Annotated in this window: 57 protein-coding genes, 2 tRNA genes and 1 other RNA gene (2 of these 60 running past the window's edge); 35 read left to right on the forward strand and 25 right to left on the reverse strand. The window is 69.7% G+C overall.

Translation table 11 applies throughout. From position 1 onward, the window contains the following. Positions 1 to 929: the final stretch of an FG-GAP repeat domain-containing protein gene (locus NQV15_RS00830; RefSeq protein ID WP_232402937.1), read on the forward strand. It extends 1,075 nt beyond the left edge of the window; the window shows 929 of its 2,004 coding nt (coding positions 1,076–2,004); its start codon lies off the left edge, out of view; the stop codon is at positions 927 to 929. Between the two features lie 29 nt (positions 930 to 958). On the opposite strand, the gene NQV15_RS00835 is transcribed toward NQV15_RS00830, so the two are convergent. Next, on the reverse strand, positions 959 to 1,330 hold the full coding sequence (locus tag NQV15_RS00835; protein WP_232402939.1) for a DUF4180 domain-containing protein: 372 nt from the start codon (positions 1,328 to 1,330) through the stop codon (positions 959 to 961). A 90-nt stretch (positions 1,331 to 1,420) separates the two neighbouring features. Between NQV15_RS00835 and NQV15_RS00840 the strand changes: the two genes are divergently transcribed. Then, positions 1,421 to 2,968, forward strand: coding sequence for a Re/Si-specific NAD(P)(+) transhydrogenase subunit alpha (locus tag NQV15_RS00840; RefSeq protein ID WP_232402952.1), 1,548 nt, complete (start codon positions 1,421 to 1,423; stop codon positions 2,966 to 2,968). A 5-nt stretch (positions 2,969 to 2,973) separates the two neighbouring features. Then, the gene (gene pntB / locus NQV15_RS00845; protein ID WP_232402961.1) at positions 2,974 to 4,362 is read left to right on the forward strand and encodes a Re/Si-specific NAD(P)(+) transhydrogenase subunit beta; all 1,389 of its coding nucleotides are present in this window, start codon (positions 2,974 to 2,976) and stop codon (positions 4,360 to 4,362) included. 88 nt (positions 4,363 to 4,450) lie between these two features. Here pntB and upp read toward each other — a convergent pair whose 3' ends face one another. After that, positions 4,451 to 5,092, reverse strand: a complete 642-nt coding sequence (gene upp / locus NQV15_RS00850; RefSeq protein ID WP_232402963.1) for a uracil phosphoribosyltransferase — start codon at positions 5,090 to 5,092, stop codon at positions 4,451 to 4,453. Between the two features lie 75 nt (positions 5,093 to 5,167). Between upp and tadA the strand changes: the two genes are divergently transcribed. The 6 genes from tadA to NQV15_RS00880 all read left to right on the forward strand — a co-directional run bounded on the left by tadA (position 5,168) and on the right by NQV15_RS00880 (position 10,553). Further along, positions 5,168 to 5,623 (forward strand): tRNA adenosine(34) deaminase TadA, encoded by a 456-nt coding sequence (gene tadA, locus NQV15_RS00855; protein WP_257125075.1) that lies wholly within the window; start codon positions 5,168 to 5,170, stop codon positions 5,621 to 5,623. Between the two features lie 23 nt (positions 5,624 to 5,646). Continuing rightward, positions 5,647 to 6,669, forward strand: coding sequence for an NADPH:quinone reductase (locus NQV15_RS00860; protein WP_232402965.1), 1,023 nt, complete (start codon positions 5,647 to 5,649; stop codon positions 6,667 to 6,669). 7 nt (positions 6,670 to 6,676) lie between these two features. Continuing rightward, positions 6,677 to 7,648, forward strand: coding sequence for an LLM class flavin-dependent oxidoreductase (locus tag NQV15_RS00865; RefSeq protein WP_232402967.1), 972 nt, complete (start codon positions 6,677 to 6,679; stop codon positions 7,646 to 7,648). 5 nt (positions 7,649 to 7,653) lie between these two features. Beyond that, a complete protein-coding gene (locus NQV15_RS00870) occupies positions 7,654 to 8,703 on the forward strand; it encodes a GNAT family N-acetyltransferase (protein ID WP_232402968.1) in 1,050 nt (349 codons plus the stop codon). 87 nt (positions 8,704 to 8,790) lie between these two features. Continuing rightward, complete coding sequence (locus tag NQV15_RS00875; RefSeq protein WP_232403468.1) at positions 8,791 to 9,954, forward strand: LLM class flavin-dependent oxidoreductase; 1,164 nt, start codon at positions 8,791 to 8,793, stop codon at positions 9,952 to 9,954. Continuing rightward, complete coding sequence (locus tag NQV15_RS00880) at positions 9,951 to 10,553, forward strand: FMN reductase (protein WP_232402970.1); 603 nt, start codon at positions 9,951 to 9,953, stop codon at positions 10,551 to 10,553. The genes NQV15_RS00875 and NQV15_RS00880 overlap by 4 nt, the downstream gene beginning before the upstream one ends. A gap of 9 nt (positions 10,554 to 10,562) precedes the next feature. Here NQV15_RS00880 and NQV15_RS00885 read toward each other — a convergent pair whose 3' ends face one another. From NQV15_RS00885 to NQV15_RS00895, 3 genes are all read right to left on the reverse strand, one after another. Continuing rightward, positions 10,563 to 10,697: a hypothetical protein gene (locus NQV15_RS00885; RefSeq protein WP_255670273.1), complete on the reverse strand. Its 135-nt coding sequence runs from the start codon at positions 10,695 to 10,697 to the stop codon at positions 10,563 to 10,565. A gap of 172 nt (positions 10,698 to 10,869) precedes the next feature. Beyond that, positions 10,870 to 11,505 (reverse strand): nucleoside/nucleotide kinase family protein, encoded by a 636-nt coding sequence (locus NQV15_RS00890; protein ID WP_232402972.1) that lies wholly within the window; start codon positions 11,503 to 11,505, stop codon positions 10,870 to 10,872. Positions 11,506 to 11,507: 2 nt separating this feature from the next. Then, a complete protein-coding gene (locus NQV15_RS00895) occupies positions 11,508 to 12,557 on the reverse strand; it encodes a dipeptidase (RefSeq protein ID WP_232402974.1) in 1,050 nt (349 codons plus the stop codon). Between the two features lie 79 nt (positions 12,558 to 12,636). Between NQV15_RS00895 and NQV15_RS00900 the strand changes: the two genes are divergently transcribed. Both NQV15_RS00900 and NQV15_RS00905 read left to right on the forward strand, forming a co-directional pair. Further along, a tRNA-Ser gene (locus NQV15_RS00900) sits at positions 12,637 to 12,723 on the forward strand. A gap of 274 nt (positions 12,724 to 12,997) precedes the next feature. Next, positions 12,998 to 13,306, forward strand: coding sequence for an EthD family reductase (locus NQV15_RS00905; protein ID WP_232402975.1), 309 nt, complete (start codon positions 12,998 to 13,000; stop codon positions 13,304 to 13,306). Positions 13,307 to 13,395: 89 nt separating this feature from the next. On the opposite strand, the gene NQV15_RS00910 is transcribed toward NQV15_RS00905, so the two are convergent. From NQV15_RS00910 to NQV15_RS00920, 3 genes are all read right to left on the reverse strand, one after another. Beyond that, positions 13,396 to 14,397 (reverse strand): resuscitation-promoting factor, encoded by a 1,002-nt coding sequence (locus tag NQV15_RS00910; protein ID WP_232402977.1) that lies wholly within the window; start codon positions 14,395 to 14,397, stop codon positions 13,396 to 13,398. 238 nt (positions 14,398 to 14,635) lie between these two features. Next, entirely contained in the window at positions 14,636 to 15,574 is a 939-nt protein-coding gene (locus NQV15_RS00915) for an alpha/beta hydrolase family protein (RefSeq protein ID WP_232402979.1), read from the reverse strand. Continuing rightward, entirely contained in the window at positions 15,574 to 16,539 is a 966-nt protein-coding gene (locus NQV15_RS00920) for an alpha/beta fold hydrolase (protein ID WP_232402980.1), read from the reverse strand. Before NQV15_RS00920 ends, NQV15_RS00915 begins: the two co-directional genes overlap by 1 nt. 261 nt (positions 16,540 to 16,800) lie before the next feature. Between NQV15_RS00920 and NQV15_RS00925 the strand changes: the two genes are divergently transcribed. Continuing rightward, the gene (locus NQV15_RS00925; protein ID WP_257125076.1) at positions 16,801 to 17,328 is read left to right on the forward strand and encodes a hypothetical protein; all 528 of its coding nucleotides are present in this window, start codon (positions 16,801 to 16,803) and stop codon (positions 17,326 to 17,328) included. A 26-nt stretch (positions 17,329 to 17,354) separates the two neighbouring features. Here the strand turns inward: NQV15_RS00925 and NQV15_RS00930 are convergent, their stop codons facing one another. Beyond that, entirely contained in the window at positions 17,355 to 17,855 is a 501-nt protein-coding gene (locus tag NQV15_RS00930) for an Lrp/AsnC family transcriptional regulator (RefSeq protein ID WP_232402984.1), read from the reverse strand. Positions 17,856 to 18,045: 190 nt separating this feature from the next. On the opposite strand from NQV15_RS00930, the gene NQV15_RS00935 reads away from it, so the two are divergent. The 7 genes from NQV15_RS00935 to NQV15_RS00965 all read left to right on the forward strand — a co-directional run bounded on the left by NQV15_RS00935 (position 18,046) and on the right by NQV15_RS00965 (position 24,125). Beyond that, positions 18,046 to 18,354: a hypothetical protein gene (locus NQV15_RS00935; protein ID WP_232402986.1), complete on the forward strand. Its 309-nt coding sequence runs from the start codon at positions 18,046 to 18,048 to the stop codon at positions 18,352 to 18,354. A 239-nt stretch (positions 18,355 to 18,593) separates the two neighbouring features. Continuing rightward, the gene (locus NQV15_RS00940) at positions 18,594 to 19,838 is read left to right on the forward strand and encodes an NAD(P)/FAD-dependent oxidoreductase (protein WP_232402988.1); all 1,245 of its coding nucleotides are present in this window, start codon (positions 18,594 to 18,596) and stop codon (positions 19,836 to 19,838) included. A 39-nt stretch (positions 19,839 to 19,877) separates the two neighbouring features. Then, complete coding sequence (locus NQV15_RS00945; protein WP_232402990.1) at positions 19,878 to 20,669, forward strand: adenylate/guanylate cyclase domain-containing protein; 792 nt, start codon at positions 19,878 to 19,880, stop codon at positions 20,667 to 20,669. Positions 20,670 to 20,723: 54 nt separating this feature from the next. Continuing rightward, positions 20,724 to 21,161: a nitroreductase family deazaflavin-dependent oxidoreductase gene (locus tag NQV15_RS00950; RefSeq protein ID WP_232402992.1), complete on the forward strand. Its 438-nt coding sequence runs from the start codon at positions 20,724 to 20,726 to the stop codon at positions 21,159 to 21,161. Positions 21,162 to 21,203: 42 nt separating this feature from the next. Further along, entirely contained in the window at positions 21,204 to 22,067 is an 864-nt protein-coding gene (locus tag NQV15_RS00955) for an aldo/keto reductase (RefSeq protein WP_232402994.1), read from the forward strand. A gap of 29 nt (positions 22,068 to 22,096) precedes the next feature. Next, the gene (locus NQV15_RS00960) at positions 22,097 to 23,143 is read left to right on the forward strand and encodes a lipoate--protein ligase family protein (RefSeq protein WP_232402995.1); all 1,047 of its coding nucleotides are present in this window, start codon (positions 22,097 to 22,099) and stop codon (positions 23,141 to 23,143) included. A gap of 109 nt (positions 23,144 to 23,252) precedes the next feature. Next, on the forward strand, positions 23,253 to 24,125 hold the full coding sequence (locus tag NQV15_RS00965) for a hypothetical protein (RefSeq protein ID WP_232402997.1): 873 nt from the start codon (positions 23,253 to 23,255) through the stop codon (positions 24,123 to 24,125). Positions 24,126 to 24,177: 52 nt separating this feature from the next. On the opposite strand, the gene NQV15_RS00970 is transcribed toward NQV15_RS00965, so the two are convergent. The 3 genes from NQV15_RS00970 to NQV15_RS00980 are packed head-to-tail and all read right to left on the reverse strand — an operon-like array spanning position 24,178 to position 26,872. Further along, a complete protein-coding gene (locus tag NQV15_RS00970) occupies positions 24,178 to 24,582 on the reverse strand; it encodes a hypothetical protein (protein WP_232403000.1) in 405 nt (134 codons plus the stop codon). Then, positions 24,579 to 25,766 carry a fatty acid desaturase family protein gene (locus NQV15_RS00975; RefSeq protein WP_232403002.1) on the reverse strand — a complete coding sequence of 396 codons (1,188 nt, stop codon included), beginning with the start codon at positions 25,764 to 25,766 and terminating at the stop codon, positions 24,579 to 24,581. Before NQV15_RS00975 ends, NQV15_RS00970 begins: the two co-directional genes overlap by 4 nt. 23 nt (positions 25,767 to 25,789) lie before the next feature. Then, positions 25,790 to 26,872, reverse strand: coding sequence for a ferredoxin reductase (locus tag NQV15_RS00980; protein ID WP_232403003.1), 1,083 nt, complete (start codon positions 26,870 to 26,872; stop codon positions 25,790 to 25,792). 110 nt (positions 26,873 to 26,982) lie between these two features. Here NQV15_RS00980 and NQV15_RS00985 point away from each other — a divergent pair, with 110 nt between their 5' ends. The 4 genes from NQV15_RS00985 (at position 26,983) to NQV15_RS01000 (ending at position 29,888) form a co-directional block, all read left to right on the forward strand. After that, complete coding sequence (locus NQV15_RS00985; RefSeq protein ID WP_232403006.1) at positions 26,983 to 28,140, forward strand: MalY/PatB family protein; 1,158 nt, start codon at positions 26,983 to 26,985, stop codon at positions 28,138 to 28,140. A 117-nt stretch (positions 28,141 to 28,257) separates the two neighbouring features. Beyond that, positions 28,258 to 29,202: a sensor domain-containing diguanylate cyclase gene (locus tag NQV15_RS00990; RefSeq protein ID WP_232403013.1), complete on the forward strand. Its 945-nt coding sequence runs from the start codon at positions 28,258 to 28,260 to the stop codon at positions 29,200 to 29,202. Between the two features lie 9 nt (positions 29,203 to 29,211). Next, the gene (locus NQV15_RS00995; RefSeq protein ID WP_232403015.1) at positions 29,212 to 29,646 is read left to right on the forward strand and encodes a hypothetical protein; all 435 of its coding nucleotides are present in this window, start codon (positions 29,212 to 29,214) and stop codon (positions 29,644 to 29,646) included. A gap of 68 nt (positions 29,647 to 29,714) precedes the next feature. After that, positions 29,715 to 29,888 (forward strand): CsbD family protein, encoded by a 174-nt coding sequence (locus tag NQV15_RS01000; RefSeq protein WP_232403017.1) that lies wholly within the window; start codon positions 29,715 to 29,717, stop codon positions 29,886 to 29,888. A 65-nt stretch (positions 29,889 to 29,953) separates the two neighbouring features. Here the strand turns inward: NQV15_RS01000 and NQV15_RS01005 are convergent, their stop codons facing one another. Beyond that, positions 29,954 to 30,685, reverse strand: a complete 732-nt coding sequence (locus NQV15_RS01005) for an alpha/beta hydrolase family protein (RefSeq protein WP_232403019.1) — start codon at positions 30,683 to 30,685, stop codon at positions 29,954 to 29,956. Between the two features lie 141 nt (positions 30,686 to 30,826). Between NQV15_RS01005 and NQV15_RS01010 the strand changes: the two genes are divergently transcribed. Continuing rightward, complete coding sequence (locus tag NQV15_RS01010; RefSeq protein WP_232403021.1) at positions 30,827 to 32,317, forward strand: potassium/proton antiporter; 1,491 nt, start codon at positions 30,827 to 30,829, stop codon at positions 32,315 to 32,317. A 4-nt stretch (positions 32,318 to 32,321) separates the two neighbouring features. Here NQV15_RS01010 and NQV15_RS01015 read toward each other — a convergent pair whose 3' ends face one another. Together NQV15_RS01015 and NQV15_RS01020 are read right to left on the reverse strand one after the other, a co-directional pair. After that, a complete protein-coding gene (locus NQV15_RS01015) occupies positions 32,322 to 32,837 on the reverse strand; it encodes a LytR C-terminal domain-containing protein (protein WP_232403023.1) in 516 nt (171 codons plus the stop codon). Continuing rightward, entirely contained in the window at positions 32,834 to 33,136 is a 303-nt protein-coding gene (locus NQV15_RS01020; RefSeq protein ID WP_232403025.1) for a type II toxin-antitoxin system VapB family antitoxin, read from the reverse strand. Before NQV15_RS01020 ends, NQV15_RS01015 begins: the two co-directional genes overlap by 4 nt. 257 nt (positions 33,137 to 33,393) lie before the next feature. On the opposite strand from NQV15_RS01020, the gene NQV15_RS01025 reads away from it, so the two are divergent. Next, a complete protein-coding gene (locus NQV15_RS01025; protein ID WP_232403027.1) occupies positions 33,394 to 34,209 on the forward strand; it encodes a phosphatase PAP2 family protein in 816 nt (271 codons plus the stop codon). 25 nt (positions 34,210 to 34,234) lie between these two features. Here the strand turns inward: NQV15_RS01025 and NQV15_RS01030 are convergent, their stop codons facing one another. Next, positions 34,235 to 34,696, reverse strand: coding sequence for a MarR family winged helix-turn-helix transcriptional regulator (locus tag NQV15_RS01030; protein WP_232403028.1), 462 nt, complete (start codon positions 34,694 to 34,696; stop codon positions 34,235 to 34,237). A gap of 59 nt (positions 34,697 to 34,755) precedes the next feature. Here NQV15_RS01030 and NQV15_RS01035 point away from each other — a divergent pair, with 59 nt between their 5' ends. Further along, the gene (locus tag NQV15_RS01035; RefSeq protein ID WP_232403029.1) at positions 34,756 to 36,288 is read left to right on the forward strand and encodes an MFS transporter; all 1,533 of its coding nucleotides are present in this window, start codon (positions 34,756 to 34,758) and stop codon (positions 36,286 to 36,288) included. Here the strand turns inward: NQV15_RS01035 and NQV15_RS01040 are convergent. Both NQV15_RS01040 and NQV15_RS01045 read right to left on the reverse strand, forming a co-directional pair. Then, the gene (locus NQV15_RS01040) at positions 36,277 to 36,771 is read right to left on the reverse strand and encodes a hypothetical protein (RefSeq protein ID WP_232403030.1); all 495 of its coding nucleotides are present in this window, start codon (positions 36,769 to 36,771) and stop codon (positions 36,277 to 36,279) included. The genes NQV15_RS01035 and NQV15_RS01040 overlap by 12 nt on opposite strands. Further along, positions 36,768 to 38,402, reverse strand: a complete 1,635-nt coding sequence (locus NQV15_RS01045) for an FAD-dependent oxidoreductase (protein WP_232403031.1) — start codon at positions 38,400 to 38,402, stop codon at positions 36,768 to 36,770. Before NQV15_RS01045 ends, NQV15_RS01040 begins: the two co-directional genes overlap by 4 nt. Before the next feature lie 88 nt (positions 38,403 to 38,490). Here NQV15_RS01045 and NQV15_RS01050 point away from each other — a divergent pair, with 88 nt between their 5' ends. Next, a complete protein-coding gene (locus NQV15_RS01050; protein WP_257125077.1) occupies positions 38,491 to 39,489 on the forward strand; it encodes a DUF2804 domain-containing protein in 999 nt (332 codons plus the stop codon). A 9-nt stretch (positions 39,490 to 39,498) separates the two neighbouring features. On the opposite strand, the gene NQV15_RS01055 is transcribed toward NQV15_RS01050, so the two are convergent. Next, complete coding sequence (locus NQV15_RS01055) at positions 39,499 to 40,296, reverse strand: siderophore-interacting protein (RefSeq protein WP_232403033.1); 798 nt, start codon at positions 40,294 to 40,296, stop codon at positions 39,499 to 39,501. 313 nt (positions 40,297 to 40,609) lie between these two features. Here NQV15_RS01055 and NQV15_RS01060 point away from each other — a divergent pair, with 313 nt between their 5' ends. After that, positions 40,610 to 41,833, forward strand: coding sequence for a glycosyltransferase family 4 protein (locus NQV15_RS01060; protein ID WP_232403034.1), 1,224 nt, complete (start codon positions 40,610 to 40,612; stop codon positions 41,831 to 41,833). Here NQV15_RS01060 and lhgO read toward each other — a convergent pair. Next, complete coding sequence (lhgO, locus tag NQV15_RS01065; RefSeq protein ID WP_232403035.1) at positions 41,826 to 43,019, reverse strand: L-2-hydroxyglutarate oxidase; 1,194 nt, start codon at positions 43,017 to 43,019, stop codon at positions 41,826 to 41,828. The two genes, NQV15_RS01060 and lhgO, sit on opposite strands and share 8 nt — an antisense overlap. A gap of 163 nt (positions 43,020 to 43,182) precedes the next feature. Here lhgO and NQV15_RS01070 point away from each other — a divergent pair, with 163 nt between their 5' ends. The 4 genes from NQV15_RS01070 to NQV15_RS01085 all read left to right on the forward strand — a co-directional run bounded on the left by NQV15_RS01070 (position 43,183) and on the right by NQV15_RS01085 (position 47,764). Continuing rightward, positions 43,183 to 44,310, forward strand: a complete 1,128-nt coding sequence (locus NQV15_RS01070; RefSeq protein WP_232403037.1) for a DegT/DnrJ/EryC1/StrS family aminotransferase — start codon at positions 43,183 to 43,185, stop codon at positions 44,308 to 44,310. Positions 44,311 to 44,374: 64 nt separating this feature from the next. Beyond that, a complete protein-coding gene (locus NQV15_RS01075; protein WP_232403038.1) occupies positions 44,375 to 45,301 on the forward strand; it encodes an NAD-dependent epimerase/dehydratase family protein in 927 nt (308 codons plus the stop codon). 4 nt (positions 45,302 to 45,305) lie between these two features. Next, a complete protein-coding gene (locus NQV15_RS18095; RefSeq protein WP_306459356.1) occupies positions 45,306 to 45,749 on the forward strand; it encodes an acyltransferase in 444 nt (147 codons plus the stop codon). Then, positions 45,749 to 47,764 (forward strand): DUF7657 domain-containing protein, encoded by a 2,016-nt coding sequence (locus NQV15_RS01085; protein WP_257125078.1) that lies wholly within the window; start codon positions 45,749 to 45,751, stop codon positions 47,762 to 47,764. The genes NQV15_RS18095 and NQV15_RS01085 overlap by 1 nt, the downstream gene beginning before the upstream one ends. A 76-nt stretch (positions 47,765 to 47,840) precedes the next feature. Here the strand turns inward: NQV15_RS01085 and NQV15_RS01090 are convergent, their stop codons facing one another. Together NQV15_RS01090 and NQV15_RS01095 are read right to left on the reverse strand one after the other, a co-directional pair. Continuing rightward, positions 47,841 to 48,794 (reverse strand): Gfo/Idh/MocA family protein, encoded by a 954-nt coding sequence (locus tag NQV15_RS01090; RefSeq protein ID WP_232403042.1) that lies wholly within the window; start codon positions 48,792 to 48,794, stop codon positions 47,841 to 47,843. A 23-nt stretch (positions 48,795 to 48,817) separates the two neighbouring features. After that, positions 48,818 to 49,921 carry a DegT/DnrJ/EryC1/StrS family aminotransferase gene (locus NQV15_RS01095; protein ID WP_232403044.1) on the reverse strand — a complete coding sequence of 368 codons (1,104 nt, stop codon included), beginning with the start codon at positions 49,919 to 49,921 and terminating at the stop codon, positions 48,818 to 48,820. A gap of 149 nt (positions 49,922 to 50,070) precedes the next feature. On the opposite strand from NQV15_RS01095, the gene NQV15_RS01100 reads away from it, so the two are divergent. Together NQV15_RS01100 and NQV15_RS01105 are read left to right on the forward strand one after the other, a co-directional pair. Next, entirely contained in the window at positions 50,071 to 51,042 is a 972-nt protein-coding gene (locus tag NQV15_RS01100) for a lysylphosphatidylglycerol synthase domain-containing protein (protein WP_232403046.1), read from the forward strand. Next, positions 51,039 to 51,740, forward strand: coding sequence for an LbetaH domain-containing protein (locus NQV15_RS01105; RefSeq protein ID WP_232403047.1), 702 nt, complete (start codon positions 51,039 to 51,041; stop codon positions 51,738 to 51,740). Before NQV15_RS01100 ends, NQV15_RS01105 begins: the two co-directional genes overlap by 4 nt. 118 nt (positions 51,741 to 51,858) lie before the next feature. Here NQV15_RS01105 and NQV15_RS01110 read toward each other — a convergent pair. Next, positions 51,859 to 51,946 (reverse strand) — tRNA-Ser (locus NQV15_RS01110). A 62-nt stretch (positions 51,947 to 52,008) separates the two neighbouring features. Here NQV15_RS01110 and ffs point away from each other — a divergent pair. Beyond that, an RNA gene (gene ffs, locus NQV15_RS01115) (signal recognition particle sRNA small type) lies at positions 52,009 to 52,105 on the forward strand. A gap of 105 nt (positions 52,106 to 52,210) precedes the next feature. On the opposite strand, the gene NQV15_RS01120 is transcribed toward ffs, so the two are convergent. Both NQV15_RS01120 and NQV15_RS01125 read right to left on the reverse strand, forming a co-directional pair. Next, positions 52,211 to 53,353 (reverse strand): acyl-CoA dehydrogenase family protein, encoded by a 1,143-nt coding sequence (locus NQV15_RS01120; RefSeq protein ID WP_232403052.1) that lies wholly within the window; start codon positions 53,351 to 53,353, stop codon positions 52,211 to 52,213. A gap of 1 nt (position 53,354) precedes the next feature. Continuing rightward, positions 53,355 to 54,447, reverse strand: partial view of an acyl-CoA dehydrogenase family protein gene (locus NQV15_RS01125; RefSeq protein WP_232403058.1) — the 3' portion only. The gene runs 86 nt beyond the window's last position; 1,093 of the gene's 1,179 nt are visible here — the last part of the coding sequence; the start codon falls outside the window, past its right edge; it ends in the stop codon at positions 53,355 to 53,357.

A 54,447-nucleotide genomic window follows, 5' to 3' on the forward strand; every position in this document is an offset into this window, starting at 1 on the left:
GGCTCGCGGGCCCGTTCTCTCCGCGCCCGACGTTCGGGCAGGCGGCCCCTGGTGTCTTCGGCAGCGGTGATCTCGACGGCGACGGCGATGTCGACCTGGCCCTGTCCGGTGACGGCGATCGACGGCTGTTCTGGGTCGAGCAGACCGGTACCAACGGATTCGTGACGCACGTGCTCGAGGACTACGACGGCACCACGACGTCGGTGCCCGGCATGGGCCAGGCCGGTGGCGCCGTCGTGGCCGACCTCGACGGCAACGGCACGAACGAGATGGCGTTCAGCTCGTTCGACCAGAACACCGTGGCGGTCTACGTCCGCAGCGGCGGCGGTCCGGCCGCGCCGGTGCCTGCTCCCGCACCCGTGCTGAGCGTCTCGGCGCCCGCGACGGTGACGGCCGGTGCGCCGACGACCCTCTCGGCCAGCCTCTCCGCGGCCGGCGCCTCGACGCAGCCGGCTCGGGTCACCTTCACGGCGGCTCGCACGGGTGCGGTCACGCAGGTCGGCGCGATGGCCCTCGCCCCGGGCGCGACGGCGGGCACGTTCACCGGCTCGATCCGGGTCAGGGCCAGCGAGTCAGGCACGTTCGCAGTCGCCGCCGGCGGTGCCACGGCATCGGCCGCCGTGACCGTGCGCACCACGATCAAGGGCTTCTCGACCGCCACGAAGAGGCTGAAGAAGAAGGCGACGATCAAGGACACGATCAGCGTCCGCCCCGGCTTCGGCCGCACGGTCCACCTGCAGCGGTGGACCTGCTCCAGCGCCGCGCCCAGCTGCCGCTGGAAGACCGTCTCCAGTCACCGGCTCAACGGCAAGAACCGGGCGACGGTGGCGATCAAGGCGCCGAAGGGCACCTCGTTCTGGCGGGTCTCGGCCCCCGGGACCAAGGCCGGCTCGGCCGCCCTCACGAAGAGCCGCACCGTCAAGCGGTAGGTCCGTCCCATCGGGGATCGGCTCCGCGCCTACTGGGCGCGGAGCCGGTTCTGGAACTCGTGGAACGTCCCGCAGAACCACATCCCTTGACCCCGGTTCGCATCGTCGACCCAGGCACGCAGCGGGGAGCTGCTGGCGACCTGGCGCGAGATGTCGCCCACGACGGCCAGCCGCACCCGGTACGTCGCGAAGCGCTGGGCGATGTGATGGGCGATGCCGGTGCTGAGCTGGAAGAAGTCGTCGGTCAGGCGCTCGGCCGGAACGACCACCGTGCGGGCGCGCAGGCCGATGGCCTCGCCGAGCAGCTCGACCACGGCGCCCTCGGTGTCGACCGGGATGCCGTCGGGCGCGCACACCATCACGGCAGTGCCGTGCACGGTGGCGAGGTGCTCCGCGGTCATTGCACGACGATAGCCCGTGAGGTACCCACAGAATGAGACGCAGGTCTCACCCGGTGGTCGAGTGAGCGGAAGACCCACTACCTTCTCGGCATGAGTGTCGTCGGAGTAGTGACTGAGACGGTGGCAGGCGAGACACGAGTCGCCGCCACGCCTGAGACCGTGGGAAAGCTGATCGGGCTGGGCTATGAGGTGATGGTCGAGTCGAGGGCCGGCGAGAAGTCGGCGTTCACCGACCAGGCCTACCTCGACGCGGGCGCCACGATCGGCGCACGCGCCGACGTGTGGCGCAGCGACATCGTGTTCAAGGTCAATGCGCCGTCGTCGGCCGAGATCGGTCAGCTGGCCGACGGAGCGACGCTCATCAGCCTCATCAGCCCGGCGCTCAACCCCGAGCTCGTCCAGCAGCTGGCCGCGCGTCCCATCACGGTCCTGGCGATGGACGCCGTGCCGCGCATCTCGCGGGCGCAGTCGATGGACGTCCTCAGCTCGATGGCCAACATCGCGGGCTACCGCGCCGTCGTCGAGGCGGCGAACGTCTTCGGCCGGTTCTTCACCGGCCAGATCACCGCTGCGGGCAAGGTTCCGCCGGCCAAGGTGCTGGTCGCCGGCGTCGGCGTCGCCGGCCTCGCGGCGATCGGGACGGCGGGCAGCCTGGGCGCGATCGTCCGGGCCACCGATCCGCGCGCGGAGGTCGCCGACCAGGTCAAGTCCCTGGGCGGTGAGTACCTCGCGGTCGAGGTCGAGACCGAGCAGTCGACCGATGGCTACGCCAAGGCGACGTCGGAGGCATACGACGCGCGCGCCGCGGAGATCTACTCCGAGCAGGCCGCGGACGTCGACATCATCATCACGACGGCGCTGATCCCCGGACGTGCCGCGCCGATCCTGATCACCGAGGCCGATGTCGCCTCGATGAAGCCCGGCAGCGTCATCGTCGACATGGCCGCGGCCAACGGCGGCAACGTCGTCGGCACCCGGCCCGGCGAGGCGGTCGTGACGCCCAACGGCGTGACGATCCTGGGCTACACCGATCTGGCCGGCCGCCTGCCCACGCAGGCCTCCCAGCTGTACGGCACCAACCTGGTCAACCTGATGAAGCTGCTGACGCCGGCCAAGGACGGCCAGCTCGTGCTGGACCTGGACGATGTCGTGCAGCGCACCATCACCGTCGTCAAGGACCGCGAGACCTTGTGGCCCCCGCCGCCCGTGCAGGTGTCCGCGGCCAAGCCGGTTGAGCCTGTCGAAGCGGCGCCCGCCAAGCCGCCCAAGACCGTCATGACCCAGCGGGCCAAGCTCGGCCTGATGGGGCTCGGCGTCCTGGCGCTGTTCCTGGTCAACGCCTATGCGCCCGAGCCCCTGCCTGAGCACTTCACGGTGCTGACCCTGGCGATCGTCATCGGCTACTACGTCATCGGCAAGGTGCACCACGCGCTGCACACGCCGCTCATGTCGGTCACGAATGCCATCTCCGGCATCATCGTGGTCGGCGCGATGCTGCAGGTCGGCATCGACGGCGACGCTGACAACGCCACGGTCATCCGGATCCTGGCGTTCATCGCGATCCTGCTGGCCTCCATCAACGTCTTCGGCGGATTCGCCGTGACCCGTCGCATGCTCAGCATGTTCTCGAAGGGCTGATCCCGATGGATTCCCAGAGCATCGCCACCGCGGCGTACATCGTCGCCTCCCTGCTGTTCATCCTGTCCCTGGCCGGGCTGTCCAAGCACGAGACCGCCTCGCAGGGCGTCCTGTTCGGCATCTCGGGCATGACGATCGCCCTCGTCGCCACGTTCATCCTGGTCGCCGACCTCGCCGACACCACCTCGGTCGTGCTGCTGATCATCGCCGTCGTCATCGGCGGCGCGATCGGCCTGTGGCGGGCGCGTGTCGTCGAGATGACCGGCATGCCAGAGCTCATCGCGCTGCTGCACTCCTTCGTGGGCCTCGCAGCGGTGCTGGTGGGCTGGAACGGCTACCTGGCGCACGGATACTTCCCGCTGCAGTCGTTGGAGGACATCCACAACGCCGAGGTGTTCATCGGCGTCTTCATCGGCGGGGTCACGTTCACCGGCTCGATCGTGGCCTTCCTGAAGCTGTCGGCCCGCATCAAGTCCAACCCCCTGATGCTGCCGGGCAAGAACTTCATCAACCTGGGCGCGCTGGTGCTGTTCGTGGTGCTGACGATCGCATTCGTCATCAACCCCAACATCTGGCTGCTGATCGCGGTCACGATCGTGGCCCTGCTGCTCGGCTGGCACCTGGTCGCCTCGATCGGCGGCGGCGACATGCCGGTCGTCGTGTCGATGCTCAACTCGTACTCCGGCTGGGCGGCGGCGGCATCGGGCTTCCTGCTGGACAACGACGCCCTGATCGTCACCGGCGCGCTGGTCGGCTCGTCCGGTGCGTACCTGTCGTACATCATGTGCCAGGCGATGAACCGCTCGTTCATCTCGGTCATCGCCGGCGGCTTCGGCATCGAGGCCGGCCCCGCGGACGACAAGGACTACGGCGAGCACCGCGAGATCACCGCCGAGGACACCGCCGAGCTGCTCAAGAACGCCTCGAGCGTCATCATCACGCCCGGCTACGGCATGGCCGTCGCGCAGGCGCAGTACCCCGTGGCCGATCTGGTCCGCAAGCTGCGCGACCGCGGTGTCGAGGTGCGCTTCGGCATCCACCCCGTCGCCGGTCGCCTGCCGGGGCACATGAACGTCCTGCTGGCCGAGGCGAAGGTCCCGTACGACATCGTCCTGGAGATGGACGAGATCAACGACGACTTCAAGGACACCTCGGTGGTCCTGGTCATCGGCGCCAACGACACGGTCAACCCGGCCGCCACGGAGGACCCGTCCAGCCCGATCGCCGGCATGCCGGTGCTCACGGTGTGGGAGGCCGAGAACGTCGTGATCTTCAAGCGGTCGATGGCCACGGGCTACGCCGGCGTCCAGAACCCGCTGTTCTTCCGGGAGAACTCCCAGATGCTGTTCGGAGATGCCAAGGAGCGCGTCGAGGACATCCTCAAAGCCCTCTGACCACCAAGATTTGGCCTCTCGTCAACCGTTTCGTCCCCTATCGGGGACGCAAAGGGTTGGCGAGAGGCCAAATTTCGGTCGGACGGTTTCAGTCGGCGACGCCGTAGAGGCGGTCGCCGGCGTCGCCGAGGCCGGGCACGATGTAGGCCTGCTCGTCGAGGCCGTCGTCGAGGCCCGCGGTCACCAGGGTCACGGGCACGTCGACGCCCTCCAGGTCGGACTCGATGCGGGCGATGCCCTCGGGCGTGGCCAGGATCGTGATGGCGATGATGTCGTTGGCGCCGCGCTTGACCAGGAAGTTGATCGCCGCGGCGAGCGAGCCGCCGGTGGCCAGCATCGGGTCCAGGACGTAGCACTGGCGGCCGGTGAGGTCGTCGGGCAGGCGCTCGGCGTAGGTCACGGCCTCGAGCGTCTCCTCGTTGCGGACCATGCCCAGGAAGCCGACCTCAGCGGTGGGCAGCAGCCGCTGCATGCCCTCGAGCATCCCGAGCCCGGCGCGCAGGATCGGGACGACCAGCGGGCGCGGCTCGGTCAGGCGCACGCCCCGCGCCAGCGCGACGGGCGTCTGGACGTCGACGGGCTCGACGCGGACGTCCCGGGTGGCCTCGTAGGTCAGGAGCGTCACGAGCTCATCGACCAGCCGCCGGAACGTCGGGGAGTCGGTGGACTCGTCACGAAGCACCGTCAGCTTGTGCGAGATGAGCGGATGGTCGGCGACGTGTACCTGCATGTCTTGAGGGTAGCGTCGAGTCCATCGCACCTGACACCATCACAGCGAGACGTTGCCGACAGGAGGCATGCCCGGGTGACCTACGACCTGTGGATGGGTGAGGCGCTCGATCTCGCCCGGTCGACCGCTGCCGACGGTGACGTGCCCGTGGGCGCCATCGTCGTCGACCCCTCCGGCGCGGTCATCGGGCACGGGCGCAACACCCGCGAGCGCGACGGCGATCCGACGGGTCACGCCGAGATCGTCGCGATCCGCGCGGCGGCCGCGGCGGTGGGGGAGTGGCGGCTGGAGGGCTGCACGCTGGTCGTGACGCTGGAGCCGTGCACGATGTGCGCCGGGGCGATCGTGGCCTCCCGCCTGCGGCGGCTGGTGTTCGGGGCGTTCGACGACAAGGCGGGCGCGGTCGGTTCGCTGTGGGACGTGGTGCGCGACCGACGGCTCAACCACCGGTCCGAGGTGATCAGCGGCGTCCGCGCGCAGGAGTCGACACAGCTGCTGCGCGAGTTCTTCGCGACCCACCGGAACATCTGAGGCTGCGCCGTGTTGACACCGCCATGAGAGCAGTCGTGTACAGCCAGGCCGGGGATCCGTCGGTGCTCGAGGTCGTCGAGCGTGAACCGGGCGAGCCCGGCCGGGGTGAGGTGCGCGTGCGGGTCGTGGTGTCCGGCGTCAACCCGACCGACTGGAAGTCGCGTGCCGGTGCGACCGGGCAGCTTGCCTTTCCCGAGATCGTGCCGAACCAGGACGGCGCCGGCGTCGTCGACGCGGTGGGCCCCGGCGTGGACGGCATCGCGGTGGGCGACCGGGTGTGGATCCTGCTGGCCGCGCACGGACGTCCGACCGGCACGGCGCAGGAGCTCACCGTGGTCCCCGCCGATCGGGTCGTCCGCCTGCCCGACACGGCATCGTTCGATCTCGGCGCGGCACTCGGCGTCCCGGCGGTCACGGCGCACCGCGCGCTGACGGTCGCCGAGGGTGGGCCGACCCGTCTGGCCCCGGGAGCGCTGGACGGCAAGATCGTCCTGGTCGCGGGGGGCGCCGGCGCCGTCGGTCACGCCGCGATCCAGCTGGCTCGCTGGGCCGGAGCGACGGTCATCACGACCATCAGCAGCCCCGAGAAGGCGGCCCTCGCCACCGCCGCGGGAGCGCACCACACGGTCGACTACACGACGGGCGATGCTGCCGACGCGATCCGCGACCTGGCCCCCGGCGGGGTCGACATCGTCGTGGAGGTCGCACCGGCGGTCAACGCGCGGCTCAACCACGCCGTCATCGCCAACCGCGGCACGATCGCCGTCTACGCCAACAACGGTGGGGACAGCATGACGCTCGACGTCCGGGCGCACTTCTCGCTGAACGTGCGGTACCAGTTCCTGCTGCTGTACACGCTCGCGCCGGAGGCCATCGCGGCCGCCACGCACGACATCACCGCGGCCCTGGAGGCCGGCGCGCTGCCGGTGGGCGAGGAGGCTGGGCTCCCGCTCGTGCGCTTCCCGCTGGAGCGGACGGCCGATGCGCACGCTGCCGTCGAGAGCGGCGTGACGGGCAAGGTGCTGATCGACGTGACGGAGCGTTGATCGACTCGTGAGGCTCTCCCTGCTGGACCGCTCGCGGACCCGGGCGGGACGCCCCGAGTCCGAGGCGCTGAGCGGCTCGGTCGAGCGGGCCGTCCACGCCGAGCAGCTCGGGTACGAGCGGTTCTGGGTCGCCGAGCACCACGCGGTCCCCGGCATCGCGAGCGGATCTCCCGCGGTGCTGCTCGCCGCGATCGGCTCCCGCACCGAGCGCATCCGCATCGGCTCCGGCGGCGTGATGCTGCCCAACCACCAGCCGCTCGTCGTCGCCGAGCAGTTCCTGATGCTGCAGGCGCTGTATCCCGGACGTATCGACCTGGGCATCGGCCGATCGCTGGGATTCACAGCGCCGGTGCGGCGGGCGCTGCGACACGACGCCGGCGCCCTAGACACCTTCGAGGCCGATCTGGAGGAGCTGCGCCAGCTCCTCGTCGGCGACGCGGCCGTCACTGCGCATCCCGTCGCGGAGGGCCGGATCCCCGTCTCGCTGCTGGCGACCGGACGCGGGACGCAGATCGCTGCCCGCTTGGGCTTGCCCGTCGTCGCCGGTGGGCCGATCCTCTGGACGGACGCCGCGCAGGAGGCGATCGGCGCCTACCGTCGCGACTTCCGCCCCAGCGAGGACCTCGCCGAGCCGTACGTCACGATCTCGCTCGATGTCACGGTGGCGGACGACGACGCCACGGCCCGCGAGCTGGCCCTTCCGGAGATCTGGGCCATGGCCAGGTCGCGACAGATCGGTGAGTTCCCGCCGCTGGAGTCCGTCGCTTCGATCCGTGATCAGGCATGGGCGCCGCGGGTGCGCCAGCACGTCGAGAAGTCGCTTGCGGAAGCTGTCGCCGGATCGCCGCGCGCCGTCGGCCAGATGATCGACCAGCTCGCCGAGCGCACGGGCGCCGATGAGCTGATGGCCTCCACGTCGACCTACGACCGCGATGCCCTGTTCGAGTCTGACCGGGCCCTGCGCGACCTCGTAGGTTGAGGACCATGACGCACACGGTCGACGAGATCTCGATGCCCGGCTCCCTGCACGGACCGGGCAGCGAGCAGTTCCGGGAGTATGCCGCGGTGCGCAACGCGGTCGAGACCCACACCCTCGGCACGGATCTGCTGGTGATGGCGCCGCCGGAGATCTTGGCGGAGTACCGCGACAACCCCCATCGGATCCGGCGTCACGTCGTGGTGCGGGAGGACGACCGGATCGTCGGCCGAGGCATGGTCACGCTGCGGCCGCATCTGCCGGAGAACGGTGCGTACCTGATGGTCGATGTCCTGCCGACGCGCCGTCGACGGGGCATCGGCTCGGCCATCTTGCAGGCGGTCGAGGCGATCGCCACCGACGCCGGCGCGCGCATCCTCAAGGTCGCGGTGGCGCACTCGTCGACACCGGGCGGGCCACGCCTGGTCTCGCCGACTGGGTACGGGGACGTGTCCGCGTCGGACGACGGCGTGCGATTCCTGACCTCGCACGCGTACGCCCTCGAGCAGATCGTCCGGATCAGCGTGCTCGACCTCGGTCGGGCGGCTCGCTCCGAGCCGATCGACGCCGGCCCGGACGACCGCCTGCTCACGTGGGTGGGCCCGACACCGGACGAGTGGGTCGACGATCTCGCGGTGCTGCGGTCGCGCATGAGCACGGACGCCCCGACCGCCGGCATGGTGCAGGCCGCCGACCCATGGGACGTCGCTCGGATCCGCGAGCACGACGAGCGGATCTCCGGCAGTGGCCGCACGATGCTCACCGCCGCGGTCGAGCACGTGCCGTCGGGTGCGCTGGTCGGTTTCTCCGAGCTCATCTGCTCCGACGCCGGCCGGGTCGCCATCCAGGAGGACACCCTGGTGCTGCGGGAGCACCGGGGCAGGCGGCTGGGCACGGCACTCAAGGGGGCAGCGGCCGAGCTGCTGCGCCGTCATGCGCCCACCACCGAGGCGGTCGTGACATGGAACGCCGAGGAGAACCGGCCGATGCTCGACGTCAACGAGGCCATGGGCTTTCGCGCGATCGGTTACGAGGGCGCCTGGCAGCGCAGGCTCTGAAAGGCAGGGAATAGCCCGCGTGGTAACTTAGTTTAAGTTTCAACAAGCCCGAGATCGGGACTTGGAGAAGGAGATCTGATGACCAGCATGCAGTTCGGACTGTTCACGGTCGGTGATGTCACGACCGATCCGACCAACGGCACGACGCCGACCGAGCACGAGCGCATCAAGGCGACGATCCAGATCGCCAAGAAGGCCGAGGAGATCGGCCTTGACGTGTTCGCGACCGGCGAGCACCACAACCCACCGTTCGTCCCGTCCTCCCCGACGACGACGCTGGCCTACATCGCGGCGCAGACCGAGAAGCTCATCCTGTCGACGTCCACGACGCTGATCACGACCAACGACCCGGTCAAGATCGCCGAGGACTACGCGACGCTGCAGCACCTGTCGGACGGCCGGATGGACCTCATGCTCGGCCGCGGCAACACCGCACCGGTCTACCCGTGGTTCGGCTATGACGGCGCCAAGGCGGTCGAGCTGACCGTCGAGCACTACCACCTGCTGCGCCGCCTGTGGGACGAGGAGGTCGTGAGCTGGGAGGGCCAGTTCCGCACCCCGCTGCAGGGTTTCACCGCGACCCCGCGCCCGCTCGACGGCGTCCCGCCGTTCGTGTGGCACGCCAACATCCGCACCCCCGAGGTCGCCGAGCTCGCGGCGTACTACGGCGACGGCTTCTTCGCGAACAACATCTTCTGGCCCAAGGAGCACTACATCCGGCTGATCAACTTCTACCGGCAGCGCTACGCCCACTACGGGCACGGCACGCCAGAGCAGGCGATCGTCGGGCTCGGCGGCCAGTTCTACATCCGCAAGAACAGCCAGGACGCGGTCAACGAGTTCCGGCCGTACTTCGACAACGCCCCCGTCTATGGCCACGGACCGTCGCTGGAGGACTTCTCGTCGCAGACCCCGCTGACCGTCGGCAGCCCGCAGCACTTCATCGAGAAGACGCTGGCGTTCGCGGACTACTTCGGTGACTACCAGCGCCAGCTGTTCCTGGTCGACCACGCCGGTCTGCCGCTCAAGACGGTGCTGGAGCAGCTTGACGAGCTGGGCGAGGTGCTGCCGACGCTGCGCGCGGAGTTCGACGCCCGGCGTCCCGCGGACGCCCCCGACGCCCCCACCCACGCATCCCGCGTCGCCGCGTCGCTCGTTGAGCCTGTCGAAACGAAGCCTGTCGAGCCTGAAACGCCCGTCGAGCCTGAGACGCCCGTTGAGCCTGTCGAAACGACGGAGGTCTCCGCATGACCCACATCGTCGTCATCTCGTCGGGCCTGAGCGACCCGTCGAGCACCCGCATGCTGGCCGACCGGCTCGCGGAGTCGATCCACCGCCAGTCCGGCGACGTCTCGGTCGAGACGGTGTCGCTGCGCGAGCTCGCGCACGAGATCACCGATGCGATGCTGGCCGGATTCGCCCCGCCGCGCCTGCAGGACGTCCTCGACAAGGTGGTCGCCGCGGACGGCCTCGTGGTGGTCACGCCGATCTTCAAGGCGTCCTATCCCGGGCTGTTCAAGTCGTTCATCGACGTGCTGGACGCCGATGCCCTGATCGGCAAGCCGGTGCTGCTCGCGGCATCGGGCGGCACCGCGCGGCACTCCCTGGCCATCGACCACACGCTGCGGCCGCTGTTCGCGTACCTGCAGGCGCTGGTCGTGCCGACGGGTGTGTTCGCGTCCTCGTACGACTGGGGCACCGAGGGCGCCAATGCGCTCGGGGCCCGCATCGACCGTGCGGCGTCCGAGCTGGTCAACCTGCTCAAGGGCGCAGGGACGGGGCGTTCGCGGGACGACGAGTTCGACCTGTTCAGCGAGACGTTCCTGAAGGCGTCCAACCCCAACGCCTGAGCGCGTGCGTCAGCGGGGCTGGTTGCCCCGCTGGCGCACCTTGGCGACGGCGGACTTGATGCGGGCCTGGTTCTGGGGCTTGCGCGCCTCGCTGTAGACCTTCTTGGCGATCCCGGCTGCGGCGACTCCACGTAAGAACTTCATACCCATCAACTACCCCGTGGCGACGATCGCACACCCGTCCGGTCCCCGGCGGGGGACCGAGGATGAGGGTTTGCGGTAGCCCTGGCTACCCGAAATCCTTATCCTGCGTCGTGGACGGGACCCAGGATGAGGGAAAGGGGCTGCCCCGGCTGCCCGAAACCCTCATCGTGCGTCACCCCCGGGCGGGCTCGGTGATCACCAGATCGGCCGTGTCGCGCCGGGCGATGACGCGGCGAGCATTCGGCTCGTCGACCTCGTCGACCCAGGCCTGGGCGGCCGCGCGGTCCTTGCCGAACTTCACGTGACGCTCGACCAGCCGTGAGCGCCGGCGCCCGTCGTCGAGGTCGACGAACCACACCTCATCGAGCTCGGCGCGCACCAGCGGCCACGCGTCGGTGTCGTCGAGCAGGTAGTTGCCCTCGGTCACGACGATCTGCGTGGCCGGCGGGACGATGATCGCCGCGGCCAGCGGCTGCTCGAGCGTCCGCTCGAAGTCCGGCGCCAGCACGTCGTGGTCGCGCTCGGTCCGCAGGCGGCGCAGCAGCGACAGGTAGCCGTGCACGTCGAAGGTCTGGATCGCGCCCTTGGCGGCCAGTTGGCCCCGTTCACGCAGGGCGGCATCGGCCAGGTGGAAGCCATCCATCGGCACGTGCGCCACGGGCACCCCGGCTGCGCGCAGCCGCTTGACCACGGTCCGGGCCAGCGAGGTCTTTCCCGCTCCCGGCGCGCCGCAGATGCCCAGCAGGGCGCGGCGGTCAGGCTGAACGAGGCCGGCGGCGCGTTGCACCAGGTCGTCGATCCCGGGCACGGTCAGCTGCCGCCGGTGGCGTCGAGGACCCGCAGGAGATTGTCGCCCATGAGCTTGGCCAGGTCGCCGGACGACCAGCCACGCTCGGCGAGCCGGTCGAGGACCACCGCGTGCCCCGTGACGTCCCCCATCCGATCGGGGAACACGTCGACGCCGTCGTAGTCGCTGCCGATGCCGATGTGGTCGATGCCGGCCACGTCCCTGGCGTGCTCGATGTGCGCGACGACATCGTCCACGGTGCTGGCCGGGATGGCCGACGAGCAGTCGCCGGTGGACCAGTCGGCCACGCTCTGGCTGACGAAGAAGGGCACGTACGCGATCATGATGACGCCACCGTTGGCGGGCAGCCGCTCCAGGACGTCATCGGGCACGTTGCGCGGATGATCCGTCACGGCGCGGCACGAGGAGTGGCTGAAGATGACCGGCGCGGTGGAGACGTCGAGCGCATCGTGCATCGTCGTGGCGGCGACGTGGGACAGGTCGACCAGCATGCCGAGCCGGTTCATCTCGGCGACGACCTGGCGGCCGAAGTCGGTCAGCCCGCCGTGGACGGGCTCGTCGGTCGCCGAGTCAGCCCACGGGGTGTTGTCGTTGTGGGTCAGCGTCATGTACCGGACGCCGAGGCGCGCGAGCTCGCGCAGGACGGCCAGCGAGCCGTCGATGCTGTGCCCGCCCTCGGCGCCGAGCAAGGAGGCGATGCGCCCCTCGCGCCAGGCGCGCCGTACGTCGTCCCCGCGCCACGCGTACGCGAAGTCGTCCGGGTAGCGCTCGATCAGCCGGTGCACGAAGTCGATCTGCTCCAGCGTGTACGTCACGGCCTCGGCCGCCGGGATGTCGGACGGCGAGTAGACCGACCAGAACTGCCCGCCGACACCGCCGCGCCGCAGCCGGGCGATGTCGGTGTGGAACGTGCCGGTCATGTCGCCGTCGAGGCCTGCGACGGAGTACGCGCGGGTCTCGCGAGCTGCCCACGCGAGGTCGTTGTGGCCGTCGATCAGCGGCGCGAGCCCTGACGCCTCGATCGCCGCCGGCTGGGTCAGATCGGTGCTCATCGCTCCACCCTCGCAGACGAGGTGCCGCAAACAACAGGCGGTTTCGGGCAGGCGAGGACGGTCCGGTAAGGTTTTCCGCGGTGGCGTGTCCGAGCGGCCGAAGGTGCAACACTCGAAATGTTGTGTGGGTTCACGCCCACCGTGGGTTCAAATCCCACCGCCACCGCACGATGAGAACCCCCGATTTCACTGGAATTGCAGTGTAGTCGGGGGTTTTCTCGTTGGTCGAAAGGCCGCTCTGGGCACACCCTTTTTGCAGGTACGCGCCCTGCTGTCAGCGCAGTCCAGCTCGCGAGGTTCTCCGAATTCCCTGCCAAGGTGGGGAATTCGACTGTCTCCTACGCGGTTGCCACTCATAGATGGAACGGCCGAAACGTGCAAGTTGAGGGGGCGCGGCAGGCCGGCGCCTTTGCAACCAACACGAATCAGGAGAAACCATCATGACCACCAAGATCACGATCATCTACGACAACCCCCAGGACGAGGCGGCCTTCGAGGCCGGCTACCCCGAGCAGGTCGGGCTGGCCAAGAATCTCCCGGGCCTGCAGCGGTTCGAGGCAGCCAAGGTCTGGCCCAAGGAGGACGGCAGCCCGACGCCGGCCTATCGCCTGTTCGACATGTACTTCGAGGACTACGACGCCGCGAACGCAGCCGTCGCCACCGAGGAGGCAGCCGCGTTGTTCCCGAAGATCTTCGAGCTCGCGACAGGTGGTGTGCGCATCGTGTTCGCCGACGTCGAGCAGGGTTGATCCTGCACCACCCGGCACGACAGACACCCCGGGTCCGACTGCGTGAGCAGCCGGGCCCGGGGTGTCTGGCACCTCGTGCGTGTGCGGCGTCAGAGCTGCTTGCCGCAGACCGGCCACGGGCTCGCGCCGCGGGAGGCGTACAGCTTCTGCGCCCGCGCGGTCTGCTCGGACGCTGACGCGTCGCTGGGCTTGCCGCTGCCCCCGACGGACCGCCAGGTCTGCAGGTCGAACTGGTACAGCCCGTAGTACCCGGCGGCGTTGTACGCCTTCGGGTTGCCTCCGGCCTCGCACTTGGCGAGGGCGGCCCAGTTCAGGCCGTCGGAGGACGGCTTGGGGGCAGCCGATCCGGGATTCTTGGCGGCCGGACGAGGCTTGGGCGCAGTACCGACGAGGATCACCGCGTCCTTGGCAGGCTTCTGCGACCGGACCTTGCGGACGGTGCGGGTGAGGTCTCCGTCGTGAAGAACCTTGGTGACCCTGATCCGCTGGGCGCCTTCCTTGCCGGAGCTGACCTTCTTGCGCGTGCCGGCGGGAAGGCTCGCGTCCTTGCGGGTCACGGTGCCGGGCTCCAGGGTGCGGGTCTTGTACGACACGTCGTAGGCGACGCGGACGACGCGGATCGTGGCGCCGTCGCCGAAGCCCTCCGCAGGACGGTCCTCGGGTCGCTTGATGGAGACCTTGTCGTGCTTGCCCAGGGGGATGGCGGCGTCCGCGAGGACGTCCCGGGACTTCAGGCCGGTCGTGGTGACGGTCTTCTTCGTCCCGTCAGCGATCACGGTGACGTCGCTCGGGGTGATGACCTTCAGGGTCGGGCGCTCCGCGGAACGGGAGACGCTGATGTCGGCGCCCGGGTAGATGTCAGCCATCTGACGGGCCAAGGAGGCGTCGGTGCGAACGATGGTGCTGGCCGGCTCGCCGTCCACCTGCAGCTGGCCGGGTGCGGTCATCGCCAGCTTGGTGAACGGAGCGGCCTCGGCGCCGGAGTTGTTGTTGAGACCAATGGCCCCAGCGGCCACTGCGGCGGCTGCGGCTGTCGCCGCGCTGGCGGCGAGGACGGTGCGTTTGGTCGGGTACTTGGTCGGTGTGCGCATGGGCACGCCCCTTCGTGTCTTTGTGCTCTGGTGCGTTTCAGTCCTTCCCCACTGTGTCTCGCCGGACAAGCCGCAGCGGCGCCCAAACCCCTTCATCAATCTGTCTCGAATCCGGTTCCCGCCTGAGAGCGCGTGACGCGAATCACTTTCTGTACCGGCGCAAGAGGCCGATAACCCCGATCCTGACCCGGGTTGCGGGCAGGATCGGGGTTATCGGAGCTGCTGGTGCCGCGCCGTCCTACGGAGCGCTCGTCACCGTGACCGCGGCATCGGCCGCGTCCCCGGTCGAGTACACGTAGCTTGCCGCGGCCGTGTCGCCCAGCTGGGCGCGCAACCACAGGGCCGACCACCGTGCGGCCGTCGCGATGCTGGCGGCCTGCGAGATGCCCTGGTCGTTCACCTCGGCCTCCGCGCCGGACGGGTTCTGGACGTCCGTGATGCCGTAGTGGTTGGCGCCGCTGACGCGCACGATCTGCTTGTGCCCGTTGGCGAGCTTGGCGTAGGTCCTCTCCGCCTGGTCGGGTTCGGCCATGCCATCGGACTGACCCTGGACCAGCTGGACCGGGATCTGGTTGTCGATGCTCGGGTAGATGCCCAGGATCGCGTTGTTCGTGCCGTAGAACGATCCCGCCTTCACCGCTGCGGGCAGATCGAACGACAACGTCGTGCAGAACGGGATCGAGCACTTGTCCTCGGAGATGCTGAGCCCAGTGGCGCCACCGAACGAGTGCCCCAGCAGCACCATCGTCCCGGTGTCGATGCGCCCGTGCAGCGGTGAGGACGCCTTGCCGTTCTCCGCGGCCATCCACGCCAATGTCTCGCCGACCTGGCTGGTGGACGTGTAGTAGTCCAGGTCGAAGAAGTTCAGACGCTTGTGGTTCGGCGTGACCACGATGAACCCGTACGACGCAACGGCCGAGGCGTACTTGCTGTAGAAGTTCCGGTTCACCTTCCCTCCCTGCAGCAGCAGGGCGACCGGCAGCTTGCCGGTGGCGTTCGTCGGGTAGTAGACGTTCGTGCCGTCGTTGGTGATCTGGCTCTGGTAGGTCGAGACCGCAGTGGTCGTGACCGGACCCGAGCTGGCCGCTGACGCAGGGCTCGGGGCGATCGCGACGACCATGGCTGCCAGGAGCAGGGCCGACAGTGCCCGGACGGGCCGTGCAGTGAATCCGGACATCAGCGGATGGGGGCGGCGAGCGGCAGGCTCAGGTCGACCAGCGACTTGACCTTGGAACCGCAGGTCGAGACGACATTGGCGTCGTCGCAGTAGTACGCCGCGGTACGGGTCCCGGTCGCGAGGTCCTTGGCCCAGGCGGAGCCGAAGTCGCGCAGCCGGGCGGTCTGGGTGGCATTGGCCGAGCAGCCGGCGCCGAGGACGCCGATGAGATCGGTGTTCTCACCCTCGACGTCGATGTGGCAGCTGCCGCCGGACGGGGTGCCGAGCGAGTACTTGGTCCACACGAGCTGGATGCCGACGTAGTTGCTTGCCAGGCCGACGAGGGCCTCCGCGGAGTTGTTGAACAGGTTCGTGACGCTCGGGCGGGCGGTCACCGCGAGCACCGGGCGGGTGGCTCCCTTGGAGATGGCCTGCAGGTTGGCGGTGAACCCGCCGGAAGCGACCGGGTCGAACAGGATCGCGCCGGCGAAGTTGCTGTAGCCATTGGCGTCGATGCGGGCGCCGAGCTCGCTGGCGAAGTGGCCGCCGGCCGAGTGGCCGCCGACGATGTAGCGCTGCGGCAGGGTCTTCCCGTTCGGGGGAGTGAGCGCGCGCCGGGTCATCAGATCGCCGAGGGCATCTGCGAGCTCGGGGTTGCCGGCCGTCATGTCGCCGTTGACGCACAGGACCATCACACCCTTCTCGGCGACCGCCTTGCTGGTGCCGCGCAGGTTGCCGCAGCCGCGGCTGAAGCCGTGGTTGAGCACCATCAGGGCCGAGGCGCCGGCCTGTGGGAGGTACCAGTCGGCGCTGTGGCTCTCCCCGTCGATGACGATCTGGGTGTTGACGCACGAGCTGGTCGACGACGAGTAGTTCTTGCACGCCACGTCAGCGGCTTGGGCCCCCGGCGCCAGGCCGACCAGCCCGCCCAGCGTGGTGGCGGCCGCCAGCACGCCGGCCAAGAATGTCTTTGTCTGCTTCTTCATGGTTCCCCCGATGTGAAGCGCCGTTCCAGCGAGCCGGAACGGCGCTAGATGATATATGAAAGTGAAGATAGGGATGCCGGCGAGCGGGCGTCAAGCATCCCGATCTCCGTCCGTCGGGAGGATTGCCCCGCAGGGCGGGTGTGATCGGCCGTGATACGGGTAGAAATGGAGCAACTCCCACCGACTCGAACTGGAGCACCCGTGATTCCCAGCATCGTGAAAGTCCCGCTCTCCTTGGCTCAGACGCTCACCGTCGCCGTCGTGCAGACAGGCGTCAAAGCAGGGGTGAGCGGCGCGACCGCCCTGCTGCACCTCGTCCTGCCCGGTGAGGACACCGCGCCCCCCAGGCCCGCTCCCGCGCCGCGGCCCACGCCGACTCCGACCGCGAAGGTCGACATCACCCCGCCCAAGCCCGACGTCGACGCCGCGCCGGTGAAGCAGCCGCCTGCCCCGAAGGCGGCGCCGACCCCCGGCGCCACGACGACGATGGCCGATCCGGCGCCGGCGACGGCCACCCCCGCGACGAAGAAGACCGCGAAGCGCGCCACCGCCCGCAAGGCGCCGGCCAAGAAGGCGACCCCGAAGAAGGCCGCGAAGTCGGCGACCGCCGCACAGAAGGCCGTTGCCAAGAAGACGCCGGCCAAGAAGGCGGCGCCGACCAAGCCGGCTGCGACGCTGGACGAGCCCGCCGCGCCCGTCGACGACAACCCGGTGGTCTACAGCAGCGGCCCGGACGTCGCGCAGGCGATGCCGGCCGACGGGCTGAAGGACGTTCGCCCCGAGAAGTGAGCTCGCCCGGGGCAGGCCGACGCCCGCTACGGCGCCGGCGTCGACCTGCCCCATCCGACGCCGGCCGTGATGTGGTCGAGCAGAGGTTGCACCCGGAAGGGGATCGGCGTCGCGACCGAGAAGGTCGACGTCGTCTTGCGGACGCCGTCGATCTCCACGATGGAGGCGGTCAGCACCTGCAGCGCCTCGAGCGAGCTGATCGCGACGTGGACCAACAGATCCTCCCGGCCGGCCTGGATCTTGATCTCCAGCACCTCCGGCAGGTCCCTGAGTCCCGCGACCACCCCCGGCATCTGACGCTGGTCGATCTCCAGGCTCACCAGGGCCTGCACGGGCATCCCGACCGCGGACAGGTTGATGATCGGCTGGAAGCCCACGAGCACGCCGGTCTCCTCGAGTCGCCGGATGCGCGTCTGGACCGTCGCCCGGCTGACCCCCAGCTCGGCAGCGAGCTCGGCGATGCCGATCCGGGCGTTGGCCGTGAGGCGGCCGATGATCTGCGCGTCGAGCTGGTCGATGCTGGTCATGGTGAGAACCTCCGAGGATCACAGTCCTCGTCAGCATGGCAGATTGGCATGTTGTCGGCTCATCTCTTGACCACCCAGATCAGGCTGCACATGATCTAGGTATCAGAATGTCGGTGCGATCCACTGGCAGTCGACCCAGATGCGCCGTCGCCCACCTGCGACGCCCTCGACCACGAGATGAGCTGATCGCATGTCCGCCGATGTTCTCGACACCCCCGACGGGCCACGGCTGTTCGTCGTGACCGTCGCCCTGCAGGCGGACGGGGCTCGCGCCGACCTGATGACGATGGCGTCGGTGCTGCACCGTCGCGGGGTGGAGGTCGTCGCCGCCGAGCTGGGCCGCCCCGCCCACGGACGGCGGGTCTTCAGCGCTCGCTTCGTCGCCGCCCCGCGGCAGGCGTCGACCGTCGTACGGAGCTTCGAGAACCTCGTCGACGTCGTCGACACGAGCCTGTTCGCGGCGCTCGACACCCGCGTCCACGCGCTCAGCGCCGGCTGAGGCGAGAGATCCCATGTCCTCTGCGCTCACCGAGCAGGTCGGACGGCTCCTGCGCGACCCGGGGGAGACCTTCCTGTACGTGTGAGCGCCGCCAGAGCCGCTCGTGGAAGTTGTCGGATCCGACAACAGACCGTGCCGCAACTTGTCCGTCGGGGACTGGTGGCAACACGTGGGGCTGGTGAGACTGGGACGACGTCCCGGGATCGACGCATCGCGGCGGCGCACGAGCGGAGGAAGACATGGGACAGCGATCGGTGATCGTGGTCGGCGCGGGCATGATCGGGCTGTCGACCGCGTGGCACCTGCAGGAGCGGGGCGTCGACGTCACGGTGATCGACCGGACCGGTGTCGCGGCCGGCTCGTCCCGCGGGAACGCCGGCTGGCTCAGCCCGGCGCTGACCCTGCCGCTCAACGACCCGTCGACGCTGGCCGCGGGCGTCCGGGCGACGCTGAAGTCGGATTCCCCGGTCTACCTGCCGATGCGCAGCGCCCCGCGGCTGGCCGGGTTCCTCAGCTCGTTCACGCGCAACTCGACGCCCGAGCGGTGGGAGCGGTCGCTGCGGCGGCTGGTCCAGCTCAGCCGGGAGGCCCTCGGCGCGTACGCCGAGCTCGCCGACCACGACGCGCGCCTGGCGACCCGTGAGGCCGCCGCGGTCACCGCGGCGTTCGCCGACGAACGGGGTCGCGAGCACCTCGTCGACGAGCTCGAGCAGCTGGCCCGCATCGGCGAGAAGGTCGAGTACCACCTGCTCGACGAGCGCAGCCTGCACGACTCCTCGCCGCACCTTGGCCCCGGTCTGACCGCGGGGCTGGCCATCACCGGCCAGCGGTTCATCGACCCCGGCCAGTACGTCCAGCGGCTCGCCGACGTGGTGGCCGAGCGTGGTGGCCGGATCATCACCGGATCGGCGGTCGTGCGCGTCGATGCGACCGCCGGTGGTGCCGCCGTCCGGCTCGACTCCGGCCGGGCCGAGCAGGCGTCCCAGGTCGTCCTGGCCAACGGCGCATGGCTGTCGCGGCTGGCGCGCCCGCAGGGGGTGCGGACACGCGTCGTCGCCGGTCGCGGCTACAGCTTCTCCGTGCCGTGTCCCGAGAGCCTCACCGCTCCGCTCTACCTGCCCGAGGCGCGCGTGGCGTGCACCCCGCTGGCCAACGGCCGCCTGCGGGTCGCCGGGATGATGGAGTTCCGCTCGCCCGACGACCCGCTCGACCCGCGACGCATCACTGCGATCGAGCGCTCGGCGTCACCGCACCTTCCCGGCATCGACTGGCGCGACCGGCAGGAGGAATGGGTCGGGTCGCGGCCGTGCACGGCCGATGGCCTCCCCTTGCTGGGACGCACACGGGACGAGCACGTCTACGTCGCCGGCGGCCACGGCATGTGGGGTGTCGCCCTGGGCCCGGTCAGCGGCCGGTCGATGGCCGAGCTGATGTGCGGCGAGCGCGACGAGGGGTCACTCGCCTCCTTCGACCCGCTGCGCTGAACCGGGCGCCGGTGCGCTCAGGACCGCTACCGTAGGGCCGTGTCCGCGCTCGAGATCGTCCTCGCCGCGGCGCTGGCGGCGCTGACCGGGTTGTTCGCCGTCCAGTCGGCGGCGCTGTCGCGAGCGCGCCGCCGCGTCCGGTGGCTCGAGGACGCCTCGTCCCGTCCCCGGCTGACCGTGCCCACGCCGTCCGAGGCGGTCCGCACCGTCGTCGGCACCGCGATCAAGCTGCGTGAGCACGGGGTCGCCGGGACGATCCGCAGCTCGATCGACGATCTCGCCGGCTGGGCCGACGTCGAGCGTCCCGACCTGGCGCAGCTGGCGGCCGCCGACGGGACCGTGACCATCATGTTCTCCGACATCGAGGGCTCGACCCAGCTGAACCACGACCTCGGCGACCGCGGCTGGGTGCAGCTGCTGGCCAGGCACGACCGGCTGCTGACCAAGGCGATCCGCGCCCACGACGGTCACGTCGTCAAGACCCAGGGCGATGGCTTCATGGTCGCCTTCGCCGAGGCATCCCAGGCCGTCGGCGCCGCCTGCGCCATCCAGCGCGCGCTCGCGCGGGCCAGGGGTGGTCGGCTCGCGGACGTCCGGGTGCGGATCGGTGCCCACCGGGGCTCGGCGGTGCACCGCGACGGCGACCTGTTCGGGCGCAACGTCGCGCTGGCCGCCCGGGTCGCGGCCCAGGCCCACGGGGCGGAGGTGCTGGTCAGCGATGCGGTGATCGACGCGCTCGCCCCGGATGGTCCCACCGTCCTGGAGGCACGCGAGGCCACGCTCAAGGGCATCCCGGGGGTGCAGCGCCTGCACCTGCTGGACTGGCGCTGACGCGGTTGCCTGCCTGCGGTTGTCGGGCGGCGCGGCCGGGGGCACGATGGAGGCATGCCCCTCACCGGAGAATATGCACCGAGCCCCGACAAGTGGTCCCGCGACCAGGCCGAGCTCTTCGAACGCACCAACGGTGCCGAGGGCAACGAGCTGCAGGGCAAGCCGATCATCGTCCTGACGACCCTCGGCGCAAAGTCCGGCAAGATCCGCAAGACGCCCCTGATGCGGGTCGAGCACGACGGCGAGTACCTGGTGGTGGCGTCCAAGGGCGGCGCCCCGGAGCACCCGACCTGGTACTACAACATCGTCAACGCGCCGCTGGTCGAGCTGCAGGACGGCCCGGTCCGCAAGGACTACACGCCGCGCGAGCTGTCCGGGCAGGAGCGCGAGATCTGGTGGGAGCGCGCCGTCGAGGCGTGGCCGGCCTACGCCGACTACGCCAAGAAGACCGATCGGGTGATCCCGGTCTTCCTGCTGACCCCCGTCGAATGAGCGCTCTGGAATAAGCCGTCGCCGGGCCTCCTTGAACCTGGCATGACTTCGACACTCTCCGCCACCCCGTCCGGAACCTTCCAGATCGGCGGCGACCTGCCGGTCGTGCGCCTCGGCTACGGCACGATGCAGCTGACCGGTGAGGGTGTGTGGGGCCCGCCGCGCGACCGCGACGCCGCGATCGCCGTGCTGCGCCGGGCGGTCGAGCTCGGCGTGACGTTCTTCGACACCGCGGACTCGTACGGACCCGAGGTCGCCGAGGACCTGCTGCGCGAGGCGCTGCACCCGTACGCCGACGACGTCGTCATCGCGACCAAGGCCGGCCTGACCCGCCAGGGCCCGAGCGTCTGGACGCCCGTCGGGCGTCCGGCCTACCTGCGCCAGCAGGCCGAGCTGAGCCTGCGCCGTCTGGGCCTGGAGACCATCGACCTGTTCCAGCTGCACCGCATCGATCCCGAGGTGCCGCTGGAGGACCAGGTCGGCGAGCTCAAGAAGCTGCAGGACGAGGGCAAGATCCGCCACATCGGCCTCAGCGAGGTCGACGTCGACCAGCTCAAGCAGGCCCAGCAGGTCGCGACCATCGTGACCGTGCAGAACCTGTTCAACCTGACCGACCGCAGCGCCGAGCAGCTGCTGGACTACGCCACCGAGCAGGGCATCGGCTTCATCCCGTGGTTCCCGCTGGCGACCGGCAACCTGGTCAAGGACGGCGGACCGCTGGCCGATCTCGCCGCCGAGCACGGCGCGACGCCCTCGCAGCTCGCCCTGGCGTGGCTGCTCAAGCGCTCGCCGGTCATGCTGCCGATCCCGGGCACGTCGAGCATCGAGCACCTCGAGGACAACATCGGTGCGGCCGGCATCGAGCTGACCGACGAGCAGTTCGCGGCGCTCGACAAGATCGCCTGACACCGGCGGACACGAAGGAGACGATCGTCGTGCACGGCGAGTACAAGGTCTCGGGCGGCAAGCTCGTGGTCGTCGACCTGGACGTCGTCGACGGAGCCATCCGCAATGTCGTCCTGAGCGGCGACTTCTTCCTCGAGCCCGACGAGGCGCTGGGCGACATGTCCGATGCGTTGGAGGGCCTGCCCGCCGATGCGAGCCTCGGCCGGCTCGTCGAGGCCGTCGAACGCGGCCGAGGCCAGGCGGTGATGGTCGGCTTCGACCCGCCGGCGGTGGCGCACGCCGTGCTGCGGGCGCTGGGTCGTTCGACCGCGTGGCACGACCACCGGTTCGAGCTCCTCGAGGCCGGCCCGCAGCACCCACCCATGCAGATGGCGATCGACGAGGTCGTCGCCCGCCAGGTCGGCGACGGCCGGCGCGGCCCCACGCTGCGGGTGTGGGAGTGGGCCTCGAACGCGGTCATCATCGGCTCGTTCCAGTCGTTGTCGAACGAGGTCGACCTCGAGGCGGCGGCCCGGCACGGGGCGACCGTCGTGCGACGCATCTCCGGCGGCGGCGCGATGTTCGTCGAGCCCGGCAACACCATCACGTACTCGCTGTACGTCCCGGCGACGCTCGTCGAGGGGCTCTCGTTCGCCGACTCCTACGCCTTCCTGGACGCCTGGGTCATCCGGGCGCTGCGCGACCTGGGCATCGACGCCAGCTATGTGCCGCTCAACGACATCGCCTCGCCGCAGGGCAAGATCGGCGGCGCCGCCCAGAAGCGGCTGGCCAGCGGGGTCGTCCTGCACCACGTCACGATGTCGTACGACATGGACGCCACCAAGATGCTCGACATCTTGCGCATCGGCCGCGAGAAGCTCAGCGACAAGGGAATCGTCAGCGCGGCCAAGCGCGTCGACCCGATCCGCAGCCAGACCGGCATGAGCCGCGAGGCGGTCGTCACGGAGATGCTCGCCCACTTCGAGGCGAGCTACGGGCTGACGACGGTCCAGATCGACGACGAGACCCTGGCCGAGGCGAAAGAGCTCGCCGAGCAGAAGTACGAGTCCCCGGAGTGGACCGCCCGCGTCCCCTGACGTCCGGGCGCCAACCCCGCTGGGCCTGACGTTTTTACCAACACGCCGACGGCGTGTCTGCAGAATCGTCAGGCCCAGCGGGGATGTGGACGGGCATCCGGTGCACGGAGTGATCGCGCCCGCATACCTCTCGGTGGACCCTACGGCGGCGCGTATCTCCGTCGCGATCGCGCTGATGGGCCCGGCGAACGCCCTGGGTGGGTGGGCCGCGCTGCGGGTCCAGGGCAACACGTGGTTCGACGGCCTGGACCGCTCCGGCGACGATCGGGACGTGCTGATTCACTGCCTGCCGGGATCGCAGCTGCGGGTGCGTCCCGGCATCGAACCCAGCGAGGGCCGGGTGCATCCTGACGAGACGCTGGCCCGGGGGTCATTCGCCGTCACCACCCTGGCCCGCGCAGCGTACGACGAGATGCGGGTGGCGGTCGGCGTCCGTGAGGCCGTGGTCGTGCTCGACATGGCCACGAGCACGACCTCTGGGATGCCGCACACGACCCTCGACGCGGTGGCCGCGGTGGTCGAGTCCCATCACAAGACGCGGGGCATCGCCCAGGCGCGGCAGGCGCTGGCCATGAGCAGCCCACGGTCGGCCAGTCCGTGGGAGACGAGGACGCGCTTGCTGGCCGAGCTGGACGTAGGCCTGTCCGGCCTGCTCGTGAACGTCCCGGTGTTCGACGTCAGCGGCGCGCTCCTGGGCGTCGCCGACCTGATCGACCCCGCCACCGGCTTGGTGATCGAGTCCGATGGGGCTCACCACCGCGCGGCCGAGCAGCACACGCTGGACAACGTCCGCGAGGAGAGGTTCGAGCGTGCCGGGCTGGTGGTGTGCCGGGTGACGTCCCTGGATCACCAGGACCGCTGGGCAACCGTTGGCCGACTGGCCTCGGCGCATCGGGACGCAGCGCGAAGCTTGCGCCGTGACTGGACGCTCGTCCAGCCCGACTGGTGGCGCACCTGGCCCGCCGCACGACGCTGGGCCTGACGAATTTACGAACACGCCGGCGGCGTGTCTGCAAAAACGTCAGGCCCAGCGGTCAGGGCCAGCGCGCGGTCGTGGTGAGGACGCTGTTGGGGCGGAAGCGGACGGGCTCGCCGCGGCGGGCCGGACGGACGAGGTCGAAGCCGGCGGTCGTCACCAGCACCCAGCGCCGCGGGGCCTGCGGCTGCCTGAGGACGCCGTCCCCGAACGCCGCGAACCGCTCCAGCGCGTCCTCGGCGCACTCGACGTGCGCGGGTGGAAAGGTGAACAGCCCGTCCAGTGCCTCGTCCTCGGGGCCGAGGAAGGCGATCGGCCGGGACAGCGTCTGGCCGCACACGCCGCAGATCCGGCTCAGGGCGCACTGGATCGCGCGCCGCCGGACGACGACGGAGTGATCGACCACCCCGTCGTCGTCCCGGCACGCGAAGGGTGCGGTGTGCGGATCGGCCGACACGGTCATGCCGTCGCCGCCCGCGACCACTTGCCCAGCTCGGAGCGGCGGGTGGGACGCTCGTCGTCGCGCAGCCGCCGGCGCTCGCGCGGGGCGATCGGTGCCGGGTTGTCCTCGGTGCGCCGGTTGGGCAACGACAGCTTCATGATCGTGCGCAGCGTCTGCCCGTACTGCTTGTGCAGCGGCCCGGTCGTGTACGGGATGTCGTAGCGCCGGCAGATGTCCTTGACCTTGACCGCGATCTCGGCATAGCGGTTGCTGGGCAGGTCGGGGAACAGGTGGTGCTCGATCTGGTAGCCGAGCTGACCGCTCATCAGGTGCAGCAGCGTGCCGCCCTCGAAGTTCGCCGATCCCAGCATCTGGCGCAGGTACCACTCGGCGCGGGTCTCGTCCTCGAGCTCCTCCTCGGTGAAGTGCACCGCGCCGTCGGGGAAGTGGCCGCAGAAGATGATCATGTACGACCACACGTTGCGCATGATGTTGGCGGTGACGTTGGCCGACAGCGTGTGGAAGAACGACGGTCCGCTGAGGGCGGGGTACATCAGGTAGTCCTTGAACGCCTGCTTGCCGACCTTGTCGCCGATCTGCTTGAGCTGTTTCTTGAGCAGCTTCGGATCCTTCTGGCCCTTGCGGATCGCCTCGATGTCCAGGTCGTGCAGCGCGACGCCCCACTCGAAGAACAGGGCGAGCAGCGCGTTGTAGACCGGCTGCCCCAGGTTGTAGGGCGTCCACTTCTGGTCACGCGACATGCGCAGGATGCCGTAGCCGATGTCGTTGTCGTGGCCGAGGACATTGGTGAACTGGTGGTGGATGTAGTTGTGCGAGTGCTTCCACTGCTCGGCCGGCTGGGTCGTGTCCCACTCCCAGTTGCTGGAGTGGATCTCCGGATCGTTCATCCAGTCCCACTGGCCGTGCATCGTGTTGTGGCCGATCTCCATGTTCTCCAGGATCTTGGCCGAGCCGAGCATCGCGGTGCCCAGCAACCACGCCGGCGGGAAGAAGCTGGCGAACAGCGTGATGCGGCCGGCGGCCGCCAGGCGGCGCTGCAACGTGATGACGCGCGTGACGTAGTCACGGTCGGCCTGGCCACGCGATGCCTCCACCTCCGCCCGGATCTCGTCGAGCTCGCGGCCGATCGCCTCGATCTCCTCGTCGGTCAGGTGGGTGTACTCACGGACGTCTGAGAACGCCATGTGGCTCTCCTTCTCGTTACGTCTTACAGGGACAGGGTGCAGTCGCCGGCAGCGACCGAGATGCAGGTCTGGACGTACTCGCCCGGCTCGCCGTGCTCGTCGCCGCTGCGCAGGTCGCGCACGCGGCCGGACGCCAGTGGCACGTCACAGGTGTGGCAGATGCCCATCCGGCAGCCGAACAGCATGTTGACGCCGGCCTTCTCGCCGGCGTCGAGCAGCGTGGTGGCGCCGTCGACCTCGACGGTCGGGCCGCCGACGCCGAAGGTGACGGTGCCGCCCTCGCCGCCGTCGGTGACCGCGAGGTTGAAGCGCTCGACGTGCAGGTGGTCCTCGCGGCCGAGGCGCCGGTAGTGGTCGGTGAGCGCGTCGAGCATCGGTGCGGGCCCGCACGCCCACGTCTCGCGCTCCATCCAGTCGTGGCAGACGTCGTCGAGGCGCTCGATCTCGAGCATGCCCTCGTCGTCGGTGAACCGGGGGACGAAGGTGAGGTGCTCGGCGCGCTGGGCGAGCTCGTGCAGCTCGTCGTGGAACATCATGTCCTCGCGGTGGCGTGCCGAGTACGACAGCACGGCGTCCGGCAGGGAGCCCCGGCGGTCCAGCGTGCGCAGGATCGACATGATCGGCGTGATGCCGCTGCCGCCCACGAGCATCAGCATCTTCTCCGGCGGCGGGTCCGGCACGACGAAGTCGCCCTGCGGCGTGGCCAGACGCACGATCGTGCCCGGCTCGAGGCCGTTGACCAGGTGCTCGGACAAGAAGCCCTCGGGCATGGCCTTGACCGTGATGCTGACGGTCCTGCCCTCGACCAGCGGCACCGACGACAGTGAGTACGAGCGCCAGTGGAAGCGGCCATCGATCTCGACGCCGATGCCGATGTACTGGCCGGGGGCGTGGTCGAACGACCATCCCCAGCCGGGACGGATGACCAGCGTCGCGGCGTTCTCGGTCTCCGCAACAACCTTCTCGACCCGACCGCGCAGCTCGCGCTGGGTCCACAGGGGGTTGATGAGGGCGAGATAGTCATCGGGCGACAACGGGGTGGTGAGCCCCTTGCCGAGCGTGCGGAGACGCTGCAGCGCGGACGTGCGTTCAATCAGCGGAGCCATGGCCTGCCCTTCGGTGTACACGCGTTCACTCGTGGTGTAACTCAGAGTGACATTTTCGGTGGGGGGATGCAACAGGACCTCAGTCCCTTTTTGCCGCGATGATGGGAGACATGCGCCACCTGCACCCCCTCCGCGACCTCGACGAGACCACCCTGCGAGCCCGCACCAGCCTCAAGTGGCGCGAGTACCCGCCCGACGTGCTGCCCCTGTGGGTCGCCGAGATGGACGTCGTGCCGGCCCGGCCCGTGGTCGACGCCCTCAAGAGGGCCGTCGAGTCCGGTGACACCGGATATCCGCACGGCAACGGATATGCCGAGGCGCTGGCCGACTTCGCCGCCGACCGCTGGTCGTGGACGGGGCTGGACCCGCAGCGCACGGCCTACGCCGCCGACGTCATGACCGGCCTGTCCGAGGTGCTCCGCCTCGTCTCGGCTCCCGGCGACCCGGTCGTCGTCAACCCGCCGGTCTACCCGCCGTTCTTCGGTTTCACCGAGCACGCCGACCGCATGATCGTCGAGGCGCCACTGGGAGAGGACGGACGCCTGGACCTCGGAGCCCTCGAAGCGGCATTCCTCACTGCCGGCGGGTCAGGGCGTCCGGTGACGTACCTGCTGTGCAATCCACACAACCCGACGGCGGTCGCCCACACGATGACCGAGCTGACCGCTGTCGCGGCGCTCGCAGCGACCCATGGCGTCCGGGTCGTGGTCGACGAGATCCACGGACCGCTGGTCCCCGGGGATTTCGTGCCCTACCTGAGCATCCCGGGTGCCGAGGACGCCTTCGCGGTGACGTCGGCGTCGAAGTCCTGGAACCTGGCCGGCCTGAAGGCGGCGGTCATCATCGCGGGGGAGCGGGCCGCCGGCGACCTGGAGCGCCTGCCCGAGATCGTCTCGCACGGCCCCAGCCACCTGGGGATGATCGCGCACACCGTCGCCCTGCGCGAGGGCGTCGCGTGGCTGGACGCCGTGCAGGCCGATCTCGCGGAGAACCGTGCGCTGCTCGCCGAGCTGCTGGCCGAGCATCTTCCCGGCGTGCGCTGGGCCCGGGGCGACGCGACCTACCTGGCCTGGTTGGACTGTCGCGACCTTCGCCTCGGTGACGATCCCGCCGCGGCCTTCCTCGAGCAGGGACGGGTCGCGGTCAACTCCGGGCTGCCGTTCGGGACCGGAGGCGCCGGGCACGTCCGGCTCAACATCGCGACCTCGCCGCAGATCCTTACCGAGGCGATCACCCGCATGGCATCGGTGGCCGGGCACCCGGACTAGCCGGCATGGTCCGGTCGAGTCATTCTGGGCGTTCCCGCCCGGATCCGACGCTCCGCGCCCCTAGGATTCCGGCAGGGAGACAGCATGGAATCGACATCGGCGCGGCTTGGACAGTGGTTGCGTTCACTGCCACAGCTGACCGTCGCGGCCGCGACGATGTACGGCTGCGGATGCCTGCTGCTGGTGCTCAGTGCGATCGCCTGGCAGCCGGGCCGCAACCCGCGAGGGGTCATCGTCGTGCTGGCGGTCATCGCCTTCGTCCTGTTCGTCTGGGTCCTGGCCCGGGGGCGGCGGTTCACCGCCACGGAGGCGCTCGCGCTGTCGGGCGTGCAGCTGTTCACGATCGGCTGCCTGACCTGGACGACGCACCTGGACCTGGGGGCCTTCGCCAACGGGACGGCCCTGCCGATCGTGGGTGTGTTCATGGTGTGGTTCCTGGACCTCGCCCGCGCCCGGGTCGTGCTGTTCCTCGGGACGGCCTGGTGGTTCGCCGGGATCCTGCACCGGGACGAGCCGTCGCTCGTCCCGTTCGCCGTGTCGCTGGCCCTGCAGACGCTCCTCGCTGCCGAGGTCTTCTCGCGGGTCAAGCACCGTATGGATCGGCTGGCTCGCACCGACCCCCTGACCGGGACGCTCAACCGGCTCGGCATCACCGAGACCGTCGACCGCGAGCTGTATCGCGCCCTGCGGCGGCACCGGCCCCTGGCCGTGGTCGCGATCGACCTCGACGGGCTGCGGGAGATCAACAACACGCTCGGCCACCACGCCGGCGACCAACTGCTGGAGACCATCGCCCGGCACTGGCTGGGCGCCATCCGGGGCGGCGACGACGTGGGACGCACCGGCGGCGACGAGTTCTTGTTCGTCCTGCCCGACACCAGCGAGGAGGAGGCCGAGAGCTTCGTCCGGAGGATGGCGTCCTCGTCACCCGGCGCCTGGTCGGCCGGGATCGCCATGGCCGAGCCCGGTGACAATGGCCTCTCCCTGGTCGAGCGGGCCGACCGGCGGATGTACGTCGACAAGGCCACCCGCCGGGGTGCCGAGAACCTCCGGCCGTCCTAGCGTGGCCCCATGGACCACGGACCCGATGACCGACACACGCGACCCGACGGCGTCAGCGATGGGACCGTCGAGGCGCTCGGCAAGCTGAGCGAGGCGCTCGAGGCCGTCGAGGAGGCGCGCGGGCACCTGTACACCTTCCACCGCCGCAGCGGCACCGCCGATCTGCTGCTCGGTGACGCCGTCGACCTGCTGCGCGAGGCCGGCCATGACGATCTCGCCGACGACATCGAGACCGATCTGGTCGGCCGCAACGTCATCGAGGGCCGCTGGACCTTCCAGATCGTCGAGGACTACGACGCGACCTACTACGAGGCGTTCAAGCGGCACGAGCAGGCGGCGCGCGATGCGCTGGCAGGGGGCCGGACCCACCTGTTCGAGGCCGAGATGAAGGAGGACCGGCGGACCCACGGCAGGCGCCACCACGAGGCGCGTCCCGACGAATGATCGCAGCTGCGGCGATTGCCGGGCCGGGGATCGGGTACGTCCCGGGAAGTCGACGAAAGGAGCCCACCATGGGACTCGAAGACAAGATGAGCAACAAGGCCGAGGACGCCAAGGGCAAGGCGAAAGAGGCCGTCGGCGGCGCTACTGGCGACGACGAGCTCAAGAACCAGGGCAAGGGCGATCAGGCCAAGTCCGACATCAAGGACGCCGGCGAGAAGATCAAGGACGCCTTCAAGCACTGAGCGTCATCCCGCGTTGAGCGCGCCGACCGCGACATGACGGTCGGCGCGCTCACTGCTGTCCGGAGCTATCCCAGGGCCGTCAGGATCTGCAGGGTCCTGGCCCAGGCCGCCGATGCCGGGTCGATCAGGACGAAGTGGTCGCCGGCGACCTCGGTGAGCTCGGCGTCCGCGCCGGCCCGCACCGCCCGCTCGACGTAGCCGGTCGACTGTGACAACGGCACGACGTCGTCCTCGGTGCCGTGGATGCACCGCACCGGGACGTCCAGCGGGATCATCGCCGCTGGGTCGGCCAGCCGGTAGCGGTCGTCCCGGGACCCGCCCATGAAGTCCTGCACGGCGCCCGTCCCGAGGTTCGCGTCGTGGGCGGCCGCCAGGTCCAGCACCCCGGCCTGCGAGACCGCGCCGGTCACGGCGACCCGCGGCCGTCCCCACGGGGGCCCGGCGAGCCGCGCCCGTCCGGCGGCCCACACGGCCAGGTGCCCTCCCGCGGAGTGGCCGAGTGTCAGCACCGATCCGGTGTCGAGGTCGTCGACGTCGGCCAGGGCGTCGATCGCCGCCGCGATGTCGTCGAACGTCCCCGGCCAGCCACCCCCGTTGCCGACCCGCCGGTACTCCACGTTCCACGCCGCCCAGCCCTCCGCGGCCAGCGACGCCGCCAGCGGGCGCCCCAGCGACAGGTCGTACCGCGACCGCCAGAAGCCCCCGTGGATCACGACCACGACCCCCTTCGGCCGGCCGGACGGACGGGTCAGCTCGGCGAGCTGCGACGGTTCCGGGCCGTACCTGATCGTCTCCACGTCGCCTCCCGCCTCGGGTGCCGTCCACCGGCACGGGGCCAGCCAAGCGGACGCCGGTGTCCACCGCCACCCGACACGGACAGGGGGTCCCGAACGACCGATAGGATCGGCAGACGGTTCGAGCCCTGGAAGGAGGCCCCGGTGGACGTCCACGAGCTCGACCAGTACCTCCTCGTGGGCTCCGGGGTCCTGATCCTGGCCATCCTCGCCGTCCGTCTGTCCGTCAGGGCCGGTCTGCCGTCCCTGCTGGTCTACCTCGCCCTGGGGCTGCTGCTGGGCAGCTCCGGCCTGGGCATCGAGTTCGCCGACGTCGAGCTCGCGCACGCCCTGGGGTTCGGCGGTCTGGTGCTGATCCTGGCCGAGGGCGGTCTGACCACCAAGTGGGAGCACGTCAAGCCCAACCTGGGCTACGGGCTGCTGCTGGCGACCCTCGGCTCGACGGTCAGTGTCGTCGTCGTGGCCCTCGGCTGCCACCTGTTCCTCCGGATGGACTGGGAGCTGTCGGTCCTGATGGCCGCCGTCCTCACGCCGACCGATGCCGCCGCGGTGTTCTCGGTGCTGCGCTCCGTTCCGCTGAAGTCCTCGGTGACCGGCACGCTCGAGGCGGAGTCCGGCCTCAACGACGCCCCGATCGTCGTCCTCGTCGTGGCCGTCAGCGCGGGTGAGGTCGCCGACAAGGGCGTGGGCTACCTGATCGGCCTGATCGTCTTCGAGCTCGTCGTCGGAGTGATCTTCGGCCTGGCCATCGGCTGGCTCGGCGCCTACCTGCTGCGCCGGGTCGCCCTGCCGGCGTCCGGCCTGTACCCACTGGTCGTCTTCGCGTTCGCGGTGCTGGCCTACGGTGCGGCTGCGGGCGTCCACGCGAGTGGCTTCGCGGCGGTCTACGTCGCCGCGCTGATCCTGGGCAATGCCGAGCTGCCGCACCGCACCGCGACCCGCTCGTTCGTCGAGGGAATCGGCTGGCTGGCGCAGATCGGCCTGTTCGTGATGCTGGGGCTGCTCGCCAGCCCCGACGAGCTGCAGTGGTGGCACGTCTGGCACGGCCTCGTGGTCGGCGCGATCCTGACCTTCGTCGCGCGCCCGCTGACGGTGATGGCGTGCGCCGTGTGGTTCGGCCGCAGCGCCCGCGAGCAGATCTTCGTCGGCTGGGCCGGGCTGCGTGGCGCCGTGCCCATCGTGCTGGCCACCATCCCGCTGTCGGCCGGTGTCGCCGGGTCCCGCGACCTGTTCAACGTCGTGTTCGTGGCCGTGGTCATCTACACCCTGCTGCAGGCGGCCCCGCTGGCCCAGCTCGCCGCAGCGTGCGGCGTCCTGACCGATGCGGCGCGGGACGTCGAGGTCGAGGCGGCACCGCTGGAGCGCGTCTCGGCCGATCTGCTGCAGATCCACGTCCCGGCCGACTCCAAGCTGGCCGGCGTCGAGGTGGGTGAGCTCCGGTTGCCGGTCGGTGCGTCGATCTCGCTGATCGTGCGCAAGGACCGGACCTTCGTGCCGCACCGCACCGACCGCATCGGGATCGGTGACGACCTGCTGATCGTCGCCGAGCGGTCCGTGCGCGAGGCCGCCGAGGCGCGGCTGCGGGCCGTCGGCCGGTACGGGCGCCTCGCCGGCTGGGGCCGCGAGTCCCGCTAGCGTCCTAGGGCAGCGGGACGACCGGGACGCACACGGAGATGTCGCGATCGGTCTCGATCGTCGTGGTGGCCTCGGTCTTGAGCCCGCGGTACCTGTCGCCGACGACGACCGTGATGCCCGACTCGACCGGGATGTCCGGCGCCGCGTACTCGACCTTGTCGCGGAACTGGGCCGCCACCAGCTTGACCCGCGGGTCGTCCTTGTCACCGGTCAGGATCGCGACCTTCTTGGGCTTGGTCGCGCTCGTGCTGTTGCCGATCTGTCCGCCGAGGAAGCCATTGGCCTGCATGTCGATCCGGACCCGGTTGGCCAGTCCCGAGCGGTTCGAGGCGTTGAAGACATTGACCGTCACGACATTGCTGTCCAGCGGGCTGCCGGCGGCGACGACCGAGCTGGTGCACGTCTCGGCGGCCGCGGCCTCCTCGGGGCTCGCGGTCAGCATCCGGAAACCGATCACGCTGCCGACCACGAAGATCGCCGCCGACAGCAGGAGCGTCAGCGCGCGCAGACCGGTCCTCATCGCCGACCTCCGATCGAGTGGACCCGGGCGTGCAGCATGTTGCGCTGCTGCAGCGCGGCTCGCAGCGCGCGGTGCAGGCCGTCCTCGAGGAACAGCTCGCCACGCCAGCTGACGACGTGGGCGAACAGGTCGCCGAAGTAGGTCGAGTCGTCGTCGAGCAGGTGCTCGAGGTCGAGCTTGGTCTTGGTCGTCGTGAGATCGTCCAGTCGCACCTGGGAAGGGGAGATCTCGGCCCACGCGCTCTGTGTCAGCCCGTGCTCCGGATAGGGGCGTCCCTCGCTCACCCTTCGGAAGATCACCACCTCAGTCTAGACGGACACCGCCGCGTCCGGCACCGACCTGCCGCGATGACGGCGGGTCGGCAACCTGTTCGGAAAAACGTTGGCGGGCGCCTGTATCGTGCGATGAGAAGACCCTGAGACGGTCTCGGGGCCCATGTCAGGGTGGTCTCCGGTTGTGCTGGACAACCGAGATCGCGAACAATGGGGGCACGAAGGCGGCGCTGGTGAGCGTCGTTCCGCCGGTTTCAGGACCGGTCCGGACACCAGGAGGCGCGATGACGCAGTCGACACGGGCGGCGGCAACAGCTGTCGAGCCCAGCCGATCCTCGCGCATGGTCCCGGCTGTCCGCCGAGCTGGATTCGAGATCGCCCTCCTCGGCGTCCTGTACATCGGCTACTGCATCACCCGCACCTTCGCGTCCGAGGCCTTCGCCCCGGCCCGAGGACGCGCCCTCGACATCCTGACGTTCGAGAAGTCGTGGCGCATCGACATCGAGAAGTGGCTCAACGACCAGTTCCTGGCCCACGACTGGATCGGTGTGGCGTCCAGCTACTGGTACGCCACGACGCACTACTTGGTCACCCTCGGCGTGCTGATCTGGTTGTACCACCGCGGAGCCCTGTACGTCACCGCTCGCCGGGCCATCGTGCTGGCCTCGATGATCGGGCTCACGTTCTACCTGTTGATGCCGACGGCGCCGCCGCGGCTCGTGCAGGGCGGGTATCACGACATCTTGAGCATGCACTCGGACATCGGCTGGTGGAGCCAGAACGGTTCCTCGCCCAAGGGTCTGGGCGACATCACCAACGATCTGGCGGCGTTCCCGTCGCTGCACGCCGGATGGTCGCTGTGGGTCGCGGTCGTGCTGATCATGGCCGGCGTCCCCAAGATCGTGCAGGGCCTGGGGCTGGCGTACGCGCTCATGATGACGATCGTGATCGTCGGCACCGGCAACCACTGGCTCGTCGACGCCGTTGTCGGCTGGATGGTCGTGCTGGTCGCCTTCGGCGCCGTCCTGGCCTGGGAACGCGGTGGGCCCACGCCGGCTGCGCACGACGAACCACAGCCGGTCAGCACCCCCACACCCTGACGCCCGCGCCCCCGGGACGCCGCCGCTAGCGCTCGGGATCGGCGCGTCGGACGATCGCCCGGGAGATGCCGGCGAGGGCCGGAGCGGCCTCGACGCCGGCGCGCAGCAGATCTGCCGGGACGTCGTGGAGCAGGGCCGCCCAGTAGGCGTTGATGCGGGCGACGCTCTCGGCGGCTCGCGCTGTCGGCACGAGTGCGACTGATCGGGCATTGCCTGCGAGCTGTTCGCGCACCACGAGCCCGCCGGCCTCGAGGGCCCGGATCGCCGTGCTCACATTGCTGCGCCGCAGGCCGGTGCTCTCGGCGATCTGGCTCGGTGTCGATCGGGGAGCCCGGTGGATCTGGCGGATCACGGCGATCTCGGTGCCCGTGAGGGGGACGACGTCGCGCAGCTCGGGACTGCGCAGGTCGAGCTGGTGCGCCAGCTCGACGACGGCATCGGCGAGCTGGGCCAGCGCAGCGCTCGAGGGCGCGTCCTTCGGGGGCACTCCCTCACTCTATCGGCTGTTATGATTATGAAACCATAATCTAGCGAAAGAGGATGCGCGTGGCTTCCGCCGCCCCCCGAAACCCCCTCGCCGACGACTCAGCAGCTCCCCCCGCTGGTCGGCCCGGCCTCACCCTGGCAGCCGTCTGTTTCGGCCTGTTCATGGTCGGGCTCGACTCGACCGTCGTCCACATCGCCAATCCCGCGATCCAGACCGATCTCGGCGCGACCTTCGGCGAGCTGCAGTGGGTCATCAACTCCTACCTGCTGGCCCTGGCGGTCTTCCTGATCCCCGGCGGCAAGATCGGTGACCGGTTCGGCCGCAAGCGTCTGTACCTGATCGGCGTCGCGATCTTCGCAGTCGCCAGCGTCGCGATCGGCCTGGTCGGCAGCATCGAGGGCGTCCTGGTCTTCCGCGCCCTCCAGGGACTCAGCGCCGCGATGCTGATGCCGCAGACGATCTCGCTGCTGCGGGCGACGTTCTCGCGCGAGAAGTTCGGCATGGCCGTCGGCATCTGGGGCGGCATCTCGTCGGTCTCCATCGCCGGCGGTCCGCTGGTCAGCGGTGTGCTGGTGGAGCACCTCGGTTGGGAGTGGGTGTTCTACATCAACGTCCCGATCGCGATCATCGGCCTCGTCTTCGGCGCGTGGGCGATCACCGAGACCCCCAAGGTCACCGAGGGCCGGATCGACCTGGCCGGGATCATCCTGCTCGGCCTGGTGCTGTTCGGCGTGGTGTTCGCCGTCGTCCAGGCACAGGTGTGGGGCTGGGGCAGCGGCCGGACGATCGGGCTTTTCGTGGCCGCCCTGGTCCTGTTCGCGATCTTCCTGCGGGTCGAGAGCCGGGTGCAGTTCCCGCTCCTGCCGCTGGCGCTGTTCCGCTCCGCGGGCGTCAGCGTGGGCGGACTGGTGTTCGTCGCGAACTTCTTCGCCATCTTGGGCGTGACGTTCCTGATCACCCTGTTCCTGATGAACACGCTGGGCCACTCCACGACCCGCGCCGGGCTGATGATGCTGCCGATGAGCGCGTTCTCGATTCCGTCCGCGCCGATCGGCGCCTTGCTGACCGCCAAGATCGGCCCCCGCAAGGTGGCTGCGGGCGGTCTGACGCTGATGGCGATCGGCCTGGCGCTGCTGACCCAGGTGGACGCCTCGACGTCCTACTGGTGGATGGCGATCCCCTTCGTCATCATCGCCTTCGGCTCCGGCTTCGCGATCCCCTCGGGCGCCGACCTGATCGTCGGTGGTGCACCGGTGCACCTGGCCGGCGTCGCCAGCGGCTTCCAGACCACGTGCATCCAGATCGGCGGCGCGATCGGCACCGCGGTGCTCTCGGCGATCGTCGCGACGAAGGTCGCGCCGGCGGCACTGGCGGCAGGGCTGCCCGACAGTGCCGCGGAGGCCGGTGCCGCCGGGGTGGTGTTCGACGGCATCCCCTCGATCAACGACGGCTTCATCAGCGGCGTGCACATCGGCCTGGTCGTCGCGGCGGGCCTGTGCATCGTCATCGCTGCGCTGGTGATGATCGCGGTGCGCGAGCCCAAGCACCACGACGTCGAGACCATCGTCGAGGAGACGCTCTCAGTCGGCTGAGACGACCGGGTGTTCGTCGGCCCGTTGCAGGACGAAGGGGGTGCCCGGCAGGCGACGCAGGCCGGGCACCTCGACGAAGGTCATGCCCAGCAGGGTCGTGTCGTCCCAGGGGCGGAACTCATCGCGCACCCAGCGCCAGGGTCGCGGCGCGTCCGCCGGGTAGGAGACCACGAGCGCCGGGTCCCCGTCCGCGAGCGACGGCGCGATGCGGGCGCTCATCGGCAGGGTCGGCCGCAGGGCAGCGGCGTCCGTGCGGAGCAGGTTGATGCCCGACAGCGTCCCCGGATCGCCCGGCGACGGCTCGAACCGCTTGCCGAACCAGCGGGGCAGCCCGATCAGGCCCAGCCCGCGGGGGGCGACCGCCCGCAGCAGGGCCCCGACGTACGACGCCTCGAAGACGCCGGTCAGGTCGTCCAGACGCGGCGCGGGCAGCGTGGCCCAGCGGCGGCGGAGCTCGGAGAGGCGGTGGTCGTGGATGCTCATGACGGTCCTGCCGTCCCGGCCGGGACCGCGTCGATCGGCTCGCGCCGTTCCCGCTCCGGCGAGGCGGCTGGGAAACCCGCGGCGAACCGCTCGGCCATCGCCGTGATGGTCAGCGACGGGTTGACGCCCAGGTTGACCGGGATGGTGCTGGCGTCGGCGATGTAGAGACCGGGGTGCCCGAACACCTCGTGATCGGCGTCGACGACGCCCTCGCCGGCATGACGTCCCATCACGGCGCCGCCCAGGATGTGGGCCGTGACCGACAGCCCGCCCAGGGTCTCGCCGAGCAGGTTGAAGGCGTCCCCGCCGGAGGCCTCGGCGTAGGCGCGCGTGACCTCGTTGGCGACCGGCAGGAAGCTGGGCGCCTCGCGGCCCGCGACGGAGCGCGACCGCAGGACCCGCCGCCACGGCCGGAAGGGCGAGCGCCGGTGCTCGAAGGTCAGCTCGTTGTCGAGCTTCTGCATCACGGTCAGCACCGTCAGGCGGCGCTCGAAGTCCTTGGCGGTCATCGCCTTGATCTGCCGCAGCGGGCGGCGCAACAGCTCCAGGAGGGTCCGGGCGGCGCGGCGGCCGGGCCGGTGGCCGTCCACGATCGGGCCGATCTGGAAGCGCATGTGCCATCCACCGATGTACCGGTTCTGGGTGATGTGGGTGTCGGCGTCGGGGTGGAAGTCGCTGGTGATCGTGGGGCCGTGCGACAGGTCCTGGCCCGGCGGCTGCTGGATCGCCGTCAGGGCCTCGCTGTTGGTGCGCACGTGCCGGCCCAGCTCCGGCGACACGTGGGGGAGCGTGCCCAGCTCGTCACGGCAACGGAACAGCAGCTCGAGGCTGCCCAGCACACCACCGGCCAGGACGACCCGGCGTGCCCGCACCGACGGCTGGGCGACTCCGCGCCGCCAGGGGTGCCGGACAGTCAGCTCGTACCCGCCGCCGGGCAGCGGCGTGATGGCCGTGACGTCGTGCTCGGCCCGGATCTCGGCGCCGTAGCGCTCGGCCAGGTGCAGGTAGTTGCGGGTCAGCTGGTTCTTGGCCCCGTACGGGCAGCCGAGCAGGCACTCGCCGCACAGGCGGCAGCCGGTGCGCGCCGGTCCCTCGCCGCCGAAGAACGGATCGGGCTCCGTGACGCCCTCGCGGCCGAAGTGGATCGCGACCGGCACCGGCGCGAAGGTCTTCTCCGCGCCGACCGCCCGCGCCGCGGCGAGCAGGTGATCGTCCATCGGTCCCAGGTGCTGGTTGGTCACCCGGCCGAGCATGCGGGCGGCACGCTCGAAGTGCGGTGCCAGCTCGCTGCGCCAGTCGGCCAGGTGGGCCCACACCGGATCGCGGTAGAAGGCGTCGTCCGGTTCCAGCAGCACCCCGGCCCACACGATCGAGCCGCCGCCGACTCCGCTGGCCCCGATGATGCCGACGTCCTTGAAGATCCGCTGCCAGAAGAATCCGCGCATGCCCGCATGCGGCTGCCACAGATAGGCCCGCGGATCCTTGCGAGCCCGCAGCAGGTCGTCGTCACTGAGCCGCTTGCCCCGCTCCAGGACGATCACCCGGTGACCCGCCTCGGTCAGGCGCAGTGCGGTGGTCGCGCCGCCGAATCCGCTGCCGATCACGACGACGTCGGCGTCAAAGGTCGACATGACCATCACAGTAGTGGTGTCACGGTTCATCGCGGCGGTCGCCGACGCCGCTAGGTTGGTGGCCGTCACCGCACCGAAGGAGCCACTCGTGAACGAGCCCGAGCTGACCGAGCCGATGTCGTTGACCTGGCCGGACGGATCGCTGAACCGGGCGTCCGTGGGCTGGGCCAGGCGGCCGATGATCGACACCTCCGGCATCGACGGGCGGCGCTCGTGGGGCCGCAACAAGCGGTGGGAGTACTGGAACGTCATGACCCCCACCCACATCGTGGCGCTGACGGTGTCGTCGCTGGACTACGCCGCGGTGCACGAGGTCTGGGTGTTCGACCGCGACAGCGGACAGGCGGTGCACCGCACGGCCACCGGCGTCCTGGGTGGTTCTGCCGAGCTGCCGCCGGTGCTGGGGGACGGCTCGGCCCGGTCCCGGGCCAAGCACCTGACGATCGACGTCGACGAGGTGCCCGGCGGCACCCGCCTGCGGGCGCGGATCCCCGGCGCCTCCGTGGACGTCCTGGCCGCGCGGCCTCCCGGCCACGAGTGCCTGGCCGTCGTCGTGCCGTGGAGCGACAAGCGCTTCCAGTACACCGTCAAGGACGTGTGCCGGCCCGCCTCGGGCACCATCACGATCGGTGACCGGACGGTCGACGTGCCGGCGGGGGAGTCGTGGGCGGTGCTCGACCACGGACGAGGGCGATGGCCCTATGACATCGCCTGGAACTGGGGCGCGGGCTCCGGGATCGTCGACGGGCAGGTCATCGGCGTCCAGGTCGGTGGGCAGTGGACCGACGGCACCGGGTCGACCGAGAACGCGATGCTGGTCGGCGGCCGGCTGCACAAGATCAGCCACGAGCTCACCTGGGAGTACGACCTGGCCGAGAGCACCCATCCGTGGCGCATCCACGGCGGAGGGCTGGACGCGGTGTTCACCCCGTTCCACGTCAAGCGCTCGTCGACCCGCCTCGGCGTGCTGTCCTCACGCACGGACCAGTGCTTCGGTCACTGGTCCGGCTCGTTCAGCACCCCCGAGGTGAAGGTGCGGCTCGACGGGATCACCGGCTGGGTCGAGGACGTCCACAACCGCTGGTGAGCAGCGGTCTCAGCGAGGCTGCTGGGACTTCCAGGCGCGGAAACCCTCCTCGGTCCGCCCGTGGCGCCAGTACCCCGAGACCGACACCTGGTGGCGGGGGAGACGACGCTCGCGCAGCAGGTAGGGCCGGATGCCGTGCATGACCTGCGAGGCCTCGCCGTGCACGAAGGCCTGGACGCGTCCCGGCAGCCACTCCACGGCGCGGACTGCCTCCTCCAGGGCAGCGTCCCCGCCGCCGGCTGACCGGTGGACCCAGGTGACCTCGGCGCCCGGCGGCAGGGGCAGGACGGGCTCGTGGGCTGCGTCGTCGACCAGCGCGACGACCCGTACCGGGACGGCGTCCGGCAGCTCGGCCAGGACCGTGAGGGCAGCCGTGATCGCCGGGATGGCCGACTCGTCGCCGACGAGCAGGTGCCAGTCCGCGGACGGATCGGGACGGTAGGCGCCGCCCGGCCCGGTCACCAGCAGCTGCTCACCGGGCTGTGCCGCAGCGGCCCACCGGCCGGCGACCCCTTCGTCGCCGTGGATCACGAAGTCGATCGCCACCGTGCCGGCCTCGACATCGGGGAACAACGCCGTGTACGTCCGCACCGCCGGCATGTCCTCGGCCGGCAGCTGGCCACGCAGGGCCCGCAGGTCCAGCGGCTCGGGCAGCTCGACGCCCGGCTTCGGGAAGACCAGCTTGACGTAGCGGTCGGTGTGGTCGCTGCCGACGAACGCCGACAGGTCGTCGGAGTGGAACCACAATCGCCGCAGGCGCGGCGTGATCCACTCCGTGCGGGTCGCGGTGAGGCTGGTGGCGGCCATGGGATCTCCTCGGTGCCGATGATGGCGGCGGTCAGGCGGATGCGGTCTCGGCGCGGGAAGTGTGCCATGTCGCGAACCGGCAAGGGGCGGCGACAGCGCAGCAGGCGGCCGTTGACGCACAGGGCGGGCTGGGAGGCCGGTCCGAGAGCTCCACCGTACTGCCGCAGCGCAGCGTCCCGGTCGCGCGCCCTGCCGACGCCTGGTGGTGCGCGGTCGTGACGAATCTGACACGTTCCCCGTGCAGTGCCGGAGCCCGCGCGCGATGAGCGATAGCCTTCACGAGCAAACTTCGCTTCCCATCAGCTGGAGTCCGATGCGCATCGCCGTCGTCAACAACTTCTATCCCCCTCGTCCAGGGGGGTCCTCGCACCTGTCCGATCACCTGGCCCGCCGCTACGCCGCCGCGGGTCATGAGGTGCTCGTCATCACCGCGACCTACCAGGACGCGTTGCGGGAAGAAGTCTCCGAGGGCCTGCGCATCGTTCGTGTCCCGGCATGGACGCTCCCGAAGTCGCGGTTCGCCGCCAACTTCGACATCGGGTTCACCCTGTCCCCGGGCGTGCGCCGACAGGTTTTCGGCCTCCTGGATGACTTCCAGCCCGACGTGATCCACCAGCACGGACAGTTCTTCGACCTCACCTGGCTCTCCGGATGGTGGGCGCGCCGTCGCGGCGTGCCGACCCTGCTCAGCATCCACACCCGGCTGGAAAGCCCCCTGAGCCGGTTCAACTCATTGATCTACGCATTGGCCGATCGGATGTTGGTCTGGCCGATGATGAAGCTGCACAAGCCGCGTCTGGTCATCATGGACCGGTTGATGGACGCCTACGTTCGCGCCCGCTACCGGGGGGCGCACAGTGACACCGTCGCGATCCCGGTCGGGATTGATCCAACGACGATGGAGGGCGGTCAGCGATCGGTCGTCCGCGAAGAGCTGGGACTGGGAGACCGTCCCACGATCGTCTCGGTGGGGCACGTCATTCCTCAACGCAGCCGGATCGCTCTTGCTCGGGCCCTCCCGGAGATCCTGCGCGCGGTCCCCGATCTCGCGGTCGTCGTCGTGGGCGGCCTCTACCACGAGGAGTTCCTGGAGATCGCCGAGGAGCTGGGGGTGCGCTCGAGCATCATCACCGTGGGTGCCCAGCCGCAGCGGTCGATCCCCGACTACCTCGCGGCTGCGGACGTCGAGGTCCACGAGCTCGAGGGCGAGGGCTTCGGCACGGCGAGCCTCGAGGCACTGGCCGTCGGCACCCCGGTCGTCGCGCGGGTCGAGACCGAGAACTTCATCGGCCTGCACCTGGTCGATGGCGTCCACATCTTCCAGACGCCGCCCGTCAGCCGGTCCGATCCCAAGGCTGATCCAGCTGCCCTGGCCGCCACGCTCATCGCGGTGTTGAGCGATCCCGCTGCCGCCCGCGCGAAGGTGTCGGACAACGCGCGCGGGCTCATCGCAGGGCACTTCACGATCGACGCCGTCGCTGCCCGCCACCTCGAGGTGCTCGGCGAGATGGCTGGGATCGAGGCCCCCGTCAGCTGACCGACTCGGCCGCCTGGGCGATGTGCTTCGCGATCTCCAGCGCGCTCGTGGCGGCCGGTGACGGCGCGTTCAGCACGTGTACCTGGTGGGGCGCCTTCTGGATGATGAAGTCATCGGCCAGGCTTCCGTCGCGCCGGACGGCCTGGGCCCGGACACCCGAGCCTGAGCGCACGATGTCGTCCTTGGTGATCTCCGGGACGAGCTCGGCCAGGCTCGCAGCGAACCGGCGTCGGGAGAACGAGCGCAGCACCTCCTGCGTGCCCGTGCGGAGGTTGTGGGCGGCAAGCCTCGCGAAGCCGGGATAGAGCACCGACTCCCTCGTGTCGCGCCACGATCGGTCGCGCCACGAGTAGCCCTCGCGGGCGAGCGCGAGCACCGCATTCGGCCCGGCGTGCACGGTGCCGTCGATCATGCGGGTCAGGTGGACGCCCAGGAACGGGAGGTCGGGGTCAGGCACGGGGTAGATCAGTCCGTTGACCAGCGAGGAACGCTCGGCCGTGAGCTCGTAGTACTCGCCGCGGAACGGAATGATCCGTACCTCGGGATCGAGCCCGGCCAGAGCTGCGACGCGGTCGCTGTGCAGGCCGGCACAGTTGACCAGCAGATCGGCCTCGACACGTCCCTTCGTGTGCTCGACCGTGATGCCCTCGGCGCGTTGGGAGATGGCGGTGACCTCGGCGCCGAGCACGAGCTCTGCGCCGCCGAGCTCGGCCAGCTCGGCCAGCTTCACGCTGACGGCGGTGTAGTCGATGATGCCCGTGGACTCGACGCGCATCGCCTGAACGGCTCGGACGTGCGGCTCGTACTCCCTGGCCTCGGAGGCGGACACCATCCGGGCCGGGGTTCCGTTGGCCTCGGCGAACGACATCAGCCTCTGGAGGCGAGGGATCTGGTCCGCGGACGTCGCAACGATGAGCTTGCCGCAGATGTCGTGGGCGATGCCGTGCTCCTGCGCGAACCGGGTCATGGACCGGTTGCCGGCCAGGCACATCGTGGCCTTCAGCGAACCAGGCTTGTAGTAGGGACCCGCGTGGATGACGCCCGAGTTGTGACCGGTCTGGTGCGAGGCCCACTGCTCGGTCTTTTCGAGCACGGTGACCTGGTGGCCACGAAGCGTCAGCTCATGGGCGGCGGCGAGACCGACGATGCCTCCGCCGACGACGACGACCCTGCGGGAAACTGTCATGGGCGTACCTGTCCTTCGACGCGTGAACGATGCAACCGGTTCGAGTTTTCGTGGCGCTGCGCACGGATCGGCGAAGGCTTCGACGGGAGGGAAGCACGCTAGACTGTGCTCCGGCGCCTGAGGGCGCTACCGAACAAAACTGTCGATCGAACGAGGCTTGAACGTGTCCGACACCGTAGCACTTGGCCAGCCCACCGTAGGCGCCGAGGAGCTGAAGGCGATCGAGGCCGTCTTCGCCTCCGGCTGGCTCTCGGGAGCCGGACCCACGTGCAATGCGTTCGAGGAGCGGTTCGCGGCTGTTGCCGGTACCCAGCACGCTCTGGCGACCAGCAACTGCGGGGCGGCGCTGCACCTTGGTCTGACGGTCCTGGGAGCCGGCGCCGGCGACGAGGTCATCGTCGGCGACTACACCTTCCCGGCCACGGGTCACTCCGTCATGTGGACGGGCGCGACTCCGGTGTTCGCCGACATCCGCCCTGACATCTGGAGCATCGACCCGGCCGCTGTCGAGGCGCTCATCACGCCCCGCACCGTCGGCATCCTGGCCGTCGATGTCTTCGGTCAGCCTGCCGACTACACGGAGCTGCGTCAGATCGCCGACCGCCACGGCCTGTGGCTCATGGAGGACGCGGCCTGCTCGGCCGGTGCCTCCTACCAGGGCCGGCCCGCAGGCAGCCTCGCCGATGTGGCGACGTTCAGCTTCCACGGGCGCAAGGGCATCACGGCCGGCGAGGGCGGCGCGCTGACGACCGACGATCCGGCGCTGGCCCAGCGGGCCCGCAAGCTGCACACCTACGGCATCCTCCCGGCGATCACTCGCGAGGGCAGCACAGACCTGCCGTTGCCGAGCTTCGACGAGGCGGGGTTCAACTACCGCCTGTCCGATGTCGCCGCGGCGATCATGCAGGTCCAGCTCGACCGGCTTCCCCAGCTCCTCGCGAACCGTCGCGCCACCGCAGCGCACTACGGGGCTCGCCTGGCCGAGATGGAGCGCGTGACGGCCCCCGTCGCGCTGGACGACCGCGAGCACCCTTGGCAGTCCTACGTCGTGACGCTCGACGAGGGCGTCGACCGCGGTGCCGTCGCGACCTATCTCAAGGCGCACGGCATCCAGTGCAACTTCGGGACGTACGCATCGCACATGCAGCCGGTCTACGGCGGGCGGCAGAAGCTGCAGGTGTCCGCCGATCTGTTCATGCGCCACCTCGCGATCCCGATGCACGCCAACCTGACCACCTCCGAGGCCGACCGCGTGATCGACACGCTCGCGGACGCTCTCGCAGCTCTCTGACCATCCTTCAGGGCGTCCACAAGGGCGGCCTCCACGCACGCACACGCAAGGAGCACGATCACCTGTGACAGCCAAGAAGGTCTTCATCACCGGCGGAGCCGGTTTCATCGGCCACCATGTCGTCACCCAGCTCTTGGACAAGGGCTACGAGATCGTCATCTTCGACAACATGGTGCGCGGTGATCGCGACCGGGCCAACGCCCTGACGTCGACCGGCCGCGTCACGGTCATCGACCAGGACGTGCGGTACGGAGCTGCCGTGCACGCCGCGATGGCCGGCTGCGAGTACGTCGTCCACCTGGCCGCCGACTCGATCAACAAGAGCCAGGCCGACCCCTATGGCTCGGTGTCGGTCAACATGGACGGTGCGCACAACGTGTTCGCCGCCGCAGCCGATCACGGCGTCAAGCGCGTCGTGTTCGCCTCGAGCGCCTCGGTGTACGGCGATCCGGAGAAGCTGCCGATGCACGAGGACGACAAGCTCAACCCGCTGACGCCGTACTGCATCGGCAAGCGCACGGGTGAGGACCTGCTGGGCTACTACCAGCGCAAGACCGGCCTGTCGTGGATCGCGCTGCGCTTCTTCAACGTCTACGGCGAGGGCCAGAAGGTCACGGCCTACTACACGTCGGTCATCAACCACTTCGTGAACCGGCTCAAGAACGGCGAGGCGCCTGTCATCGACGGCGAGGGCAAGCAGTCGATGGACTTCATCCACGTCGTCGACATCGCCCGGGCCGTCGTCATGGCGCTGGAGTCCGAGCAGGCGAACGTCCCGATCAACGTCGGCACGGGCATCGACACGTCGATCGCCGAGCTCGCCGAGATCCTGATCGACGCCGTCGGCGTCGACGTGAAGCCGCAGTTCAACCCGCGCGACGTGCTGGTCTCGCGGCGCGCTGCCGACGTCACGCGCGCTCGCGAGATCCTCGGCTTCGAGCCGACGATCGAGGTCGGCGCGGGCATGAAGCGTCTGATCGAGAACTCCTGATTTCGTGGGCCTGAACGCATCCGGGCTGCCGGAGAACCCGTATCACCAGCTCGCCTGGATCGTTGGTGACCCGCAGATCGGTGCGGGCACCTGGATCGGCGCCTTCGCGCTGGTCGACGGCTCAGGCGGGCTCACGATCGGTGCCGGGTGCGATGTCTCCGCAGGGGCCCACATCTACACGCACTCCAGTGCGCTGCGCTGCGTGAGCGGACGCCAGCACGACGTCGTCGACCGGCGGCCCGTCACGATCGGCGACCGGGTCTTCATCGGCGCCAACGCCGTGGTCCAGATGGGCGTGACGATCGGCGACGAGGCCATCATCGGCGCAGGTGCCGTGGTCACCAAGGATGTCCCGGCGCGCACCGTCGTGGCAGGCAACCCCGCCAGGCCGATCGGCGACGTCGACCTCGACGACCCGACGCATCCCACGATAGGACGCCGGACTTGATGCTCACCCGCACGCGGTTCGACCAGATGGTCGAGCCCGCGCCCGACGGCCTGCCCAACCGCAGGGTCGTGCTCGTCCCTTTGTTGCTGCTGTTCCTGCTGTTCGCGGGGCTCGTCGGGGCCGGTATCTCGGGCACCTCGAGCGGCGAGTTCCAGAAGGCGTTCTCGTCGGGCGACGACTCACGCCTGGTCCTGGGAGCCTCCCGCGACATCCGTAGCGACGAGTGGTTCGTGCAGACCCCCTGGACGATCTCGCAGGTCGAGCAGGGCCTGCCGCGCACCAACGGCACGTTCCCGGGCGGCATGGACTCGACGGTCCAGCACGACATGCCCAGCAAGGACTGGTCGACGGCGTTCAGGCCTCACCTGTGGGGCTTCTTCGCGCTGCCCCTCGACCAGGCCATGGCCTTCAAGTGGTGGCTGCCGGGGTTCTCCATGATCGCGGCCGGCTTCCTGTTCATGGTCACGCTGCTGCCCAGACGCCCCATCGGCTCGATGGCCATGGCGGTCGGGTTCTTCTTCGCCCCCTTCTTCCAGTGGTGGTCGCTGTCGATCACCTATTGGCCGGTCGCCTGGGCGCTGGTCACGATGGCCGCGGTGGTGTGGCTGCTCAAGCGACCACGATCCAAGCCGGCGTGGGTGCTGTCAGCCTTGAGCGGCTATCTGGTGATCACGACCGGCACGGGAGTGTATGTCCCGTTCATCGTGCCGGCCGGTCTCGCAGTGGTCTTCTTCGCGGTGGGAGCGGTGCTGCAGGGCGGACGCTCCGAGGGCAGCACGGTCAGGCAGCGGCTGCTGCGACTGTGGCCGCTGGTCGCCGCTGGTGGGGTCGCGGTCATCGTGATGGGCGTGTGGGCCGCGACCAGGTGGAAGACCATCGAGCTGTTCACCGGCACGGTCTACCCGGGCGCGCGCCTGGAGCCGCCGGGCGGAGCGCAGTCCTGGTACGCGGTGCGCTCGGTCTTCGGCGCAGTGGCCGCCAAGGACTGGCTCAACGACGACGCTGTCGCCCTGCTCGGGGTGAACCGGTCGGAGGCGTCCTCGTTCTTCCTGCCGGGCCTGTTCATCATCCCGGTGCTCCTGTGGCTGTTGGTCCACCGGTGGCGGAGCAGGCGGCAGGTCGACTGGGTCGTGCTCGGCTCCTTGATGGCCCTGACGTTGTTCCTGGCCTACCTGTTCCTGCCCGGGTGGGACCCACTCGCGCACCTGCTGTTCCTGGATCGAAGCACCCCGACGCGGATGCGGCTCGGCCTGGGCCTGGTCAGCCTGCTGCTCGTGGTGGTCGCAGCATGGCGCGTCGACCAGCTGCGTCGCGCCGATGCGACCACACGGGTGCCGTGGCTCATCGTGATCGGTTCGGCGGCACTGGCGGCAGCGGCGAACATCTCGCTGCTCGTCTATCTCGGCAAGGACGGGGGAAGTCCCTACTCGCCCTCCACGGTCGTGGTGCTCGTCGCCGCGGCCTATGTGCTGGTCGTGGCATTCCTGGCCCGAGGATGGTTCACGGCGGGCGCGCTGGTGTTCCTGGCGCTCTCGATGGTGTCCGCGGCGTGGGTCAACCCCGTCTACCGGGGGGTCTACGACCTCAACGACACGAAGATCGTCAAGACGGCCAAGGCGCTGGATCCCGACCGCGAAGGAACGTGGGTCGGCGTGGGCATGCACTCGGGTGCCGCCCTGGTGGAGTCCGGCCTGACGGGCTACTCCGGATTCCAGAGCGCGCCGCCGCCCCTGATGTGGAGCCAGATCGATCCGGAGGGACGCTATGAGCAGCTGTGGAACCGGCTGGCTCTCGTGCTCTGGTACGGGGGAGAGGGCGAGCCTGTCCCGACCAACCCGGGCCTGGACCAGATCCACGTCAACTTCGACTCGTGCAGTGACTTCGCCCAGAAGCACGTGACCAACGTCCTCAGCGAGGCCCCACTGGATCAGCGGTGCCTGCGTCTGGTCGAGACGGTGAAGCAGGGCAAGCTTCAGTTCTGGATCTACGACGTGACGAAGCGCGACCCGGCCTGAGCCGTACAGCGGTGCGCCGCTCGTCCCTGGGTGGACGAGCGGCGCATGCGGGTTGGTGGTGCGGGCGGGAGTCCGCTCAGCTCTGGTTCTTGATCGCATCGACGATGCGATGCGCCGGCAGGATGGAGCGGCGCTCGGCGTCGGCGTCGATCCGTCCCTCGATGAGTCCGACGAAGTGCTCCAGCTGCGCCACGAGCGGCTCCGTCCCCGTCACCAGCTCGGGGATCTCGATGACGGTCTGGGAACGGTAACCGCGGCCCTCCGCATCGGCCGGCTGATCGGAGACGTGCCGGTAGACCGTCACATCGCGTCGGAGCAGGTCGACCTCCACGAGCTTGTCGGCATCGTGGATCGACATCTCGCGGATCTTCCGTTGGCCGATACGGCTCGCCGACACACGGGCGATCTTCCCACCGGGGTACTCCAGAAGCGCCTCGACGACGTCTTCGGCATCGTCGAGGGACGACGGATGGTAGTGGCCGAGTCGGCCGGTGATCGCGGACGGATCGCCGCCGAGGAACACCGAGGCGAGGTCGACATCGTGGACCAGCAGATCCCAGCTCACGCCGGTCTTGATGCGCGGAGCGTACGGAGAATGACGGGTGCTCGTGATGTACAGCGGGTCGTCGACGAGTGCCTTGGCGGTCAGGACGGCGGAGTTGAACCGCTCGAGCAGGCCACACATGACCGGCACGTCCTTGTCCGCTGAGACAGCGAGGATCTCCATGGTCTTGGCGAGGCTGTCGGCGAGGGGCTTCTCGACCAGCACGGGCACGCCCGCCTCGAGGATCGTCAGGGCGAGCCGGTGATGCGCCTCCGTGGCCGCCGCGATGACGACGCCGTCGATGCCGGAAAGATCGCCGAGCTCGGGAAGCCAGGTCGAGTCATGCTTGTAGGCGAGGGCCTTGCCCGCCTCGGGGCTGGGGTCGACGACGGCGGCGAGGCGCGTCAGCGGGGACTGCGAGATGACGCGGGCATGGAGCGAACCCATGCTGCCGGCGCCGATGAGAAGGATGCTGAGACGAGTCATGGGGTGCCTTCCGGGCGGTCGAGTCAGCTGCGCGCGGCGGCGTCGGCCACGGTCGCAATGATGTGGTCCAGCTGATCAGTCGTCAGGTGGGGGTGGACCGGGAGTGAGACGACTTCGCGGACAATCCGCTCGGCGACCGGGTAGGAGCCCACCCGCACGTCCTCGCGACCCCGGTAGCAGTCGTAGTCGAACACGAGCTTCGGGTAGTAGATGCCCGCACCCACACCGCCTGCGTGCAGCCTTTCGACGAAGGCTTCACGGTCGATGCCGGCAGTGCTGTCGACGCGGATCGTGTACTGGTGCCACACGTGCTGACGCCCGGGCGCTGCGACCGGGGGCGTGATGCCCTCGATCCCCATCAGCCCAGCGGTGAGGTGGGCGGCGTTGGCCTGACGGCTCGCGATGACGGAGGGGTAGCGCTCGAGCTGGGGGAGCACGAGCGCTGCCTGCAGGTCGGTCAGCCGGTAGTTGTGTCCGGCAACTTCGTACTGGTAGCGGGCGCGCATGCCCTGGTTGCGCAGGACGCGCAGACGGTCAGCGATGTCGTCGTCGTCCGTCGTGATCATGCCGCCCTCACCCGTCGTGAGGTTCTTGGTCGCGTAGAACGAGAAGGTGCCGATGCCGAAGCTGCCGGCTCCACGGCCGTCGACGGTGGCGCCATGGCTCTGCGCGGCGTCCTCGATGAGACCGAGTCCGTGCTCCTCGGCCAACGCTGCGATGGGGGCGGTGTCGGCGGCCTGCCCGTACAGGTGCACGGGGAGCAGCGCTCGGGTTCGCTCGGTCAGCCCTTCGCTGAGGGTCTTGGCGGTCACGTTGAAGTCGGACTCGTCGATGTCGGCGAACGTTGCGGTGGCGCCGGCCTCGAGAATCGCGTTGAGGGTTGCCACGAAGGTGAACGGAGTGGTCAGCACCTCGTCGCCCGGCTCGAGATCCAGGACCTGCAGTGCAGCGACCAGCGCCGTGGTGCCGTTGTTGACAGCGACAGCGTGCTTGGTGCCGACGAGGGAGGCGAATTCTTCCTCGAAGCGAGCGACCATGGGACCCTGAGCCACGTTGCCGGAGCGCAGCACCTGAAGGACGAGCTCCTCTTCTGCAGTGCCGAACTCAACAACGGTGATGGGTATCATGTGTCTCGCTTAGTCTTGTGTTGGTGAAGGGCTCAGCTCAGAACGCGGAGCGCTGAGAACTCTAGCAATGATGCCTCCGCGGGTCCGACGTGCTCTGCGTGGCGCGACGAATCAGACCTACGACGAGATGAGGTATTGGGGTGGCCCCGGTGCGACCGAGCCTGTCGACGCTAGTTGTCCTCGTCCGCTATCTCCTGGTGCTGGGGGTCGTCGCATTCGCCGTCCTCTACCTGGCGTCGCAGTGGGACGAGGTCTCTGACGCCATCTCGACCATCTCGTGGCTCTCCGTCGTCGTGTCGTTCCTCGCGTTGATGCTGGGCATGGCGGCCGGCACGATGAGCTGGATCTCGCTGCTGAACGGGCTGGGCCCTCGCGTCACGGTGCCGCGCGCCGCGCAGGTCATGCTGGTCGGTCAGCTCGGCAAGTACGTGCCGGGATCGGTCTGGTCCTATCTGTTGCAGATGGAGCTCGGTCGCCAGTACGGCATCTCGCGCCCTCGAGTGCTGATCTCGAGCCTGTACGTCGCCGGCATCGGCGTGGTCTCGTCACTCCTGCTGGGCGGTCTTGCGCTTCCCACCGTCCTGCGTGGTCATCGTGAGCTGCTGTGGCTGTTCCCGCTGCTGCCGATAGGGCTGGTCTGCCTGCATCCGCGGGTCATGACTGCCATCGCCGATCTGGTGCTCAAGATCTTCCGCCGCCCCCCGCTCGACCACATCGTGTCTGCGGGCGCCGTGGTGCGTGCCCTCTCGTGGTCGATCGCGTCCTACATCTTCTACGGTGTCCACCTGTGGTTGCTGGTCAACTCCTTGGTCGACCCGAGCATCCGTTCCCTGGTGCTCCTGACCGGTGCGATGTCGCTCGGTTTCTCGGCGGGTCTGTTCGCGTTCATCCTGCCGTCGGGGGTCGGCGTGCGCGAGGCCGTCCTCATCGGCGCGATGACCGTCCTGGTGACCGTCCCGCAGGCCACCGCACTGAGCGTGGTCTCACGAGTGATGTTCACCGTCGCGGATCTGGTCGCTGCGGGCGGCGCCATCCTGCTCGTGCTGATCGTGCGACGCACGAAGAGCGAACCTGCCGTGACCGAAGATCCGGTCCTCTCCGAATCTGGTCCCTCGCAGTGAACTCGATCCATCCTCAGGCCATCATCGGGCCGGACGTCACGATGGGTTCGGGCAACACCATCGGTCCGTTCGCGGTGCTCATGGGGCGCGTCACGCTCGGTGACGACAACTGGATCGGCTCCGGCGTCACGATCGGTGCGCCTCCCGAGGTGCGTGGGTGGGAGCACCCGGACAGCTGGGACGAGGTGCCTGGGGGCGGCGTCGACATCGGGCACCGGAACGTCATTCGTGAGTACGCACAGATTCATCAGGGATGGAAGGCTGTCACGACCATCGGCGACGATGGATTCCTCATGAACCAGATCTACGTGGCCCATGACTGTGTGCTGGGCGATGGTGTCACCATGGCGTCCGGTGTCCGCCTGGCTGGGCATGTGACGGTCCAGGATCGCGCCAATCTGGGCATGGGCGCCTGTGTTCACCAGCGTCGCGTCATCGGCGTCGGCGTCATGGTCGGCATGGGGGCCGTCGTCACGCGCGACGTGCCACCGTTGGCCCTGGTGCGTGGCAACCCGGCTCGGATCGGCCGGTCGAATCGATACCAGTCCGAACGGATGGGCCTCACTGCGCAGGTGTGTGACCAGGTCGATGCGCTCTATCGCGACGACGCGACCGGTGAGAGCGCCGGCGAGGTCCTCGGCGCACTCGACGGCCTGTCCGAGCCCTTCGGCGCGTGGCAGGCCTGCCGGAGCCTCTGAACGGGGTTCAGTCGAGCCGGCCTGCGACGCGCTGGCGGCGGCGGACCCCTGGAAACACAAAGCTCCCGAACCCGCCGATGCGGGTGCGGGAGCCTTTCCATGCCCTGCGACATGACTCTGGCGGAGGATAGGGGATTCGAACCCCTGAGAGCTTTCACTCAACCCGCTTTCCAAGCGAGCGCACTAGGCCACTATGCGAATCCTCCGTCGAGAACCCTACCGGTCGTCCCCCCGGTAGGGCCAACCGGGATGGGTACGTATGATGGGGACCAGCCCCTCGCGTGGCGACACATCACCCAACTCCCCCAGGGCCGGAAGGCAGCAAGGGTCAGTGACCTCTGTCGGGTACGCGAGGGGTCCTTTGCGTCCGGAGACAGCAAGGGGCGGTGCCTGGGCCACGCATCCGTCTCCGGATACGTGGCCCAGGCACCGCCCTCGGGTCTGAGAGGTGGCTCAGCCACCGCCCACCGTCACGGCAGGGGCTCGACGACCCCGTGATCGTCCAGCGACGTCGACAGCGCCGACAGGTGGTGCCGTCCGTCGCCCAGCAGGTGGTCGATCGCGGTGAGCCGGCTCGTGTAGTGCCCGACGCTGTACTCCGCGGTCATGCCGATGCCGCCGTGCAGCTGGATGGCCTCCTGGCCGATGTGCCGGCCGGCCTTGCTGACCTGCAGCTTGGCGCGCGAGGCCGCCTCGATGACGTCCTCGGCGGCGGCGCCGTCGAGCAGCACCAGCGTGGCCCACGTGACGGTGCTGCGAGCCAGCTCGAGCGACACGTACATGTCGGCCGCCCGGAACGTCAGCGCCTGGAAGGTCATCAGCGGGACGCCGAACTGCTTGCGCGTCTTGAGGTAGGCCGTCGTGGTCTCCAGGGCCGTGGCCATGGCGCCGAGCGCCTCGTGGCCGTAGGCGATCTGCGCGGCAGCGATGACCGAGGCGATGGCCGCGGACTGGTCGGCGCCGGGCTCGCCCAGCGGCGTCGCCGGGGTGGAGGCGAACGCGATGTGCGCCGCGCGGCCGCCGTCGAACGTGGCGTACGACGTCCGGGTCAGGCCGTCGGCGTCGGGCTTGACGAGGAAGAGGCCCGTCCCGCCCTCGACGGCGGCGCTGACGATCAGCAGGTCGGCGCGTGCGCCGCCCAGGACCGGCTCCTTGACGCCCGTGAGCGTCCAGCCGTCGCCGGACGCCGCAGCCGTCACGGTCGGCTTCTCGCTGTAGCGGGCAGCCGGTTCGGTGTGCGCGAACGCGGGCACGAGCGTGCCCTCGGCGAGCGCCCCGATGATCTCGGCGCGCTGCTCGGCGGTGCCGGCCGCGGCGACGAGCCCGCCGGCGAGGACGACTGCCTCGACGTACGGCTCGGGGGCGATGACCCGCCCGATCTCCTCGGCGACGATCGAGACCTCGACCGGACCGGCGCCGAAGCCGCCGTCCTCCTCGGCGAAGGGCAGCCCGAGGGCGCCCATCTCGGCCAGGCGCTGCCAGGTCTTCTCGTCCCAGCCGGGATCGGTCTTGGTGACCTGTCGGCGGGTCTCGGACGAGTCGTAGGCCTTGCCCAGGAGACCGCGGACGGCGTCCCGGAGCGCGATCTGCTCGGAATCGAGTGTGAAGTCCATGTCAGCCCCTCAGTCCCAGGATCGTCCCGGCGATGATCTGTCGTTGCACCTCGTTGGAGCCGCCGTAGATCGACGCCTTCCGGTAGTTGAGGTAGTTGGGTGTCGCGGTGCGGGCGAGCTCGGGGACGTCGGAGCCCTCACCGGCGCCGGTGGCCAGGGCGTTCGGCCCGGCGATGTCGACCCACAGCTCCGTGACGGCCTGCTGCAGGACGGTGCCCTGCAGCTTCAGGACCGACGAGGCGGGGTGGGGCTTGCCGTCGGCGGAGTTGGCCACGACGCGCAGCGCGGTCAGCTCGAGGGCGAGCAGGTCGTTCTCCAGCTCGGCGATCTGCGCTGCGAGCAGCGGATCGTCCAGCAGCGACGTGCCGCCGGCACCGGCGGTCTTGGCGTACTCCTTGGCCTGGGCCAGGGTGCGCTTGGTCGAGCCGACCGGTGCGACGCCGACGCGCTCGTTGCCGAGCAGGAACTTGGCGTAGTCCCAGCCCTTGTTCTCCTCGCCGACCAGGTTCTCGACCGGGACGCGCACGTTGTCGAAGAAGACCTCGTTGACCTCGTGGCCTCCGTCGATCAGCTCGATCGGGCGGACCGTCAGGCCCGGGGAGGTCATGTCGATCAGCAGGAAGGAGATGCCGGCCTGCTTCTTGACCGTGGGATCGGTGCGGACCAGCGTGAAGATCCAGTCGCCGTACTGGCCCAGGGTCGTCCACGTCTTCTGGCCGTTGACGACGTACTCGTCGCCCTCGCGGACCGCGGTGGTGCGCAGCGATGCGAGGTCGGAGCCTGCATCGGGCTCGGAGAAGCCCTGGGACCACCAGATGTCCAGGTTCGCGGTCTTGGGCAGGAAGCGCTCCTTCAGCTCCTGGGAGCCGAACGCGGCGATGACCGGGCCGACCATCGAGGCGTTGAAGGCCAGCGGCGGCATGACGCCGGCCAGCTGCATCTCCTCGTGCCAGATGTGACGTTGCAGGGGCGTCCAGTCCTTGCCGCCCCACTCGACGGGCCAGTTCGGCACGGCGATGCCGGCGGCGTTCATCGCCTGCATGGACCGGACGATCTGGTCCTTGCTCAGCTCGCGCCGGGCCGTGACCGTGTCA

Source organism: Aeromicrobium wangtongii (assembly GCF_024584515.1).
Taxonomy (GTDB): domain Bacteria; phylum Actinomycetota; class Actinomycetes; order Propionibacteriales; family Nocardioidaceae; genus Aeromicrobium; species Aeromicrobium wangtongii.

What these genes read in the sequence shown, in the direction of transcription:
- NQV15_RS00930 (WP_232402984.1), bottom strand. Translation starts at nt 17,855, where the DNA reads ATGACCAGCATCGACCAGCTCGACGCGCAGATCATCGGCCGCCTCACG.
- NQV15_RS01120 (WP_232403052.1), bottom strand. Translation starts at nt 53,353, where the DNA reads ATGGACTTCACACTCGATTCCGAGCAGATCGCGCTCCGGGACGCCGTC.
- NQV15_RS00980 (WP_232403003.1), bottom strand. Translation starts at nt 26,872, where the DNA reads ATGGCTCCGCTGATTGAACGCACGTCCGCGCTGCAGCGTCTCCGCACG.
- NQV15_RS00880 (WP_232402970.1), top strand. Translation starts at nt 9,951, where the DNA reads ATGACCCACATCGTCGTCATCTCGTCGGGCCTGAGCGACCCGTCGAGC.
- NQV15_RS01055 (WP_232403033.1), bottom strand. Translation starts at nt 40,296, where the DNA reads ATGGCCGCCACCAGCCTCACCGCGACCCGCACGGAGTGGATCACGCCG.
- NQV15_RS00955 (WP_232402994.1), top strand. Translation starts at nt 21,204, where the DNA reads ATGACTTCGACACTCTCCGCCACCCCGTCCGGAACCTTCCAGATCGGC.
- NQV15_RS00875 (WP_232403468.1), top strand. Translation starts at nt 8,791, where the DNA reads ATGCAGTTCGGACTGTTCACGGTCGGTGATGTCACGACCGATCCGACC.
- NQV15_RS01095 (WP_232403044.1), bottom strand. Translation starts at nt 49,921, where the DNA reads ATGATACCCATCACCGTTGTTGAGTTCGGCACTGCAGAAGAGGAGCTC.
- NQV15_RS00995 (WP_232403015.1), top strand. Translation starts at nt 29,212, where the DNA reads ATGGACCACGGACCCGATGACCGACACACGCGACCCGACGGCGTCAGC.
- NQV15_RS00915 (WP_232402979.1), bottom strand. Translation starts at nt 15,574, where the DNA reads ATGTCCGGATTCACTGCACGGCCCGTCCGGGCACTGTCGGCCCTGCTC.
- NQV15_RS01090 (WP_232403042.1), bottom strand. Translation starts at nt 48,794, where the DNA reads ATGACTCGTCTCAGCATCCTTCTCATCGGCGCCGGCAGCATGGGTTCG.
- NQV15_RS01025 (WP_232403027.1), top strand. Translation starts at nt 33,394, where the DNA reads ATGACGCAGTCGACACGGGCGGCGGCAACAGCTGTCGAGCCCAGCCGA.
- NQV15_RS00910 (WP_232402977.1), bottom strand. Translation starts at nt 14,397, where the DNA reads ATGCGCACACCGACCAAGTACCCGACCAAACGCACCGTCCTCGCCGCC.
- NQV15_RS01015 (WP_232403023.1), bottom strand. Translation starts at nt 32,837, where the DNA reads ATGAGGACCGGTCTGCGCGCGCTGACGCTCCTGCTGTCGGCGGCGATC.
- NQV15_RS01045 (WP_232403031.1), bottom strand. Translation starts at nt 38,402, where the DNA reads ATGTCGACCTTTGACGCCGACGTCGTCGTGATCGGCAGCGGATTCGGC.
- NQV15_RS00840 (WP_232402952.1), top strand. Translation starts at nt 1,421, where the DNA reads ATGAGTGTCGTCGGAGTAGTGACTGAGACGGTGGCAGGCGAGACACGA.
- NQV15_RS00905 (WP_232402975.1), top strand. Translation starts at nt 12,998, where the DNA reads ATGACCACCAAGATCACGATCATCTACGACAACCCCCAGGACGAGGCG.
- NQV15_RS00860 (WP_232402965.1), top strand. Translation starts at nt 5,647, where the DNA reads ATGAGAGCAGTCGTGTACAGCCAGGCCGGGGATCCGTCGGTGCTCGAG.
- NQV15_RS00885 (WP_255670273.1), bottom strand. Translation starts at nt 10,697, where the DNA reads ATGAAGTTCTTACGTGGAGTCGCCGCAGCCGGGATCGCCAAGAAGGTC.
- NQV15_RS00950 (WP_232402992.1), top strand. Translation starts at nt 20,724, where the DNA reads ATGCCCCTCACCGGAGAATATGCACCGAGCCCCGACAAGTGGTCCCGC.
- NQV15_RS00935 (WP_232402986.1), top strand. Translation starts at nt 18,046, where the DNA reads ATGTCCGCCGATGTTCTCGACACCCCCGACGGGCCACGGCTGTTCGTC.
- NQV15_RS00870 (WP_232402968.1), top strand. Translation starts at nt 7,654, where the DNA reads ATGACGCACACGGTCGACGAGATCTCGATGCCCGGCTCCCTGCACGGA.
- NQV15_RS00970 (WP_232403000.1), bottom strand. Translation starts at nt 24,582, where the DNA reads ATGACCGTGTCGGCCGATCCGCACACCGCACCCTTCGCGTGCCGGGAC.
- NQV15_RS00895 (WP_232402974.1), bottom strand. Translation starts at nt 12,557, where the DNA reads ATGAGCACCGATCTGACCCAGCCGGCGGCGATCGAGGCGTCAGGGCTC.
- NQV15_RS01000 (WP_232403017.1), top strand. Translation starts at nt 29,715, where the DNA reads ATGGGACTCGAAGACAAGATGAGCAACAAGGCCGAGGACGCCAAGGGC.
- NQV15_RS01085 (WP_257125078.1), top strand. Translation starts at nt 45,749, where the DNA reads ATGCTCACCCGCACGCGGTTCGACCAGATGGTCGAGCCCGCGCCCGAC.
- NQV15_RS00985 (WP_232403006.1), top strand. Translation starts at nt 26,983, where the DNA reads ATGCGCCACCTGCACCCCCTCCGCGACCTCGACGAGACCACCCTGCGA.
- NQV15_RS01060 (WP_232403034.1), top strand. Translation starts at nt 40,610, where the DNA reads ATGCGCATCGCCGTCGTCAACAACTTCTATCCCCCTCGTCCAGGGGGG.
- NQV15_RS00940 (WP_232402988.1), top strand. Translation starts at nt 18,594, where the DNA reads ATGGGACAGCGATCGGTGATCGTGGTCGGCGCGGGCATGATCGGGCTG.
- upp (WP_232402963.1), bottom strand. Translation starts at nt 5,092, where the DNA reads ATGCAGGTACACGTCGCCGACCATCCGCTCATCTCGCACAAGCTGACG.
- lhgO (WP_232403035.1), bottom strand. Translation starts at nt 43,019, where the DNA reads ATGACAGTTTCCCGCAGGGTCGTCGTCGTCGGCGGAGGCATCGTCGGT.
- NQV15_RS00835 (WP_232402939.1), bottom strand. Translation starts at nt 1,330, where the DNA reads ATGACCGCGGAGCACCTCGCCACCGTGCACGGCACTGCCGTGATGGTG.
- pntB (WP_232402961.1), top strand. Translation starts at nt 2,974, where the DNA reads ATGGATTCCCAGAGCATCGCCACCGCGGCGTACATCGTCGCCTCCCTG.
- NQV15_RS00975 (WP_232403002.1), bottom strand. Translation starts at nt 25,766, where the DNA reads ATGGCGTTCTCAGACGTCCGTGAGTACACCCACCTGACCGACGAGGAG.
- NQV15_RS00920 (WP_232402980.1), bottom strand. Translation starts at nt 16,539, where the DNA reads ATGAAGAAGCAGACAAAGACATTCTTGGCCGGCGTGCTGGCGGCCGCC.
- NQV15_RS01040 (WP_232403030.1), bottom strand. Translation starts at nt 36,771, where the DNA reads ATGAGCATCCACGACCACCGCCTCTCCGAGCTCCGCCGCCGCTGGGCC.